This window comes from Terrabacter sp. 05T424 (assembly GCF_056396225.1).
Genome location: NZ_JBFTLB010000003.1, coordinates 228,034 through 284,366, shown reverse-complemented (window position 1 = coordinate 284,366; position 56,333 = coordinate 228,034). Strand labels below are relative to the sequence as shown.

Genomic DNA, 56,333 nt, shown 5'->3' with positions numbered 1-56,333 from the left:
GTTCTGCTTGAGCAGGGCGTAGGCCTCCGCCTCGTGGCCGGCAAGGAAGCCCTTGCTCCAGCCCTCGACGAGGAAGGGCGTCACGGGGTCGCCGGTCATGATGTTCGTCTCGCTGTTGACGAGGGCCCAGCGCGGCAGCCAGCCGCCCTCGCGCCCGATCGCGAGCACCGACAGGTACGAGTCCCGGGCGACGTCGGGGGCGAGCACCTCGAGCAGCTGGTTCTGCGGCCGGTAGGTGTCCCAGAGCGAGAAGTTCTGGCGCGGCGTGTAGCCGTCCGCGATGTGGTTCTTGCCGTCCCAGCCGTGGTACCTCCCGTCCACGTCGGAGGCAAGGTTCGGGTGCATGAGCGAGTGGTAGAGCGCCGAGTAGTACGCCGTGCGCCGCTCGGCGGAGCCACCGGTGATCCGTGCGTGGCCGAGCTGCTGCTCCCAGCGCTGCGTCAGGGCCGCGCGGGTCGCGTCGAAGTCGAAGCCGTCGCCCGTCTCCTTCGCGAGATTGGCGCGGGCTCCGTCCGCGCCCGTGTAGCTGAGGCCGACCTTCATCGTCACCGAGGTGGTGCCGGTCGGGAAGGTCACGGCCGCACCGTTTCCGCCGTTGGTGGTGGCGGCGTCCCGGCTCCCGCTGGTCAGCGTCGACCCGCTCCAGGTGCCGAACGAGCTGAAGGGGCGGTCGAACTCGGCGCGGAAGAACACCGTGTGCTCGTCCTTGCCCGCGCAGAAGTTGCCGTCGTGGATGCGGCCCTCGACGACGCGGTCGCCGATGACGTGCACTTCGGAGTCGAAGACGCGCATGTTGGCCTTGCCGGTGTTGAGCAGCACGTTGGCCGCCTTGTCGGCCGGGAAGGTGAACCGCTGCCACCCGGTCCGGTCCGTCGCCGTCAGCTCGGCCCCTACCCCGTAGGTCGGCAGACCGACGCGGTAGTAGCCGGGGCTGGCCTCCTCGTCGGAGTGCGAATAGCTCGAGGCGTAGCGCGCGGCGTCGACGGTCGTGATGGCGCCGCTCGTCGGCATGACGGGCAGCTCGCCGACGACAGGGCAGCCGACGCCCGACAGGTGCGTCTGGCTGAAGCCGTAGATCGACTTCTGCGAGTAGTCGTAGCCGCCCTCTCCCCCGGTGTCCGGGCTGACCTGGACCATGCCGAAGGGCGCGCTGGCACCGGGGAAGGTGTTCCCGTTGTCCTGCGTGCCGATGAACGGGTTGACGGACTCGACGAGCGGCTCGGCCGCCGCAGCCGTCGGGGGTGCGCCGGACGGCAGCACGGGCCCGAGGGCGGTCGCAGCGAGGACGAGGGTGCCGAGCGATCTGAGCACGATGCGCATGGGGCGTTCCTTCACGGGAGGACGACGGTGTCCTGCCCGAGCCTCGTGACGTGCCACATGTCCGGCAACCCGACACCGTTGTCCTGTCCGATGGACGCGCGACATCGGACAAGAACGGACGTATGCCGCCGGGCCGGGTCACGCGACGGCCGACCTCCCCCGACGGCATACGTCGTCGGTCGTGCTAGCGGTGCTCAGACCTGGGCGCGGCTCTCGATCGCGGCCAGCACCTCGGCGATGGCGTCGTCGACGGGCACGCCGTTCTTCTGGGACCCGTCGCGGTAGCGGAACGACACGGCGCCGGCGGCGCGGTCCTCCTCGCCGGCGATGAGCGTGAACGGCACCTTCGACTTGCTCGCGTTGCGGATCTTCTTCGGGAAGCGGTCGTCGCTCGCGTCGAGCTCGACCCGAACTCCCTTGCGCTTCAAGCGATTGAGAACATCCTGCAGGTAGTCGGCGTAGTCCTCGGCGACCGGCACGCCGAGCACCTGGACCGGGCTGAGCCAGACCGGGAAGGCACCGGCGTAGTGCTCGACGAGCACCCCGAGGAAGCGCTCGATCGAGCCGAACTTCGCCGAGTGGATCATGACGGGCTGCTGGCGCGAGCCGTCGGCGGCCTGGTACTCGAGCCCGAAGCGCTCGGGCTGGTTGAAGTCGTACTGGATCGTCGACATCTGCCACGTGCGGCCGATGGCGTCGCGGGCCTGGACGGAGATCTTCGGGCCGTAGAACGCGGCACCGCCGGGGTCGGCGACGAGCTCGAGCCCCGAGTCGGTGGCGACCTTCTCGAGGACCGCGGTGGCCACCTCCCACTGCTCGTCGGTGCCGATGAACTTCGCGGACTTCTCACCCTCGGTGTCGCGCGTGGACAGCTCGAGGTAGAAGTCGTCGAGTCCGAAGTCGCGCAGCAACGACAGGACGAAGTCGAGCAGGTGCTGGATCTCGGCCGGCGCCTGCTCGGCCGTGACGTAGCTGTGGGAGTCGTCCTGCGTCATGCCGCGCACACGCGTCAGGCCGTGCACGACGCCGGACTTCTCGTAGCGGTAGACCGACCCGAACTCGAAGAACCGGATCGGCAGCTCGCGGTAGGAGCGTCCGCGCGAGGCGAAGATCAGGTTGTGCATCGGGCAGTTCATCGCCTTGAGCTGGTAGCGCGCACCCTCGAGCTCCATCGGCGGGAACATCGTGTCGGCGTAGTACGGCAGGTGGCCGCTCGTGTGGAAGAGGCCGTCCTTGGTGATGTGCGGCGTGCCGACGTAGTCGAAGCCCTCCTCGATGTGCCGCCGGCGGACGTAGTCCTCCATCTCGCGCTTGATGACGCCACCCTTGGGGTGGAAGACGGGCAGGCCCGACCCGAGCTCGTCGGGAAAGCTGAAGAGGTCGAGCTCGGCACCGAGCTTGCGGTGGTCGCGTCGCTCGGCCTCCGCGAGGCGGTCGAGGTAGGCCTTGAGGTCGTCCTTGGTGGCCCAGGCGGTGCCGTAGACACGCTGCAGCTGCGGGTTCTTCTCCGAGCCGCGCCAGTACGCGGCGGCCGAGCGCATCAGCTTGAACGCGTTGCCGATGAGCTTCGTGCTCGGGATGTGCGGGCCGCGGCACAGGTCGCCCCAGGCGCGCGTGCCGTCGCGCCGGATGTTGTCGTAGATCGTCAGCTCGCCGGCCCCGACCTCGACCTCGGCACCCTCGGCCGCCTCGTCGGCGTTGCCGCCCTTGAGCCCGACGAGCTCGCACTTGTAGGGCTCGTGGGCGAGCTCCTCGAGGGCCTCGGCGTCGGTGACGACGCGTCGCTCGAAGATCTGCCCCTCGTTGATGATCTTCTGCATGGCCTTCTCGAGGGCCTTGAGGTCATCGGGGTGGAACGGGGTCTCGACGTCGAAGTCGTAGTAGAAGCCGTCGCGGATGGGCGGGCCGATGCCCAGCTTGGCGTCGGCGTGCAGCTGCTGCACCGCCTGTGCGAGCACGTGCGCCGTCGAGTGGCGCAGCACGGCGAGGCCGTCCTCGCTGGCGACCGTCACGGGCTCCACGACGTCGCCGTCGGCGACGACGTGGAAGAGGTCGCGCAGCTCGCCGTTGACCCGGGCCACGACGACGGCGCGGTCACCCTCGAAGAGATCTCCCGCCGTCGTCTGCTCCGTGACCGTTCGCTCGCTCCCGGCGACGGTGACGGTGATCTCTGCAGACACGGTGGGTGCTCCTTCGTGAGTGATCCGACCGTGAGCCGGTCGGATCCATGAGGTGTGCCGGCAACTGCGGCAGGTGCCCAGCGTATCGACCGTGACGGCCGCCCTGCGACGTGCCGGACGGCAACGGGCACCTGAGGCGGTGATTCGGCTGTGCGGGTGCGGCCGGCCTCCGATACTGGGCGGATGGAGGTCCCCACGGACGTCGAGGCCCTGAGCCTCACGCAGGCAGCCGCCCTGGCGGAGACGGCCGAAGCCGAGTTCATGTACGCGTTCGAGACCGGTGCCCCGCCCTCGGCCCGCAACGCCCTGGACATGACTGCGGTGCGCCTCGGTGGCGGCGTCGTGCTCGCGATGGGTGCCGACCCGACCGGCGGCTACTGGAACAAGGCGCTCGGCTTCGGCGTGACCGAGCCGGTGACCGACGACCTCGTGAGGTCGGTGCTCGACGTGTACCGCGCGAGCGGCTCGGCTGCGGCGGTGCTCCAGCTGGCACCGTCGGCGCTCCCGGAGGACTGGGACGACATCTGCCGCCGGCACGGCATCGTCGCGGGCTCGGTCTGGGCCAAGCTGCTGCGGCCGGCCGGGCCGCAGATCGGTCCGGCCACGACGGACCTGCGGATCGGGCGGGTCCGGCCCGACGACGTCGCCGAGTGGTCGCGGGTCTACTGCACGGGTTTCGGGATGCCCGAGGACCCCGACCTGTTGGCCTTCTTCGGGTCAGGCACCGACGAGGCGCGTGGCTTCCGGTCCTTCGGAGCCTGGTCGGGCGACCGGCTCGTCGCGTCCGCCAACCTGCACGTCGCCGGTCCTGTCGCGGCCTTCTGCGGGGCGGCCACGCTGCCGGACGAGCGCCGCCGGGGCGCGCAGTCCGCGTTCATGGCCGCACGCCTGGCCGAGGCGACGCGGCTCGGGTGCGATTGGATGAGCGCCGAGACCTGGCAGGAGTTCGACGGGAACGTGAACCCGTCGTTGCACAACATGGAGCGTGCCGGCTTCGTGCAGGTGTACGACCGGCGCAACTGGGTCTGGCGCGAGGAGCAGGTGTGATGGAGCCTGTGGAGGTCGTCGGTTTCGAGGGACGTTGGTCGCCGGCGGCGCCGGATCCCGACGAAGTGCGCGTCGTGCCCCTCCCCCCGTCCCGGCAGCAGGAGGCCATCGACCTCGTCTGCGCGCGCCTGCCGCACACCACCCGGGGTGAGGCCGGGTGGCACTTCGACGTGCCGGAGGTCTTCGACGGTCTCGCCTCGGTCGAGGCCGTCGACCGCCACGGCGCCATGCTCGGGGTCGGCTTCACGGCACACCCGCACTTCGCGCCCGAGGGACGCACGTTCCAGCGGGTCATCGTGGCTCGCGAGCACGAGGGCCGAGGGATCGGGAGGGCTCTGCGGCACGCCCTGTTCGAGCGCCTGCCCCACGGCACGACCGCTCTCGTCGCCGGGACGTTCGACGACGACCCTCGTTCGCTCGAGGTCGCCACCCACTGGGGGTTCGGCGTCGAGGAGCACGCGATCGAGTCGAAGCTCGACCTCGTCGACCTGCCGACACCGGAGCTTCCCCCCGACGTCACCCTGCACGACGTGCCCGACCTCGTCTTCGACGACGCCGACGTCGTCGAGCAGATGCTGCTCGCGAGCCAGACGAACCCCGAGGCCGCGCAGGGCTGGGTGTTCGACCTGGGCAAGCTGCGTGCTCTCGTCTCCGACAACGAGACACCGGTCTGCGTCGTCGCCCGGGTCGGTGGCGAGCCCGCGGCGATCACCTTCGGAGGGGTCTCCGACGCGACCCTGATGATCGCCTACAGCGGTGTCGGTCCGGCCCATCGTGGCCGTGGGCTGATGACCCTCGTCAAGCAGCGCGCGCACCTCTCGGCCCGCGACGTCGGCGCCACGGTCAGCCGCACGGCCAACGAGGAGCACAACCACGGCATCCGCCGAATCAACGCGGATCTGGGCTACGTCGTGCACAGCGGCGTCTACCGGATGTCGCAGCGGCTCGACGGGTGACGGCGGAGGGCCGGCCGCACCAGAGATGCGGCCGGCCCTGCCTCAGTTCCTCGCCCTCGTCACCAGGTGTTCTCGACGACGGCGTGCTCGACCTCGCCCTTGGCGTTCTCGAGGACCGACAAGGTGCGGCTCGCCTCGAAGATGGTGCGGAGGCGGACCGTCGACGGGAGCCGCACGGGCTTGCGGAACCACACGCGGCTGGACAGTCCGGCCTCGGGCAACCGTGGGCCGAGCGAGGCGAGAGCCCTTGCGTAGGAGTACATCCCGTGGGCGATGGCCGTCGGGAACCCGAGCGGGCGCGCCGTCAGGGCGTGCACGTGGATCGGGTTCCAGTCGCCCGACACGGCCGCATACTCGCGGCCCGTTCCATCGCCGAGTCGCCAGACGGGCCCGGCGGTGACCGCGTCGAGGGCATCCTGCGATGGCGGCTCGGTGGCGGCTGCGTCGGGGTGCTCCTGCCCCCGCGACAGGTAGGTGCTGACGCCCCGCCAGACGAGCTCTCCGCGCACCTCGACCTCCGACACGAGGTCGACCTGGCGGCCACGACGGTGGGGCCGGAGGTCCTGGGGACGCACCGAGACGTCGAGCACCTCGTCCGCGGTGACCGGGCGGGAGACCTCGATCCGGTTCTCGACGTGCACGGCGCCCATGAGCGGCAGCGGGAAGCGGTCGTCGCTCATCACGGTCATCTGCAGCGGGAACGCGACGAGGTGCGGGTAGGTGACCGGCAGGGTCCCGTCGACCGGGAAGCGGCAGACGCGGGAGTAGGCCACGAGGTCGTCGAGGTCGACCCGGACGCCCGCCCGCGAGACCCGGACGTCGGGCAGGGTGTCGCCGGACCTGCCGCGGCGCAGGGCGGCCGTCGCATAGATGCGGCGCAGGTCCGGGGCGCCGTCGAGGGTGATCTCCTTGGTCATCCTGGCCTCACGCCCCGAGCAGGCTCTGGCCGCAGACCCGCACGACCTGCCCCGTGACCGCTGCAGCACCGGGCTGCGCGAACCACGCGATGGTCTCGGCGACGTCCTTGGGGTGCCCACCCTGCTGGAGGGAGTTCATGCGGCGCCCGATCTCCCTGGTGGCGAACGGGATCCGGGCCGTCATCTCGGTCTCGATGAAGCCCGGCGCAACGGCGTTGACGGTGATGCCGCGCCCGGCCAGCTGGCGCGAGAGTGCGGAGACGAGACCGATGACCCCGGCCTTGCTCGCACCGTAGTTGGTCTGGCCGCGGTTGCCCGCGATGCCGGCGATCGACGCGACGCACACGATGCGACCGCCGTCCTGCAGGGCGCCCTGCCCGAGGATGGCCTCGTTCATCCGGAGGATCGACCGGAGGTTGACGTCGATGACGCTCTTCCAGCGGTCTTCGTCCATGTTGACGAAGAGCTTGTCGCGGGTGATGCCCGCGTTGTGCACCACGATGTCGATGGCGCCGTGGCGGCTCCTCGCGTGCTCGACGATGCGCACCCCCGCGTCCTCGGCCGTGACGTCGAGCTGGAGTGCCGTGCCCTTCACCTCGTTGGCGACCGCTGCGAGCGCGTCGCCGGCGGCGGGGATGTCGACGGCCACGACCGTCGCGCCGTCGCGCGCCAAGACACGGGCGATCTCGGCACCGATGCCGCGGGCGGCGCCGGTGACGACGGCCACCTTGCCCTCGAGCGGCCGCAGTGCGTCGGCGTCAGCGCTCGTCGTCTCGTCGACGCGCACCACCTGACCGTCGACGTACGCCGACCGGCCGCTGAGGAAGAACTCTAGCGCGGAGCGCACGCCGTCCCGCGCATCGCCCTGTGCGAGAACGAGGTTGGCGGTCGCGCCGGCGCGCAGCTCCTTGCCGATCGACCGCACGACGCCCTCGAGGGCGCGCTGCGTCGTCACCGCGGCGACGTCGGTGAGTGTGGCAGGGTCGGTGCCGACGACGACGACGCGCCCGTTGCGCTTGAGCGCCTTGACCGCCGGCGCTCCGAGCACGCGCAGGTCGTCGAGGTCTGCCGGGTCGGTCGCCGCGCTGAGGTCGAGTACGACCGCGCCGAGCTTGTCGGGGACGTCGGCTGCCGAGGCGACCGTGGGGACGCCGACCGCGCCGAGCCACGCCACGATCGCGTCGGCGAAACGGCCGGCGCCAGCCACGAGGACCGGACCCTCGCAGAGCGGCATACCCGGCTCGTAGCGACGCAGGCGCGTCGGCTGCGGGACGCCGACCTTCTGCGCGACAGGTGAGCGGACGATGGTGGTGAACAGGTCGGTCATTGCTCAGGCCTCCAGGATCGCGACGACGCCCTGGCCGCCGGCTGCACAGATCGAGATGAGGCCCCGTCCGCCACCGGCCTCCTTGAGCTGCTTGGCCAGGGAGGCGACGATGCGGCCGCCGGTGGCCGCGAACGGGTGCCCCGCCGCGAGCGACGAGCCGTTGACGTTGAGCCTGCTCCGGTCGATGGAGCCGAGGGGCGCGTCGAGCCCGAGCCGGCCCTTGCAGAAGTCGGGGTCCTCCCATGCCTTGAGCGTGGTGAGCACGGTCGCCGCGAAGGCCTCGTGGATCTCGTAAAAGTCGAAGTCCTGCAGCGAGAGGCCGTTTCGCGCGAGGAGGCGCGGGACGGCATACGCGGGAGCCATCAGCAGGCCCTCGTCGCCGTGGACGTAGTCGACGGCAGCGGTCTCGGCGTCGACGAACCACGCGAGGGGGGTGATCCGGTGCTCCGTGGTCCACTCCTCGCTCGCGAGGAGCACGGCGGAGGCGCCGTCGGTCAGCGGCGTGGAGTTGCCCGCCGTCATCGTCCCCCCGTCACCCTTGCCGAAGGCCGGCTTGAGCGTGGCGAGCTTCTCGACGGAGGAGTCGGGGCGCAGGTTGTTGTCACGCGAGACACCGAGGTACGGGGTGACGAGGTCGTCCTGGAACCCGCGCTCGTAGGCGGCGGCGAGCTTCTGGTGGCTGGCGGCCGCGAGCTCGTCCTGCGCCTCGCGGGTGATCCCCCACTGGGCAGCGGTCAGTGCCATGTGCTCGCCCATCGAGAGCCCGGTGCGGGGCTCGACGTTCTCGGGGATCGCGGGAACGAGGTGGCTCGGGCGCAGACCGGCCAGCGCCCTGGCGCGCTCTGTCGCCGACCGGGCACGGTTGGCCGCGAGGAGGGTCTGGCGCAGGCCCTCGTTGACAGCGATCGGCGCATCGCTCGCACTGTCGACACCGCCGGCGATGCCGGCGTCGATCTGCCCGAGGGCGATCTTGTTCGCGACGAGGATCGCAGCCTCGAGGCCCGTGCCGCACGCCTGCTGGATGTCGTAGGCGGGGGTGGTGGGGTCGAGGCGGGTGCCGAGCACCGTCTCACGGGTGAGGTTGAAGTCGCGGCTGTGCTTGAGCACGGCGCCGGCGACGACCTCGCCCAGGCGCTCCCCGGCGAGGCCGTAGCGCGCGACGAGGCCGTCGATGCTCGCGGTCAGCATGTCCTGGTTCGACGCCTTCGCGTACGTGCCGTGGGCACGTGCGAAGGGGATGCGGTTGCCCCCGAGGACCGCGACACGTCGGGGTGTGCGCGGGCTGGTCTTGGACGCCATGGATCTCTACCTGCTCTCGGTGTGGTGGCTGACGATCAGCTCCAAGATAACCGAAACTCGCAGTAGTCGATACAGCGAGTACCTGTTACTTTCGTGAAATGGACGACGACGTGGACCAGGCCGCCAGGGCTCAGACTGCGCCCCGAGACGGTCGCGACGCCCGCTGGGAGCGGCACCGGGAGGAGCGGCGGTCAGCCCTCGTCGACGCCACGATCCGCGCCATCCGCAGGCACGGGGCCGGGGTCGGCATGGACGACATCGCCACCGAGGCCGGCACGTCGAAGACCGTCATCTACCGGCACTTCGACGACAAGGCCGGCCTCTACCGCGCCGTGGCCAGTCGCATCGACGGGCGGGTGGTCGGCAACGTCGGAGCGGCCTTGGGGCAGTCGGGCACGCCGCACGGCGACACCCGCGAGCTCGTGGCCTCGACCGTCGACGCCTACCTGGCCCTCGTCGAGTCCGACACCGAGGTCTACCGCTTCGTCGTCAACCGCCCGCTCGTCGACCTGCCCCTGCCCGACGACCCCGTCGGAGGCACCGTCGACCAGGTCACCGACCAGCTCACCGGCCTGCTGCTCGCCTCGTTGAGCGCGTCCGCCACCGACCACACCCGGGCGCGCACATGGGCCATCGCCCTCGTCGGCTCGGTCCGCGCGGTCGCCGACGACTGGCTCGCGACCCCCGAGTCCGACCGCGCTCCCCGGGCCGACGTCGTCGAGTCCCTCACCGAGCTGGCCTGGCGCGGGCTGGCGCCCGTTCTCGCCGACACGAAAGGCAGATGAGATGTCCACCGCTGCAGACGTTCCCGTCGCTGGGCCGCCGATGCCCACCGTCTCCTCCCCAGAGCTCGCGGCACGGCTCCGGGCCCATCTCGACGGACCCTACGGCGCGGTCCGCGACCACTGCCGGGCCCTCGAGCCCGACACGTTCGGACCGCCGCCGGCTCCTCTCCCGACCGATGAGCACCGCACGCGGGTCAGCACCCAGCTCGCAGCCCTGGCGAAGGAGTCGTATGCCGCCGACGGCTTCCCCGAGCACCAGGGCGGCTCCGCGCGCTACGCAGATGCGGTCGCCGCATTCGAGATGCTCGGCCACACCGACCTGTCGCTCTTCGTCAAGGCGGGCGTGCAGTGGGGCCTCTTCGGCGGGGCGGTCTCGCTCCTCGGCACGAGCCGGCACGACCACCTGGTGCCGCTCATCACGTCGGGCGAGCTGCAGGGCTGCTTCGCCATGACCGAGACGGGCCACGGCAGCGACGTGCAGAGCCTGCTCACGACCGCGACGTTCGACCCGGCGACCGACGAGATCGTCGTCCACTCCCCCGAGCCGGCCGCCCGCAAGGACTACATCGGCAACGCCGCCCGTGACGGCCGGGTCGCTGCCGTCTTCGCCCAGCTCGTCGTCGGCAGCGAGGTGCACGGGGTCCACTGCGTGCTCGTGCCGATCCGCGAGTCCGACGGCACGACGGCGACGGGCGTCACCATCGAGGACTGCGGCGCCAAGCTCGGCCTCGGGGGCGTCGACAACGGCCGCCTCTCCTTCGACCACGTGCGGGTCCCGCGCACCAACCTGCTCGGCCGCTACGGCGACATCGACGACTCCGGCACCTACACGAGCCCCATCGACAACCCCGGCCGCCGCTTCTTCACGATGCTCGGCACGTTGGTGCGCGGGCGCATCTCCGTCGCCGGCGGTTCCGGTGCGGCCGCGCGCTCGGCTCTGGCGGTCACCACGAGGTATGCCGCCGGGCGGCGCCAGTTCGCCGCCCCGGGCACCGACGTCGAGACGACGGTTCTCGACTACCGCACATACCAACGGCGCCTGCTGCCGAGGATCGCGACGGCATACGCCCTGCAGGTGGCCCAGCACGAGCTCGTCACGGCGATGGACGACGTGCTCTCGGGGCGTGCCTCCACGGAGCAGGACCAGCGACGTCTCGAGACCCGCGCCGCGGGGATCAAGGTGCTGACCACTCGCCACGCCACCGACACCATCCAGGAGTGCCGCGAGCTCTGCGGCGGCGCCGGCTACCTCTGGGCCAACCGCCTCGCGGCGCTCAAGGCCGACACCGACATCTTCACGACCTTCGAGGGCGACAACACGGTGCTGCTGCAGCTCGTGGCCAAGTCGCTCCTCGCCGACTACCAGGCGACCTTCGGCGACCTCGACACCCTCGGGATCGTGCGCTTCGGGGCGCGTCTGGTTGGCGGCACGGTGATCGAGCGTTCGGCCGCGCGCGGCATCGTGCAGCGGCTCGTCGACGCGGCCCCGGGCCGCGAGGAGGACGTCACCTTCGGCATCCGCGGCACCCAGCTGCGGCTCCTGCGCGAGCGCGAAGAGCACCTGCTGGAAGGTCTCGCGCGGCGGCTGCGACGCGCCACCGCGCCCGACGTCGACGCGTTCGCTGTCTTCAACGCGAGCCAGGACCACCTCGTCGAGGCGGCGGCGGCGCACGTGGAGCGCGTCGTCGCAGAGGCGTTCGCCGCCTCCGTCGAGGAGTGCACCGACGGTGAGGCGAAGGCGGTCCTCGCCCGCGTGTGCGACCTGCACCTGCTCGCGACGGTCGAGCGGCACAAGGCGTGGTACCTCGAGCACGACCGGCTCAGCCCGGCACGCACCAAGGCGCTGACGGCGCTCGTCAACGAGATCTGCGCCGAGCTACGTCCGCTCGCGACCGACCTCGTCGACGGGTTCGGCATCCCCGAGGGTCTGCTCACGACGGAGATGGCGGGGACGGCCTGATCCTGCGCGTGATCGCGCCGGTCGTGTCGCAATGGCGCACCAGGCGCGCGATCAGGCGCGCGACCTGACTCGACGGTCAGGTCAGGCCTCGGGGCGCTGGTAGCGGCCGCGCCGGTGCACGAGCGGGCCGTCCTCCGGGCCGACGACGACGTGCTCGACGACCGCCTCGACGAGCACCGACCAGCCGACGTCGTGGCGGCTCGCCGCGTCGAGACGCACCCCGGCCCACGTCGTCGCCGAGTCCGGCCTGGGTCCCCACTCGGTCTGCTCCCACGTGCCGAGACGAAACGGGCCGCCCGGGGCCGGCATGACGCCGGCGAACGCGTCCGCGAGCCGCTGGTCACGGACGCCGAGCAGCGACACCACGGCGGTGCCGGTCTCCGTGAGCCCGTCGAGCAGGTCCGAGTCGGGATGCAGCAGGCCGACCACCCGACCGGGGTCTCCGGTGGCGACCAGGTAGGACGAGACGGTCAGCCCGGCCCGCTCCACGCCGACCCCAGCGGTCCACAGCGACACGGTGCCCCCGATGCGGCCGCGGAGGCGCCGGAGGGGGTCACGGTCCTCGTCGGGGGTGTCGAACGGGTGCTCGGTGTGGATCGTCACGCGGCGCTCCGGCCTGGTCGAAGGAGCCGCCTCACTCGCGCTCGGCGACCATCAGTGCGTCGTCGACCGACACGGCGCCGGGCGTGACGACCTCGGCGTAGACGCCGGCGCACTGAGACGGTGCCCGGGTGACCTTGAGCGTGCACTCGCCCAGGCGGACGACCTGCCCGACGAGCCGGTCCAGCACCGCCGACTCCATGTCGAGCACGATGTTCGCCTTGGGGTGCGTCTCGACGTAGTCGTCGGCCGTCACGAGGTGCACGGCGTGCTTCTTGGCGCGGTTTCCCGCCGGACCCGACGGAGTCACCTCGACCGAGTCGAGCTCTTGCCCGGGTGAGTCGGAGTCGGGGTAGATGAAGAGGCTGGAGACCGTCGCGACCATGGGCCACACGCTAGTGCGTCGACCCCGGGGCCGGCGCGTCCACCGCGCCGTCGAGCCAGACGGTGGACGTGAAGGGACTCGAACCCCTGACCTCTCGCGTGTGAAGCGAGCGCTCTAACCAGCTGAGCTACACGTCCGGGCACCCCTGTGCCGGCAGGCTGTCGGGGTGACGGAGGGAAACAATAGCCGCTCCGGGTCCGGTGGCGGAAATCGCCCCCGCCGCCGCCGTGTCGAGGGCCTTCGCCGAGTCGGTGCTCAGTCGATTCCGGGAACCTGGGTCAGGAGCTCCTCGGCCCACTGCGGCACGAACTGCGGGACGCCGGCCCAGGCGAGGTAGCCCCAGATGACGCCCCACACGATGAGCACGGTGCCCAGGGCCACGAGGCCCCGCACCCAGACGGCCTGGGCCAGGATCCAGGCGTTCCAGCGGCTCACGTGGCGCTTGCCGAAGTCGAGCCAGCGCTGCGCGAACTCGAACTCGCTGGCGAGGACCAGCAGTCCGAAGAAGACCACGAGCCACCCGGGCCCCGGGGCGGGGACCATGATCAGTCCGGCGACCGTGACGACGGTCCCGACGACACCGACCGCCGTGCGCCAGACCAGGTGGGTGACCCGGTTGCGACGCAGCCGGGCGCGCCAGGCCCATCGGTCCTCGTCGGCGTCGAGGGTCCGGTTGGGGTCGGAGTAGTCGACCTCCGGGCGCGCAGCCGCGTTCGGGGACTCGTCGGGGCCGCTCACGGGTCGGCGTCCCGTTCTGCGTTGCTGCGGAACACCCGAAGGAGCTCGCGCGTGACAGGGTTGTCCTCCGGGAGCAGTCGGTCATCGACCGCGTGGATCGGGAGCACGTCCTTCGTGGAGCTTGTGATGAACACCTCGTCGGCCGTCTGCAGCACGTCGAGCGGCAGGGCCTCCTCGCGGAGGTCGACGCCGGCGGTGCGCCCCCACTCGATGGTCAGCTCGCGCGTGATGCCGGCCAGCAGGCCGGAGCCGACGGGCGGCGTGAACACGACTCCGTCGACCACGACGAAGACGTTGCTGCCGGTGCACTCGCACAGCTCGCCGCGGGTGTTGGCGAAGACGGCCTCGACGGCCCCCGCGCGCTTGGCCCGCGCGAGCGCGACGACGTTCTCGGCGTACGAGGTCGTCTTGAGACCGGCCACGGCGGAGCGCTCGTTGCGCGTCCACGGCACGACGGTCAGCTTGCCGCTCTCGGGGGGCAGTGCCTGCGGGGCGGCGAGGACGATGTACGTCAGCGACGCGTCGTCACGGTCGGATCCGAGCGGCCCGATGCCACCGGTGACGCTGTAGCGCAGCCGGCCGAACGGGATGCCCGGACCGTCGAGGACGGCCGCGACGCCCTTGTCGACGACCGCGAGGTCGACCGGCGGCAGGCCGAGACCGTCCGCGGAACGCTCGAGCCGCCGGTGGTGGCGCGAGAGGGCGAACGGTCGCCCGTCGACGATCTTTGCCGTCTCGAAGACGCCGTCGCCCACCGTCACCGCGTGGTCGAGGGCGGAGACGGATGGTCCTGTGGGGTCGACGAGGTCGCCGTCGACCCAGACGCGCATGGTCGTGCTCATGGTCCCTTCCCTGTGGCTCGGCCCTGTGGCTGGCGGAGCGCCCTCATGGTGTCACAGTGCCCGCAGCCAGCCCGATGAGGCGGGCCGCCTTGAGCTCGGTCTCGGCCCACTCCCCCTCGGGGTCGGAGTGCCACGTGATGCCGGCCCCGGTGCCGAAGCGCAGCCAGCGACGCCCCGCCTCGTCCAGGTCTGCCCAGAAGGTGCGAATACCGACGGCGAGGTCGGCCTCGCGCGCGTCGGCGTCGACCCAGCCGATCGCCCCGCAGTACGGCCCACGGGGGTGCGTCTCGAGGTCGTGGATCGCGGTCAGGGCGCTCGACTTCGGCGCGCCCGAGACGGACCCGGGCGGGTAGGCGGCGGCGAAGACCTCGGCCCAGCCGACGCCCTCCCCCAGCCGTCCGCTGACGGTCGAGACGAGGTGGACGAGGCCGGGGTGCTCCTCGATCGCGCAGAGCTCGTCGACCGAGACGGTTCCGGGCTCGCAGACGCCGGAGAGGTCGTTGCGCATGAGGTCGACGATCATGACGTTCTCGGCGTGGTCCTTGGGCAGCATCTGCTCGGCCGTCGGTGCCGTGCCCTTGATCGGCCGCGTCACGACGGTGTCGCCCCGCCGGGCCAGGAAGAGCTCCGGTGAGGCGCTCACGACGTCGAGGCCGGCGGCGCTGCAGCGGATCCGAGCCGCGTGTGGTGCCGGGTTGCCTTGTCGCAGAAGGTCGTCCAACCCATCGAGATCAGCATCGTCACCGAGCTCGTGGCTGAGCACCCGGCACACGTTCACCTGGTAGACCGTTCCGGCCGCGATGCGATCGCGCACCTCGCGGACCGCGCCGATGTATGCCGCACGGTCGAGAGAGGTGCACCAGTCGCGGTCGAGCGGCTGCCAGGTCAGTGCGCCCCGGGGTGGAGGCGCCGGTGTCGTGCGGCTGACCTCGGCGAACCGGACCGCGGTGACGTCGCCCTCGAAGGTCGCCACGACGGCCCAGAAGCCTTCGCGCGTGATGGCGTCGAGGGCCGCTGGGCCGCGGGCGACATCGATGACCTCGCGGGCCTCCCGGTCGGCGAAGCGGGCGTGGTCCACCCGCAGATCGTAGGCCCTACCGGGCGAGTGCCTTCTCGATGTCGGCGGCGATGGCGGACGGCTCGGTGGTCGGCGCGTAGCGCTCGATGACGGCGCCGTCGCGGCCGACGAGGAACTTGGTGAAGTTCCACTTGATCTTGCTGCCGAGCAGGCCGCCCTGCTCGGACTTGAGCCACGTGAAGAGGGGGTGCTCGTCGTCACCGTTGACGTCGACCTTCGAGAACATCGGGAACGTGACGCCGTAGTTCTTCTGGCAGAACTCGCCGATCTCCTCGTCGCTGCCGGGGTCCTGGCTGCCGAACTGGTTGCACGGGAAGCCGAGCACCGTCAGACCCTGCGCGCGATAGCTCTGGTAGAGCTCCTCGAGGCCGGCGAACTGCGGCGTGAAGCCGCAGGCGCTGGCGGTGTTGACGACGAGCACGACGTCACCGGCGTACTGGTCGAGCGAGACCTCCGAGCCGTCGATGGCGGTGGCCTTGAAGTCGTTCAGGACGGTCACGGTGTCTCCTCAGGGTGGTCACGCGTCGTGAGTACGCGTCGGTAGCATCTTCGCCCGCGAGGAGCCCGCACCGCCAATCGGCGTCGAGGGTTGCCGGTCTCAGGACGCGTCGGCGTCGTCGGGCTCGGGCGGGAGGTCCTTGCCCTCGCGCTCGTCGCGGTCGGCCCATTCGAGCAGCGCACGGAAGTCGAAGACGGCGTCGTCGATGCCGGCGTGCAGGTCACCGAGCCGCGCGAACCGCTCGGGCATGGTGGCGATGGTGAAGTCCTGCGGCTCGGCGTCCGCGACCTCGTCCCAGCCGAGCGGAGCCGACACGGTGCCGTGCGGGTTCCCCCGCACGCTGTAGGCAGCCGCGATGGTGTGGTCGCGGGCGTTCTGGTTGTAGTCGACGAACAGGTCCTCCGGTGAGCGGTCGCGCCGCCACCACGTCGTGGTCACGTCATCGGGCAGCCGACGCTCCACCTCCCGGGCGAAGGCGAGGGCCCCCCGGCGCACGTCCTTGAAACCCCAGTCGGGCGCGATGCGCACGTAGACGTGCAGACCCGACCCGCCGGAGGTCTTGGGCCATCCGACGGCTCCGAGCTCGTCGAGGATCTCGCGCGTCGTGGCGGCGGCCCGTCGGACCTTGTCGAAGCCGCACTGCGGCATCGGGTCGAGGTCGATGCGCCACTCGTCGGGCTTCTCGGTGTCGGCGCGGCGGCTGTTCCAGGGGTGGAACTCGACGGTCGACATCTGGACCGCCCAGATGACGTCGGCGAGGCGGGTCACGCAGAGCTCGTCGGCGTGCAGCCCGTAGCGCGGGAAGTGCAGCCGCACCGTCTCGACCCAGGGCGGAGCCCCGGCCGGCAGCCGCTTCTGGTGCACCTTCGGTCCGTCCACTCCCTTGGGGAAGCGGTGCAGCATGCAGGGCCGCTCACGCAGCGCGTTGACGATGCCCGGACCGACCGCCTGGTAGTACCGGACGAGGTCGAGCTTGGTCTCGCCACGCTCGGAGAAGTAGACGCGGTCGGGGCTGGAGAGCCGCACCGTGTGGTCGCCGACCTCGATCTCCATCGCCGGGCTCTTGCTCGCCGCCATGCCGACAGCCTACGTATGCCGTGGGGTCGCCGAGCGCACCGACGCGTGCGTCGCGGAGGCGACCTGACGGCATGCGCCCCCGGACGTGCGGAAGGGCCCGCAGACGTGAGTCGACGGGCCCTTCCAGCGGAGCGGACGACCGGGCTCGAACCGGCGACCTCAACCTTGGCAAGGTTGCGCTCTACCAACTGAGCTACGTCCGCTTGCCATCCCCGGAGCCGAAGCCCCGTGGGTGCGAGGTAGACCATAGCGGACGGTCGGGCCCGGCGCGAAACCCGCTCTCCGAGTGGCCGTTCGGGCGCCGACTGCACGTCCTTCGAGACCGGCTGTCCATCGCCCGGGACAGCGCGAGAGGATGTGTCCATGGCGAAGCCCGCTGGCCTGCGGTTCCTCAGACGCAAGGGCCACGACCTGACTGTGAAGGACCGCGACGGCGACCAGCACCGCGCCACCCTGGAGAAGCTGGCCGGGGTGGAGGACGGCACCCACGAGGACGGCGCCTTCTCCTTCGGCTACTGCAAGAGCTGCGACTGGACCGGCCCGGCCCGGCGTGCCCGAGACAAGGCCCGCAAGGACGCCGTCGCGCACCAGGCCGAGTGCGAGGGCAAGGGCAAGATCCGCATCGGTGTGAGCGACCCCGACGCGGACTAACGCCCGACGGCCATCTCCCCCAGCTCGGACCACTCCGTGCCCTCGATCGTCGTGTTGATGATCCTCGGCGTGGCGGAGAGGTAGTCGGGCAGCGTCGACGTGGCCTGCTTGAAGTGGTCGCTCTGCACGTGCGGGCCGCCGGCGGCATCGTCGCGGAAGGCCTCGACCAGCACGTACTCCGTCGGGTCGTCGAGGCTGCGCGACCAGTCGAACCAGAGGCAGCCCTCCTCGGCGCGGGTGGCCTCGGTGAAGCCCCGCGAGATCTCGGGCCACTCATCGGCGTGCTCTGGCTTCACGGGGAACTTGGCGGTGATGAAGATCAACGTGCTCACTCCTGTCGGGTCGCTGTCGCGTGCTGTGGGCGTGCCCCCAGGAACCTGAGGGCCACCCGAGGCAGGTTCTCACGACGTGGGCAGGGTCGTCCGCCCGAGGCCGGACAAGCCCCGTCTTGCTAGGTTCTGCGCCGTGGACATCACGCGGATCCGAGCGGACGACTGGGAGCTGTTCCGGGACGTGCGCCTCGCCTCGCTGTCGGAGTCACCGGAGGCTTTCGGCTCGCGTCACGCCCACTGGGTCGACGCGTCGGTCGAGCAGTGGCGCGACCGCCTCAGCACGGTGCCACTGACTCTCGTGGCACGCGACAACAGCCGCGCCTGCAGCGCGTACGAGCGGGCCGGGTTCGTCGACGCGGGCGTTCCCGAGGACTGGCCTGTCGACGAGCCGATGGAGAACCGCATGGAGCTTCGCAGCTGATCCCGTTCAGATGCTGTCTCTGCTGGCGAGGTGCTCAAGCTCAAGCAGCCACGACCACGGACATGGTCGAGCGGTTCCTGGCTGGCACGGGCGTCGGCGAAGACGCAGAAGGCGAGCGGAAGAACCGGTCCGACGAGGGCGACGATCACCCACTGCTGGAACATGGCCTGCGTCTCGAGCAGGCCCGGGGTCTGCTGCGCATCAATCAGACGGTGGAGCGCCAGATGCTGTGCCAGTTCATCGCTGCGACGATCGACCCCACGGATACGAGAAGGGAGATGCCGCTCATCGCGCGGAGCAGTTGCCGCGTGCGGTAGCCCCTGCGGGTCACGGTAGCGGTCGGCGCGGCGGTTTGGGCGCCCGACGCCCGAAGTGCGACCACACGTCCGGTCTTGCCGCACATGGGTGTTCGACCCGTCGCCAACGTTTACGGTGAGCCACGTGTGGGCTTCTCTTGAGACGTGGCTGATCGGGGACGGGCAGTTTCCGCAGCTCGCGTTGGGCGCCGTCGTCCACGACTGCGGCTTGAGGTTGAACTGCTCACACCTACACGCTTCGAGCGAAGTGGTCCATCAGGTCAGCGGTGCTCGCGTCGATGACCTGGGTCGACCGCGTTGTCGACTGACCGGTCTCTGCCACTCGGTGGCCGGCGACATGGCAGCCTTGATCGCCATGCCGGGCTGGCTCGTCAGTGCGGAGCCGGAGACATACCGGCTCGTACGTGGGACCCGCCCCCAGCCTGCATCTCAGCTCTTGGAACATCGCTTGGTGCGCATGCCAGGAGAGCCGCCGGACACGCGAGCGTACGGACCCGTCGTCCGTGTCACCCACCCCGACCGACTGAGTTGGACCGCCGACATCTTGGAGGCCGGGCTATCTCATCGACGTGGTCCCGGTCTAGAGCCCGGGAGAACTCCCTCAGGCACTTGCCTTGGACGTCAGTCAAGACGTCGGCTCGCTCATCGGGGACCCAGCGGCACCGACCCCGGGGATTGAAGGTCGACGCGTCGCGGTCCTCAACTCAGCGGCAAAGGCCCGCAATCTAGTGCGAACTCTCGTCGGGAAGGCGCCTCCAACGCCCCTCGGACACCACCTGTGCCACCCCGTCGACCACGCGGATCGCAGACTGGTCGTCGAGGACGTACGCCGGCCCGTTGATCTCGGCTGCCCACATCTCGGCATCGGCCATGGTGTTGTCCGGAAACACGTCGAGATGGGGAAAGATCGAGAAGTCGACGAGGCCGAGCGTGCGATCGTCGGGCGCTCCCGGCCACTGCACGAAGTCCGCACCGATCCGCGGCGTCATCACCATGCTACCGGCGCTCACACCCACCCAGACCGTGTCGGACAGCGAGGGCAGGAGGGCCGCCAACCCGGACTCCCTCATCCAGTGGCACAGATAGGTGGCCTCGCCACCGTCGACGAGGATGACGTCGGCCGCACGAATCCACGGCACCCAGCGTTCTTCGCCGATCGTCGCCAGCGCCGTCAGCTCGAGCAGGCCGAGGGAGCCCCACGGCATCGAGGTCATCCCGCCCCACGGCGGCAGACCAGCGACGAAGCCGCGCGCCGAGACCGGCCCGCACCTCGGATGACCCCACTGTGCGGTGGGGATGCACAGTGCCGTCGCCTCGTCGACCGGCTTGCCCAGCAGGTCGACGAGCGCCTCGTGAATGCTCGGGTTCGTGACTCCCCCGGACGTGAGTAGCAGTTTCACGATGCCCACTGAACCACAGGGAAGCGACTGCCACCGTGGCCGGATGGCGGAGTTGCCGATCGACTGTCGGCGTGTGCACGACTCGCTCGTTGTCGCACCGAGGCTCGTCACCCAGCCCGCCGACGTGAGCAAGGTCGGCTGCCCGACCCCGTGACCCTTCAGTCACGCCGGCGGACGTCTCGAGCGACCGGGGTCGGATGAGGCTGGCGTCCCGTAGACCTCGCCTACGACCAAAGTCGCCAGCTCGGCGTTCCTTGGGGTGTCGTTCGGCCCGCGGGTCCATGCTTTCGGCGGTAGCGAGCCACCCGTTCGCCGCAACAGGATGGCATGCCGGGCGACTCGACCGGTGCCGAACGGCAGGCACGAGGGAGGCACGAGGCCTCGGCGCCTGCGGACCCGAAGGGACTCGAAGTGAAGGACGACACATGGGATGGCGTCGTGGTCAAGAAGACGCGCGGGTTGCTGGATGGCTCGAACCTCTACCGCCGCCTCAGAGTCCGGCGCGGTGACGGTCAGGTGGTCACGGTCCGGGTGAACACCGCCATGTGGGAGAGCGTCGAGGTGGGTGATCTCGTCGGAAAGGACATGGGGCAGGACCCGGTCAAGCGATAGGCGCACCGTCTGTCGCGAGTTGCCCCCGGCTGGCGCTCGCTCTGCAGCCGGGGCCGCTCGCCAGGCCGTTCAGGTCGCTGAAGCGGCGCGAAGGCCCGTCCACGCGGTTGCCGTCGTCACCATTCAAAGCCACAGGAGGATCATCCCCATGACCAAAACCTCGGGAAGCCCCACCAGACCGCTGCGGTTCGGGGTCGTTGCTCCGATCACCCGTGATGTGGCGACATGGCGCGAGCAGTTGCACCGTCTGGCTGACATTGGCTACTCGACACTGCTGATGCCCGACGTGCCGCAGTGGCAGCCGGCGCCAGGTCCCGCGCTGGCGGTGGCGGCAACGATCACCGACCTGCGAGTGGGCACCTGGGTGTACGCCTCTCCGGTGCGGCCGGCGTGGAGCACCGCGTGGGAGGCCCACTCCCTGTCGGTGCTCACGAACGGTCGGTTCGAGATGGGAATCGGCACCGGGCGACCGGCATCGCCGAACAGCTCCGAGAGCTGGGCCTGCCGGTCGTTCCCGCGAGCCAACGCCTGGCTCAGCTGCGCGACGCCGTCACGGCTCTGCGGGAGCTTGACGGCGAGGACCGGCACACCCCGGTTGCGATGGCGGTGGCCGGCCCCCAGGCGCAAGCGCTTGCGGCTGAGATCGCCGACATCGTGACCTTCGTGATGCCGCAGATCGAGTCGCGGGCGGAGTCGACGCAACGGGTTCGTCAGTTCGACAACCATCGCGACGTCGAACTGGCATTGCATGTGCCCGTGGTTGGTGACTCCGTCGCGCCGTTCATGGCCGGCCCCGACCTCGACACTGCCGCCGTCCGGGCTGCAGACTCACTGGCCTTTCTCCCCAGCGACCCAGCGGCCGCTGCGGAGGAGATCCAACGACGACGGGAGGAGCGCGGCTTCTCGTACTTCGTCTTCGGAGCTGACGTCAGCGACACGCTCGGACCCGCAGTCACCGAGCTGGCCGGACGATAGGTCCACGTCCTCCGCGGTCTTCCTCGGGAGCGTCAGCCGACGAAGGCGAGGCGCGCACCAACGACACCGTCGTCCGTGGCGGAAGGCGTTTGGAGCCGGCCGTCGAACGGGTGTCTAGCTGCGGACGGCCACAACAACTCGTCCGTTACGCAGCGAGCCCTTGACGTCGGAGGGCAGGTCGAGGCCGGCCGCGAGGGTGAGCAGGTCTTCATCGGCGCCCACGCGGAAGCCGTTGTCGTGGAGCAGTTTCTCCATGGTGCGGGGCCGCCACAGCGAGCGCCAGGGCTCCGCTGCCAACGGGTCGGGGGCCCGTGTGAGCCGCAGGACGATTCGCATCGCACGCCGCAGGAGACTCACCCCGGCGGACTTCGCCTGGTAGTTGACGACGAGCCGGCTGCCCGGCGCGCACAACTCCGCGATCTGGGCGACGACAGCCCGCACGTCGTCGGCGTCCAGGTAGGGCACGACCCCCTCCCAGACCCACGTGGACACCACCCGAGGGTCAAAGCCCGCGTTCGGCAGGGTCGGGCTCAGCGTCTGAGTCTCGAGATCGATCTCAACGGCGGAGAACCGCAAGGCGAGCGGAGACCGGTCGCCGAGCCGACGCAGCTTGTCCCGATGCGAGGCCGGATGGTCGACCTCGAACACCATGACGTGTTCAAGCTCGGGCATCCGCCAGGCGCGAGCGTCGAGACCCGCACCGAGAATCACGAGCTGCGCCGCGTCCTGTTCACGGATCGCTTCGTCGATCGCGACGGTCCGCGGCACCATCACGATCCCGGTCCTGCGGACCATTTCGTACGCCATCCGCTCGGACCCCTGGGCCGGGACGTCCCCGGCACGCACGCGAACCACGACTGCGCGCTCTGCAGGGTCGAGCAACGCCGCCGCGAGGGGGTCGCTGAACCGGCCCACGGCGTAACGACCGTCAGCGCTGGCGCGTCCTTGGCAGACCAGTACCGCCGTCGAGCTTGCCGTCCCCGATGCCATGGAGCCATCGTGCCCGGCCTCGTGCTCGCCCGCTCAACACTGCGCCACGAGTCGTCGATCCACCGATTTTCGTCACGTGGTCACTCCCTCACGAGAAGGCCTGCCCATGGTCCGGATGACACCAGTCCCTGACCGGCGTTTCCGCCGGTCAGGGCCTGTTCGGTGGTGGTGGGCGAAACTGGTTCGGAACCAGTTATCTCTTCCGTGTCAACGACATTCAGGTGTGCACCCGCGTCCAGTCGGGGCCGTCCTGAGGACGAGAGCCTGTCCGGTGGTTCGTGCATTCGCACCCCGTGACGCGCGGGATGCCACTCACTTACTCACGCAGTGCGCACTATCCGAAGGTCAATGTCACGACCCGGTTGCCGCCGGCCGGGAGGCCGTCCCTCCGTCCGATCGCCCGAGGTGCGGAGCGGTTCCCTCTCGAGCCCAAGAAGCGGCTACAACAAAGTGGGCTGCGTACGTGGCCAGCATCCCGAACAGGACCAAGGCGAGAAGCACCCAGCGGACGGGAGTCATCCCATGCGCCGCAGCCGTCTCCTCTTGGCCGATGCTGAAAGCTCCTAGCATCAGCACTCCGGCTCCGCCGACAAACAAGAGCCACGGCCACCGGGCACGGCTCCACGCCAGAGCGAGGCATCCGGGCAGAAGCAGCGCGATGTAGACGACGACGATTCCGAGCGAACCCACCAGCGAGAAACCAGGTTCGGTATTCGCGACGGCGGACACCGCTCGCATCAGGATGCGGGTGATCACCGCGCTCACGGCTCCGGGTACGGCCGCCGCAGCCACGCCTGTCATCACCGGTCGCATGAAGGGGGCCTCCTGATCACTGCGTACGATCTTCCCATGATCAGGTTGGCGCTCGGCGAAGCGGCTTGACACTGATGTAGGGCTGGTTGACCGGGACGGCGACGAGTTGGCCGGCGGCCGGAACTGGGGTTCCCCGAACCCGGCGCTGACTGTCCGTCAGCGCTGCTCGCCCTGCGGGTCACCGTTCCAGCTGATCTCCCACGTCGTGTTGTCTCCGTGCTGCTGGGTCCAGAAGGTCCGCCAGGTCGACGAGGTCGTCGGCTCGGGCAGCTTGGCGCCGAGCAGGCCGCCGACGGTGGGGTCGCCGTCAGAGACGTGGATGCCGGTGATCTCGTTGTCGCCGTCGTTGTACGACGGGCCGCCCATCGCGTCGAAGGTCGCCGACGCGTCCCTGCCCTCGGCGAGGAAGCGCACTGGCTGTGGAGCGCGACTGGATCGCTCGCCAGATGCGCCCTCGTCGTCGCGGCTGTTGCCGAGGTGGAAGACGTAGCCCGAGTCGAGGGCGTTGCGCTGTCCGTGCAGGCCGTCGCCGGCGTCCTCGACCACCAGCAGGTCGTCCTTCGTCGCGAAGCTGATGTTGTCGAAGCCGGTGTGCTCCTTGTCGCCGACCGCGGCAATGGCGATGCGGCCGGTGGTCGCGCTCGGGCTCTTCTGGGAGAGGCGGAAGACACCACCGTACGCGCCGGGCAGGGTGCTGGAGGTGGTCGTGTCGCCGGTCTCGGTGAAGTAGAAGTCCCTGAAACCCGTGCCCGGCCGGAAGATGCCGTTCTCGGGGCGCTTGAGCGGGGTGGCGTTGGCGGCCTTTGCGCCGGCGGTGGCGTCGAAGGCGCCGGTCGTCCCACCGTTGATCGTGACCCAACGCGTGGCGAACGAGGTGCCATAGGTGTGCAGCTGGGAGATGAAGGCGTCCGACGGGTTTGCCTGCAACTGAGCGGTCGTCGCCGGGGTGCCATCGGTGCGGTGGATCTGCAGTGCCTGCAGGTCGCCGCCCTTCGTGAGGTCGGTCTTGTCGGCCGGCACGAAGCGGTAGACGAAGCTGTTGGGCACCTTGCCGCCGCTGGCAGCCGCGCCGCCGATGTCCTCGACGATCCACACGTTGCCGTCGGAGTCGTTCTGGATCCCCTCATAGCCCCCGGAGCCGAGCCCATCGAGGTGCATGGCCTTGCCGCCGTCGACCGGGTCGCCGTTGGCGTCGAGGCCGACGGCGAAGACGCCGCCCTTGGGCGAGCTGGACTCGGCCGTGAGCAGCAGCTGCCGAGTGAACGGGTCCCAGGTGATGCCGTCGATGGTCGGGTAGGCGTTGCCAGCGGTGTCGATGTCGGAGATGAGCGTGACGCGCTTGAGGGGGTCAGTCTCATCGAGGTTGATCCGGGTGACGTAGCCACGGGGGCCGATCTCGTGACCCTGGTAGAGGTAGTGCTTGCCGGCCAGGACGAGGTAGACGTTCTTGTCGGGCTCCGTCTTGTGGGCCTCGTTCTTCGTCTGGGTCAGCGGTGCTCCGTCGAGCGTGTTGTAGCCGTAGTGGGTCACGCCGTTGGCCGAGTCCGGGTTGGTCAGAGGCAGGTTGCCCCACGCGACGGACGTCTGGGTGGCGGAGGGGGTGAGGACGTTGTTCTGGATGCCGAACCGCGGGTTGGCATGCGGGACGTTGGTGACCGGCAAGCCGCCGTGGGCGTCGGCGGCCGTGCCGCTGAGGGCGAAGGCGGCGGCTGCGGCGAGGGTGCCGGCCAGACCGGCCTTGGTCAGGATGGATGAGTTCACGAAGGAGCCTCTCGTGCGCTGCGGGCGTGAGCGTCGGCGATCGAATTCGCTGACGAACCAACACTTTCCGCCCTGTCTGGGAGTGACCTTCGGATTGCGTGAACGATGTGGGAGGCAGTGCGGACCAGTGGGTGAAGTCTGGGTGACCGGCAGTCATCGGGCCGCGGAGAGCTGGTCAGGAGGCCCTCACGATCTACGGCATGGCGGGCCGGTCAGTGTGTCGCGCCCGGACCCTGCTGGGTCGTGATGTCTCCGGCGTGAAGCGTTGCGCCGCAACCGGCGCACTCGAAGTGCGAGGGTGACGTTGCCGCCGCAGCTCCGGTGCAGTGGCAGTCGCTTTCGCCGATCGCGCGGACATGCGCATGGGACGCACCCTCAGCCCCGAGACCGTCGCCCGCGGAGCGCTCACTCGCGCCAAGACCACCAGAGCGTCCGTCCCCTTTCCGGATGCCCCCATCAGCGCCGACATCCACCCGGACAACAGGCCCGGCGTCGGCTCAGATGCCGTGCGGCAGCGTCTTCTGGTCCTCACGGAGTTCGATGACGAGCGCCTTCGCTGCCGCAACGAGTTTCTCGTTCTCCGCGCGGCTGCGCTTCCGGCGGGGCTTCTCGGAGGCCAGCTCGATGACGCGCTCGTACACCTTCTCGCGCTTCGGGGCCTTGGACTTCATACCGGACAGCCCGCCGCTCCGCTTGCGCGCGGCCGACTTCTCGGCGACATACCGCCCAGACGCAGCGGACCTCGAGACACCGCGCGCCGGGCTGGCGGACTCTGCCGCAGCCTTCTTCGTCACGTCGCCTCGTGGGGTAGCGGGCTCGATGTCGCTCACAGTTCCTCCTCCGCCTCACTCTGAACGTACCTGACGAGTACCTCAAGCATCGCAGACTGCTGCTTCGTCGTCGTCAGCTCCCTCAACGACGTGATGCCATCCAAGAGGGCGTCCGGTGGCAGCGTGTCGCGGTTGTCCCAGAGGCGTTCGTAGAACCACTGCCACCGCTCGCGGGCGTCGGACTCGGCGTCCTGCTCGCGCTCGGCCGTCCGCGCCTCCTGGGCGAGCTGCCGGTCGCCGCTGATGCGCTTGCCGACGCCGACGAACGTCAGCCATGCCGCGCCGAGCAGACCGATGAGGCCGGCACCCGGAGAAGTGAGGAACGCTCCAACGCTGAGGCGGGCGGTCTCCCAGAACGTCGGATCGGTCATCTGCTCCCCTGTCGACTCGGTATCACACCCCATCGTGCCACCCGCGGACGACAACAGCCCCTGACCGGCGTTTCCGCTGGTCAGGGGCTGTTCTGTGCTGGTGGGCGATACTGGGTTTGAACCAGTGACCTCTTCCGTGTCAAGGAAGCGCGCTACCGCTGCGCCAATCGCCCGAGGGTCGTGCTGTGGTGGTGCTGTGCCGAGGTGGAGACGGGATTTGAACCCGTGTACGCGGCTTTGCAGGCCGCTGCCTCGCCTCTCGGCCACTCCACCGTGGAAGGCAAGTGGATCTTTGCCTCCGAGCGGACGACCGGGCTCGAACCGGCGACCTCAACCTTGGCAAGGTTGCGCTCTACCAACTGAGCTACGTCCGCGGGAACACCAGCGGTGTAACTTCTCCGCTCGGTGCGAGGTAGACATTAGCCCATCGGTCCGGGGGACACAAAACCGGCCGCCGCGCCGCCGATCCGGCCCTCAGCGGCCGACCCCGCGCTCCCGCTCGGCAGGTGCTGCGATGCCCTCGTCGAGTTCACGTTCGACGGTCCCCTGCAGCTCCGACGGACGGCTCCGGGCGTACTGCCGGTCCTCGGCCCGTCGACGTGTGAACCAGTCGACGACCGATGTCGGGTCGTGCTCACCGAGCGGGACGGGCCACAGGGTGCGCGAGGCGGAGTTGAGCCCCGCGCCGATGAGGATGGCGATGGCCAGGAAGTACAACCAGATCAGCAGCACGATGGGGGCGGTCAGCGGCCCGTAGATCGTCGTGCCGCCGAGCGAGGCCTCGAGCGAGATCCGCACCAGGTAGGAGGCGCCCAGCCAGATCGCGAGTGCCAGCAGCGCCCCCGGGACGTCGCGCAGCCACGGCGCCCGACGGGGCGTCGCCACGTGGTAGAGCGTGGTGAGCGCGACGACGCTCAGCACCAGCACGGTCGGCCAGTAGAGGTAGCGCAGGAACGCGAGGCTGTCGGGCAGCCAGTCGGACACGAGAGCCGGGCCGAGCAGCACGAGCGGCAGCAGCACGATGCCGGCGACGGTGCTCACGGTGTAGATCGCGAGACTGAGTGCCCGGAGGCGGATGATTCCTCGGATGTCCTTCTGGCCGTACATGATCGACACGGTGTCGATGAACACGTTGAGCGCGCGCGAGCCCGACCACAGGGAGAGCAGGAAGCCGATCGACACGATCTCGGCGCGACCCCGGCTCAGCACGTCCTCGACGGTCGGCACGAGCAGCTTGCTGATGCTGTCCTCCGTGAGGAAGCGTTCCGCGTACTCCCGGATCGTGGCGACGACCTGGGCGACGTTCTCGGGACCGATCCACGCGCTGATGTAGCCGAGCCCTCCGAAGAGCCCGAGGACGAGGGGTGGCAGCGAGAGCAGCATGAAGAACGCCGCCTCCGCTGCGAGCCCGGTGACCCGGTAGTCGAGGCACACGTCGACGGTGCGCAGGGTCAGGCGGGCCGTGCCGAGCCCGCCGGGCACGCGCCTCAGCACCGCGCGTACGCGTTTCTTGACCGTCATCGCCACGAATCTAGCCGTGACCGCGGGCGGTCGACGTGACCCGTCCGACACGTGCCGCACAGACGGCCTCGTCAGCCCGCGCCCTACCCTCGGCGGGTGAGCACACACGAGGTGACCAACCAGGCTCCGCCCTACGTCGGCGGCGACTTCTACACCGACGACGTGGCGCTCTCCGAGGCTGTCGAGCGCTGGAGCGGTCCGTCGGCCGCCGAGCAGCTCGGTGCGCTCGGACGACTCGCGGGATCGGCGGAGGCCCAGGAGCACGGCCGGCTCGCCGACGCCCACCGACCCGTCCTGCGCACGCACGACGCCCGCGGGCACCGGGTCGACGAGGTCGAGTTCCACCCCTCATGGCACTGGCTCATGACCCAGGCGGTCGGGGCGGGCCTGACCGCCGAGCCCTGGCTGGCGCCGAGCGGGTCGGGCGCCCACGTGCGACGGGCGGCGGGCTTCGTCCTCTGGTCGCGGGTCGAAGCGGGCCACGGCTGTCCCGTCTCGATGACGTATGCCGCCGGGTCGGCCCTGCGGCACGACCGCACCCTGGGCGACCGCTGGCTCCCCGCCCTCGCGAGCCGCTCCTACGACTTCGGCATCCGGCCGGTGAGCGGCAAGTCGGGGGCCCTCGCCGGCATGGGCATGACGGAGAAGCAAGGCGGGTCCGACGTCCGGGCCAACACGACGCAGGCGGTTGCGGCGGCCGGCGGCCCCCTGCCGGGCGAGACGTACCGCCTCACCGGCCACAAGTGGTTCTGCTCCGCTCCCATGAGCGACGCGTTCCTCGTGCTGGCGCAGGCACCAGGTGGCCTCACCTGCTTCGTCGTCCCACGGGCCCTCGACGACGGCACCCGCAACGTCTTCGCCCTCCAACGGCTCAAGGACAAGCTCGGCAACCACTCGAACGCGTCGAGCGAGGTCGAGCTCGACGGCACGTGGGGCAGCCGGCTGGGCGACGAGGGCCGCGGTGTGCGGACCATCATCGACATGGTCGGCGCGACCCGCCTCGACTGCGTGCTGGGGTCGACGGCGACGATGCGCGACGCGGTCTCGCGCGCACTGCACCACGTGCGGCACCGGATGGCCTTCGGCGCCCTGCTCGTCGACCAGCCCCTCATGCGCAACGTGCTCGCCGACCTCGCGCTCGAGGCCGAGGCCGCCACGGTGATGGGGCTGCGCCTGGCGCGGGCCGTCGACGACGGCGAGACCGACCTCGCCCGGCTCGGGGTCGCTCTGGGCAAGTTCTGGGTCTGCAAGCGCACCGCTCCGGTGGTCGCGGAGGCGCTCGAGTGCCTCGGCGGCAACGGCTACGTCGAGGAGAACGGGCTGGCGCGGCTCTACCGCGAGGCCCCGCTCAACTCGATCTGGGAAGGGTCCGGCAACGTCAACGCCCTGGACGTCGTGCGTGCCGTGAGCCGCGAACCGTCGAGCCTCGAGGCCCTGACGAAGGAGCTGCACGAGGTGCGAGGGCGGAGCGCTGAGCTCGATGCCCACGTGGACTCGGCTCTGGCACGAGCCCGTTCGCTCGACCCGTCGTCTGCGGACGCAGCCTTCGGCGCCCGGTCGGTCGTCGAGGACCTCGCCCTCGCCCTGCAGGCGAGCCTGCTGGTGCAGCACTCCCCCGCCCCGGTCGCCGATGCCTTCGTGGCCAGTCGGCTCGCCGGTCGGCGTGGCCACACCTTCGGCTCACTCGACGTCGACCTCGCCGGAGCAACGGCTGCCGTGCTGGAGCGAGCCGGATGAGGGAAAGTGGGCACTCGACCATCGAGTGCTCAGTTCTCGACGCAGCGCCCGTGTCGGAAAGTGAGCAGTCGACGGAGGTTCGGCGGGGCGGGCATGCCGGCGGCCGGGCGACGAACCCCGTTGGGCGGCATACGTGCTCGGCACCCGCAGGGCTGACTCAGGTGGCCGCGAGCCGCTTCTTCTCCCCCTCGACGTCGAAGTCGGCGGCCGGCCAGGCGAGGTCCATGCCACGGAGGGCGTCGAGCAGCAGCTGCTGCACGGCGAGGCGGGCGTACCACTTGTTGTCGGACGGCACGACGTACCACGGCGCGCCGACGGTCGACGTCGTGTCGAGGACCGCCTGGTAGGCCTGCATGTAGTCGCCCCAGCGCTCGCGCTCGTCGACGTCGCCGGGGTTGTACTTGTAGTACTTGTCAGGGCGCTCGAGCCGCTCCATCAGGCGCGTCTTCTGCTCGTCCTGGGAGATGTGCGTCATCACCTTGACGACGGTCGTGCCGTTCTCGACGACCTGACGCTCGAACGCGTTGATCTGCGCATAGCGCTTGGACCACACGTCCTCGGGGACGAGGCCGTGCACCCGCACGATCAGCACGTCCTCGTAGTGGGAGCGGTCGAACACGCCGAGCTGGCCCGGGCCCGGCAGCGCCTTCTCGATGCGCCACAGGAAGTCGTGGGCGAGCTCCTCCTTCGTCGGCGCCTTGAAGGCCGTGGCCTTGACGCCCTCCGGGTTCACCGAGATGACGTGGCGCATGATGCCGCCCTTGCCGGACGTGTCCATGCCCTGCACCACGAGGAGCACCGACCGAGCGGAACCGGCCGTGGACTCGGCGAAGAGCTGTTCGAGCAGGTCGGCGAGCTCCGGTTCGCTCGCGGCCAGGGCCGCCTCGCCGAGCTCCTTGTCGCCGCTGAAACCGGGCGTCGACGACGGGTCGAGGTCGGCCAGCACGAAGCCCGTGCTCACTCTCAGCTCGCCCTGGATGTCGCCGACGGCGTCCACCGACTCGGCCTCGAGACGGGCGTTCGCCTTGTCCTTGGCGGCCTGCTCCTTCGCCAGCTTCTTGGCCGTCTTGTCAGCGGACTTCTTGCCCGACTTCTTGCCCGACTTCTTCGCGCCCTTGCCCATGGCGTCATCCTGCCCGACGGCGAGGCAGCACGACGGGATGCACGGCGCCTGATCGGTGCGTCGCGGGCACCGCTCGCGGATACTGACGCCATGCGCCTGCTCGTCCCCGGCCGTTCCGGCCTGTCCGCCCTGGCCGATCTCGATGACGCGGACCTCTTCCGTGCGTACGCGTGCCCCGAGGATCGGTGGGTGCGCTGCAACATGGTGACCTCGCTCGACGGCGGGGCCACCGGTCCGGACGGCCGGTCGGGGTCGATCAACAGCGAGGCCGACCACGTGGTGTTCGAGGTGCTTCGCGCGCTGAGCCACGTCGTCGTCGTCGGTGCCGGAACGATCCGCGCCGAGGGCTATCCCCCGCTGGCCGTCAAGCAGTCCCTGGTCGGGCTGCGTCGTGACCAGGGGTTGCCTGAGTCCCTTCCCCTCGTCGCCGTCAGCAACCGGGGCTGCGTGCCGCCCACCTTGAGCGGGTGTCGTGACGGCCGCGCCCTGATGGCAGTTCCGGCATCGGCCCCTGGCCTCGCCACGGCCCGAGACGATCTCGGACACGAGAACGTGCTCGTCTGCGGCGACGAGACGGTGGACCTGGGGGTACTCCTCGATGCCCTGCACGAGCGAGGGCTGGAACACGTCCTGACCGAAGGGGGTCCGGGCCTGCTCGGGTCGTTCCTCGCCGCCCGGGCGATCGACGAGCTGTGCTACACCGTGGTCCCGCAGGTCGTGGGCGACGGGCCGCCGCGCACGGTCGGCGCCGGCGGCGTCCCGGCCGAGCTCGACCTCGAGCTGCTGGTCGAGCAGGAGGGCACGATCATGGGCCGCTGGTTCGTGCGTCGCTGACGTGATCGAGCGCGCGACTCAGCACGGTTCAGCACGGCTCAGCGCGTCGCGACGAACTCGCGCAGCACGCGCTCCCACCGCTGCGAGTCGTTGTTCCACTCCCTGCAGTGCCGCGCCACGTCCCACCGCTCGAACCGGACGAGGTCGGGGCGTCGTCCGGCGAGGGCCACGGCCGGGCCGATCGGCACGAAGTCGTCGCCGTCGGACGCGATGACGAGCATCGGGTGGCGCAGCTCGTCCGCTCGGGCGACCCAGTCGGTGCGGGCCACGTCGATGGGTTCGCGCACCCCGACGAGTCGTCGGCTGCGACGCGAGCCGAGCAGCCCGGAGGCCATCCGCACCAGCGGTGCGGGGACGCGGCGCAGGCGGCCGTGGTGGCGCAGCACGACTCCCCAGTCGATGACGGCCGAGTCGAGCACGACGCCGACGACGTAGTCCGCGAGGGGCGAGTGGTCGAGCGCCTGGAGCACGATGGCACCGCCCATCGACCACCCGAGCAGGAGGATGCGACGGGCACCGTGCGACACGGCATACCCCATGGCAGCCTCGACGTCGCGCCACTCCGACAGGCCCAGGTTGTAGCGCCCGTCAGGGCCTTCCGGGGCGTCGCGGTCGTTGCGGTAGGCGGCGACGAGGCTGGTCCAGCCGGCGTCGCGCAGCACCGGGACGGCACGGAGGGTCTCCTCCTTGCGTGCACCTCGCCCGTGGACGAGCACGGCCCAGTCCTGGCCGGTGCGGCCGCCCTCGGGCGGCACGACCCACCCGGGTAGCGCCCCCACGTCGGAGACGATGCTGACGTCCTCGTCGGGCAGGTTCAGGCTGACCGACGGGCGGTCCCAGTAGAAGTACTGGTTCCACCGCGCCGGCCCGACCTCGAGCACGCCTCGGTCGACGGACAGCAGGCGACGGGTCACCGAGGTGGCGTCGCTGTTGAGGATCTCGCCGACCCGGGCATGGCCGGCTCCACCATCGAGCCAGACGCCGTAGCGTCCCGGCACCACCGGGTCGGGCGCGGCGGCGAAGGTCACCGACTCGGCGTCGTGGCGCAGGATCGAGACGTCGTCCGGCTGCAGCTCGTCAGGCGTGATCACCTTGCGCGCGAAGTAGGCCGCCGCCGCGACGGAGCCGCTCGCGGCGCCGAGCAGCGATCCGGTGCCCGCGGCGGCAGCCACGAGCACCGGTTTGGAGACGAGCCTGCGCACCTGCACGCCGACATCGTCGCAAACGGGGCGCCGGTCCCGGCACCGACCTGCCGCGCCGACCTCCCGTGCCGGGCGATTGTTCGCATTTGTCGGTATCAGGAGCAGGTCCGCCGCCCACCTACCTGTCGAGCGTCCCGGCGGACACGAGCCGGGCGTCTCGGGTGCGGGGGGACACCGCGCGCCGAATCCCACAGTCTGGTTCGCCACGAAAGGGACATCCATGTTCACAGCCATTCGCCGCAGCGCCCTGACGCTCGCGGCCGCCGGGGCGCTCGTCGCGACCCCGGCCCTCGCGATGGGCGCCGGAGTCAGCCCGGCCACCTACGACGCCTCGGTCGACCCGGGCGACACCGTGCACGTGACGAAGACCGTCACCACCCCGGAGATCCCGCCCAAGCCCGACATCGTGCTGGTCGTCGACGAGACGGGGAGCATGGGGCCGGCCATCGCCAACGTCAAGGCCGAGATGGGCTCGATCGTCTCGAGCGTGCAGTCGGCCCAGCCGCAGGCACAGTTCGCGGTCGCCTCGTACAAGGACGTGTCGGACGGCAGCGGCCTCTTCGAGGTCGAGTCGGGTCTGACGGCCAGCCAGGCGACGGCCCAGGCCGCCATCAACACCCTGGTCGCCTCCGGCGGCGGCGACACCCCGGAGGGTCAGCTCAACGCGCTCTGGCAGGTGGGGTCGGGTGGCGGCGCGATCGCCTTCCGTCCGGGCTCCTCCCGCATCGTCGTGTGGTTCGGCGACGCGAGCGGGCACGACCCGAGCGCCGGACACAGCGAGGCCGACGCGACAGCGTCGCTCGTCGGCGTCGGCGCCCAGGTCATCGCGATCAACGTCGCCTCCGGTGGCGGCGACGGACTGAACGCCACGGGACAGGCCCAGCGCATCGCCACGGCCACGTCGGGCACGTTCTTCCCGAGCGTCACACCGGGCAACGTGGCCAGCTCGATCCTGGCCGGCCTGGGCAACCTCCCCGCGGAGGTCACCGCGGACGTCAGCTGCGACACCGGCCTGTCGATCGCGTTCTCCCCCAGCCTGCCCCGCACCGTCACGAGTGGTGGTGACGTCGTGCTCGACGAGGGCGTGACGGTCGCGCCGGACGCCCCCCAGGGCTCCACCCTCGGGTGCACCACGACCTTCAGGATCAACGGCGCCGACGCCGGCCCGGAGTTCGTCCAGACCGTGAGCATCAAGGTCAACGACGTCACCCCGCCCACCGTGTCGTGCGGACCGGGCGTCAACCCCGCCGGGACCACACCGGGTGGCTGGCGCAACGCGGGCTTCTTCCGGTTGGTCGCGGCGGACAACCTGCCGGGAGTGACCGTCGCCATCACGGACAACGCCACCGGCACCACGTTCCAGCCGTACGCCCCCGGCACCTACGTCAAGCTGACGCAGGCACCGGGCACCACGGCCTCGAGCGTCGCGCCCTTCTCTGGATCCGTCGACTGGCACTTCACGTTCAAGGGTGACGCCACCCTGACGGCCACCGACGCCGCGGGCCACACGGCTACCGCGACCTGCTCGGTCCCGCCGAAGCAGAAGTAGCGGTCCGAGCGACCTCGCCACGTCACCCGGGCACAAACCCGGGTGACGTGGCGTTGGTCTGGACATGAGCGACGACACCACCCGCAACACGCACGACAAGCCGTATGCCGTCCAGCGCACCGACGACGAGTGGCGCGCTGCGCTGAGCCCCGCCGAGTACAAGGTGCTGCGCAAGGCCGGCACCGAGCCGGCGTTCCGCGGTGAGTACACCGACACCAAGACCCAGGGCATCTACTCGTGCCGCGCCTGCGGTGCCGAGCTCTTCCGCAGCGACACGAAGTTCGAGTCACACTGCGGCTGGCCGTCCTTCTACTCCCCGCTGGCCGGCGACTCCGTCGAGTACATCGAGGACCGCGCCTTCGGCATGAAGCGGGTCGAGGTGCGGTGCGCCACCTGCGGCTCGCACCTCGGGCACGTCTTCGAGGGCGAGGGCTACGACACCCCGACCGACCAGCGCTACTGCATCAACTCGATCTCGCTGCGGCTGCAGCCCGACGAGGGCGGTGCCGCGCCGGCCTGACGGTCTGCTGCGCGGCCGCCGCCTGCTCGCCTACATTCGTGCCATGGTCGACGACGGCAGCATCCGCATCGGCGATGCCGAGCGCGAGGAGGCCCTGGCCGCCCTCGCGGAACACCACGCGGCCGGGCGCCTCGACGCGAACGAGTACGAGGACCGCCGCGGCCGCGCGAACGACGCCGTGCTCCGCCGGGAGCTCACGGCTCTCTTCGTCGACCTGCCGGAGCCGCACCCCAGGCTGCGCCCCGGGCGAGCCACGACAGTCATGCGGCCCTCGACCCCGAGGCGGCCAGCCAACCAGGGGGCGCGCGGCAAGGTGTCACGAGTCCTCGTGAGCCTCTCCCCCTTCATCGCGCTCGCAGCCTTTCTGCGCACCGAGTCCTGGCTGGTGTTCCTGCTCATCCCCGCCATCGTGGCGATCGCCAGGGCCATCGACGACTGAGCCCCCGTCTGCAGGTGCAGGCGGGGGCTCAGTGGCGCCGCGGCGACGCAGACGTCAGCGCAGGTTGGCGACCAGCTCGGCGGGCGTCACCTTCGGGCCGGTGAAGAAGGGGATCTCCTCGCGCACGTGCCGCCGCGCCCGCGAGGCGCGCAGCTCGCGCATCAGGTCGACGATGCGGTGCAGCTCGTCGGCCTCGAAGGCGAGCAGCCACTCGTAGTCGCCGAGGGCGAACGAGGCGATCGTGTTGGCCCGCACGTCGGGGAAGTCGCGCGCCATCTGACCGTGCTCGCGGAGCAGGTCACGGCGCTCGTCGTCCTCCAGCAGGTACCACTCGTAGGAGCGGACGAAGGGGTAGACGCAGACGTACTTGCGCGACACCTCATCGGCCATGAAGGCCGGGATGTGGCTCTTGTTGAACTCCGCGGGACGGTGCAGGGCCGCGTTGCTCCACACCGGTTCGAGGTGCTGGCCGAGCTCGGTGCGGAGCAGCCGGTGGTACGCCGACTGGAGCTGCTCGATCGTCTCGGCGTGCCACCACACCATGAAGTCGGCGTCGCCGCGCAGGCCCGCGACGTCGTAGATGCCGCGGACGACGACACCCTCGCCGTCGATCTCGGCGAGGAAGGCCTCGAGCTCGCCGAGCAGCTTGTCGCGGTCGTCGCCCAGCGGGGTCACCGTGCTGAACACGGACCACATGCAGTAGCGGATCGTGTCGTTGATCTCCCGCATCCGGGCTGGGGTCATGCGCTCGCTCATGACCCCATCATCCCAAGGCCGTCCCGGCACTCGTCCAGCGGGTCAGGACCGTGCGGGCCGCGGCCCGGCCGGAGGCGATGCAGGCCGGGATGCCGACGCCGTCGTAGGCGGCCCCGCACAGGGCAAGCCCGGGCGGCAGGTCGCGCGTGGGTGCCAGACGCGTCCGGTGCCCGACGGCATACTGCGGCAGTCCACCGCCCCAACGCTGGACCTGGGTGGCGGCGGGGTCGGGGACGCCGTCACCGAGCACCGCACGGAGGTCGGCGAGCGCCACTGCGACGAGCTCGTCGTCGCTTCGCTGGAGGGACGCCTCCTCACGGTGCCGCCCGATCGACGCGCGCAGGTAGGTGCGATCCGGGTGGGCGCGCGCGAGCCACGGCCACTTCACCGAGCTGAAGGTCGACGCCTTGATGGTGAGGGGCTCGGTCGGGGGGACGAGGAACCCGCTGCCGTCGAGCACCGGCGGCACCGGGCCCTCCAGAGCCAGGGTGACGATGGCCATCGAGGCGTACTCCACCGCAGCGAGAGCCTCGGCGGCGGCCGGTGCGACGTGCCGCAACAGCCGCGCGGTCGGCGCCGCCGGGGTGGCCAGCACCACGTCGTCGAAGTGCTCTCTCACCACGACCGTCGTCGGGCCGGTGGACACGACCCATCCCCTGCCGTCGCGGACGAGCTCGCGCACCACCGACGCCGTGCGGACGTCGACGCCGGCCTCGGTCAGGCTGCTGCGCAGCACGTCCGGGAGGGTGCCCAGGCCCCCGACCAGGGTCGCAAAGACCGGCAGCCCTGCCATCGGGCCGGTCGCCGCCGCAGCGGCCGCCTCTCGTGCGACGTCGGTCAGCGGTCTCCCCTCGCGAGCCGCCACCGCGAGCGCGGGAACCGCCTGCTCGACGGAGATCTCGCGGGCGTGCCCCGCGTAGACGCCGGCGAGCAGTGGCTCCACGAGGCGGTCGGTCACGGCCGGCCCCAGCCGGGCGTCGACGAGGTCGCCGACCGAGAGATCGCCCGCGCTTGGACCGTCGACCACCTCGTTCGTCAGCCGGTCGACCTCGTCGTCGTCGAGGAGCCCACGCACCGAATCGGGGTCGGAGGGCACTCCCATGACCGTGCCGCGAGGCATCGGCCATCGGGCTCCCCGTGACACGATCGAGGCGCCGACGGCCGCCGGGTGCGTCGCCAGGTCGGCGATCCCGAGCTCGTCGAAGAGGGCCAGTGCCTCGGGTCGGCGTGCGAGGACCGACTCCGCGCCGACGTCGATGCGCACTCCACCGACGTCCTCTAGCCGCAGCTTCCCGCCGACGCGGTCACTCCCCTCGAGCAGCGTCACCTGCACGTCGGTGCCGGACCGGCTCAGCTCCCAGGCGGCGGCCAGTCCGCTGATGCCCCCACCGATGACCGCGACCGTCCTTGCCATGACGCCCACTCTCCCACCCGGTCGCGTGGCGGACGCGGCTGGGTGTCGGTGGGAGAGCGGGTTCGGCGCCGCACGTCCTCGGCCCCCGCGGGGCGCGCAACGATCCGCGGCGAGTGCGTGTCTCAGGAGTCAAGGACGTCGCCACGGACACCCGCCCACGCCAGCCGGCACCCCGCGGGAGGCGACCTGTCGAAAGGCCCGCCATGACCGCAACCTCGCACCTTTCCCGGTTCTCGTCCGTGCCCCCATCGCGTCGGCGGGTCCTCGCCGGCGCAGCCGTGGCACTGGTCATCATCGCCCTGGCCTTCGCCCTGGGGTCGAAGGCGCTGCAGCGGTCGGCGTCGACGGCGGGAGCCGCCGGTGTCGGGTCGGCCGCCACCTCGAGCGGTGGCGCGAGTGCCGCGGAGTCGTCACCCGATCGTGCTGCCGTCGGTCTCGGTGCGCCGTCCGTGAGTCCCCAGGTCGGATCCGGCACGGCGAAGACGCCCAGCGATGCGGGCACGGGCCCCGGCACGCTCGCCGGAGTGGTCGGGGCCAAGATCGCTCGCACCGCGTGGCTCGGCATCAAGGTCGCGGACCTGACGGGCTCGGCCGCCCGGGCGCGGGTCATCGCCAGCGGCGCCGGCGGGCAGGTCACCTCCGAGAACGTCGTCACGAGCACCGACCCGACAGGAAGCCTCCGGTCGGCCGCCCAGCGCTCGGAGTCAGGCGCCTCGGTGCCGGACGTCGGGGTGGACGAGGCACGGATGGTGCTCAGCGTCCCGGCCAAGGCCCTGGACCAGGTGCTCACCGACCTGTCGAAGATCGGCTCGGTCTCCTACCGCTCGTCCCAGTCGGAGGACGTCACCGACACCTACGTCGACACCAAGGCGCGGATCGAGCCGATGCGCGACGGGATCGACCGCGTACGCGCCCTGCTGGCCAAGACGACCGACCTGCAGCAGGTGATCACGCTCGAGAGCGAGCTGACGCGGCGCCAGGCGGATCTCGACTCCCTGACCCAGCGGCTCGCCCAGCTCGACCAGATGACGACGACCAGCGATGTCACGCTCTCCCTGTGGACCGATGCGACGGCCCCGGTCACGACTCCGGACGACGGGATCGCCGGCGGTCTGCGCACTGCCTGGGACAGCCTGCTCGGGTCGGTCACCGTGATCCTCACCGGCCTCGCGGCGTTGCTGCCCTGGCTCGTGCTGCTCGTCCCGCTGACCCTGCTGGCGCTTCGGATCAGGCGTCGCCGCAGCGCGGTCACCGGTCAGGCTCCCGCCGCACCCGGGTCACCGGTTCCAGCGCTCGTCGGCGCACCGGCGAGCGCGAGCACCGACCCCGAGCCGGCATCCGGAGCACCTGCCCCCGGACCGCGACGCTCCGATCCCGAGGACTGAGGGCCAGGGCTGCCGACGTCAGGCGGCAAGCTGACCCGCAGTGTGTACGCGGCTGGCTCGGCCTAGCGGCCGAGGCGGCCGCGCACCAGCTCGCCGGCCTGCCGGATCTCCCTGACGTGCATCGCGTGCGCGAGGCCCGCGTAGATGACGACGAACACGAGTCCGACGAGCCCGATCTCGAGCGTGCTCGCGAACATCCGCTTGAGGGTCGACGAGCTGCCGTCGATGGCCCCGGTCGTGATGGGTTCGAGCACCTGGGTGACCCCCCAGGCCACCACCCCGGCGACGGCTGCCGCCACGCCCACCCGCGAGGCCGTCACGAGCGCGCTGCCGAGACCGAGGACCCCGGTGCGACGCCTCAGCAGGTAGAGACCCACGCACGAGCTGACGACGTTGCCGACGGTCTGCCCCATCGCCATGATGCCGATGGCCCAGATCGGGTTGAAGAACAGGGTGACGACTCCGGCGAGCGCGCTGATGCCGGTGAGGAGCACCTGCATGATGACCGTGGGCTTGCCGTCCTCCAGCGCGAAGAACATGCGGTAGCACAGCAGGTCCAGCCCGAAGGGGATGAGCCCGAGGATCATGATCACGAGGACGCTGGCCGAGGTCTCGACCGACAACGGGTCGATGCCCGGGTTGAGCAGGGCCACGACCGGCTTGGCCAGCACGATCACCCCGACCATCACGGGCACGTTGACCACCAGGGGCACCGTGAGTCCGGTGCGGAAGTAGCGCCGCAGGCCCGGTCGGTCGCCTGCAGCCGCAGCGGCCGAGAAGCGCGGGAAGAGTGAGGTGATCACCGAGACGGTGATGAACGCGTGCGGGAGCATGAAGAGCGTGAAGGCGATGCTGTAGGCCATCGGGCCTCGGGCGGCGTCCTCGAGGCCGATGGCCTTGGCCCGCGCCGTCGCGCTGTTGAGCACTCCCTGGCTGATGAAGAAGCCGACCTGCGAGACCGCGAGCCCGCCGAACGCCCAGATGGCGAGGCGGCTCACCCCACCCAGTCCGACCCCGCGCAGTCCCCACCGGGGCCGGTAGCGAAAGCCCGAGCGCCGCAGGGCCGGCACGAGCGAGAGCGCCTGCACGACGACCGACAGCGTGGCCGAACCGGCGAAGAGCCAGATCATCGGCCCCGTCCACTCTGCGGGGGCACGAGGGCCGGGAGGGGCCGGACCGCCGCGGTGGTGCTGCGGGAAGACGACGATGAAGAGCAGCAACCCGGCGACCGCCACGACGTTGGCGATGAAGGGCGCCCACGCGAAGGCGCCGAACAGGCCGCGGGCGTTGAGGATCTGCCCGAGCAGGGCGAAGAGGCCGTAGAAGAAGATCTGCGGCAGGCAGATGAGCGAGAAGGCGAGCGCCAGCGACTTGAAGTCGGGTGAGTTCTTGCTGGCCAGCAGCCAGACGAACCCACCGGCGCCGGCGGTGACGAGCACGGTGACGAGCGCCATGCCGGCGAGGGCGACCGTGATGACGCGGTCGGTGAACTCCTGCCCACCGTCCTCGAGCTTCATGGCACGGGCGAGCGACGGGATGAGGACCGCGTTGAGGATGCCGCCGGCGGCGAGGACGTAGAGGACGTTGGGCAGCGTGTTGGCGAGCGAGAAGGCGTCACCGGCCAGCTGGGCGCCGATGATCGCCGTGATGAGGGCGTTGCGCACCACCCCGAGGACGCGTGAGGCCACCGACCCGCCGAGCATCGTGAGGCTCGAGCGGGCGACCGAAGGTGCCGCGGACACGGTGGGAGCCGCCGTCATCGGCGGCTCGAGCACTCGTGCACGAGCGCGGTGACCCGGGTGAGCACGTCGGGGTCGACGTCGGGCAGGACCCCGTGGCCGAGGTTGAAGATGTGGCCCGGCGCCCGGCGCCCCTCCTCGACGATCTCGCGCACCCGTCGCTCGAGGGCCTCCCACGGCGCGAACAGCAGGGCCGGGTCGAGGTTCCCCTGCACGGCATACGTCGGCCCGAGCCGCTCGACGGCGTCGGTGAGCGACACGCGGTAGTCGACGCCCACGACGTCGGCGCCCGCCTCGCCCATCAGTGTGAGCAGCTCGCCGGTGCCCACACCGAAGTGGATGCGGGGGACGTCGAGGTCGGCGACGGCGCCGAGCGCGACCGTCGAGTGCGGCATCGCCCGGGCCTTGTAGTCGGCGCGCGAGAGGGCGCCGGCCCAGGAGTCGAAGAGCTGGACGGCGCTGGCCCCGGCCTCGACCTGCACGCGGAGGAACTCACCGGAGATCTGGGCCAGTCGGGCACACAGGGCGTCCCACAGCTCGGGGTCGCCGTGCATGAGGGCCTTCGTCTTCTCGTGGTTCTTCGACGGGCCGCCCTCGACGAGGTAGGACGCGAGCGTGAACGGAGCACCGGCGAATCCGATGAGCGGCGTCTCGCCGAGCTCGGCGACGAGCAGCCGCACGGCCTCGGAGATGAAGGTGACGTGGTCGGTGGTCAGCGGAACGAGCTGCTCGAGGTCGGCCCAGGTGCGGATCGGGCGGGCCACGACGGGACCCACGCCGGGGACGATGTCGAGCTCGACGCCGATGGCCTTGAGCGGCACGACGATGTCGCTGAAGAAGATGGCCGCGTCGACACCGTGGCGACGCACGGGCTGCAGCGTGATCTCGGTGACGAGCTCGGGACGCATGCACGACTCGAGCATCGGGATGCCCTTGCGGACGGCGCGGTACTCCGGCAGCGAACGGCCGGCCTGGCGCATGAACCACACGGGCGTCCGCGTGACCGACTCGCGGCGGGCAGCCCGCACGAGATCGCTCTGGCGGGTGGCAGGTGGGGCAGTGGTCGGCACCGGACAATCCTGCCACGACCCCGGGCAGGCTCCGTCCCCCCCGCTCGGCGCGCCCTGAGGACAGATCGCCCGACTCCGGCATACCCTCAAGTGGTGCACACGAGAACGTTGCCGGGCAGCCACGGCGCGGTCTTCGCGAGGACGCTGAGCGCCCTGCGAGACGTCCGTCTGCGCTCGGAGGTGCGCCTGACCGAGGTGCCGGCCCCGACGCGCATCGCTCCGTATGCCGCCGCGCTCACCGCCGACGTCATCGACGTCTCCGACTCCGAGGCCGACCTCGCGACCGGTCGTTTCGTGCTGCTGCACGACCCCGCGGCCCCCGAGACGTGGAACGGCCAGTGGCGCGTGGTCACCTTCGCCCGCGCCGAGCTCGAGGCCGAGCTCGCCGGCGACCCCATGCTCGGCGCCGTCGGCTGGTCGTGGCTCACCGACTCGCTCGCCGAGCGCAACCTCTCGTGGACGGCCGAGGCCGGCACGGTGACCCGTGTGCTGAGCGAGAGCTTCGCCGGCCTGGCCGACCGCGAGGCGAGCGTCGAGATGGAGATCCGCGCGTCGTGGACGCCCGTGGCCGGCGACGTCGTCGACCACCTGCGGGCCTGGGCCGACATGCTCTGCACGATCGCGGGCATCCCCCCGCTCCCTGACGGGGTCGTCCCCCTCCCGGGGCAGCGCCGGTGACGGCTGAGCCCGACGCGCCTGCCGCCGACATCGACGCCGACATCGACGCGGTCGCCACCGACCTCGTCCCGCTCACGCATCCGCGAGACGGGGTTCCCGACGTCGTCGTCGAGGAGCGCGACCTCATGCGCGCGGCCGAGGCCATCGCGGCCGGCACCGGCCCGGTCGGCATCGACGCCGAGCGCGCCTCCGGCTACCGCTACGGCCAGAAGGCCTACCTCGTCCAGATCCGTCGCGAGGGCTCCGGCACCTGGCTGATCGACCCCATCGCCTGCCCCGACCTCTCTCCGGTCGGTGCGGCCATCGCAGACGCCGAATGGATCCTGCACGCCGCGACCCAGGACCTGCCGTGCCTCGCCGAGGTCGGGCTGCACCCGAAGGCCCTCTTCGACACCGAGCTGGGCGGCCGGCTCGCCGGGCTGCCCCGCGTTGGCCTCGGCGCCATGGTCGAGCACTACCTCGGCCTCCAGCTCGCCAAGGAGCACTCGGCCGTCGACTGGTCGGCGCGCCCGCTGCCCGAGCCGTGGCTGCTGTATGCCGCCCTCGACGTCGAGGTGCTCGTCGACCTGCGAGACGCGGTCGCCGCCGAGCTCGCCGCCCAGGGCAAGGCCGCGTGGGCCGCCGAGGAGTTCGAGCACCTGCTCGACTTCACCGGGCCCGAGCCGCGCGTCGACCCGTGGCGCCGCACCTCCGGCATGCACAAGGTGCGTGGCCGTCGTGGGCTCGCCATCGTGCGCGAGCTCTGGCTGTGGCGCGACGCCCTGGCCCAGCAGCGTGACACCTCGCCGGGTCGTGTGCTGCCCGACGCCGCCATCAGCGAGATCGCCCTGACCAACCAGCGCGCGACGAGACCGCCCCGCACCGTGGGCTCCGCCGAGCCGCGGCTGGCGAGATCGGTGCGTCGCCACCAAGAGGCGATCATCGAGGTCATCACGCGGGCCCTCGAGCTGCCCGAGGACGACCTCCCGGTCGTGTCACTGCCCCCCACCGGTCCCCCACCGCCGAAGGCCTGGGCAGATCGCGACCCCGTCGCCGCCGGACGCCTCGCCCGCTCGCGCGAGCTGCTCGGGGCCGTGTCACAGGAACTCTCGGTGCCGGTCGAGAACCTGCTGACCCCCGACCTGCTGCGCCGGTTCCTCTGGGAGGGGCCCGCTGCCCCGACCACGGCGGACGTCGCCGAGGGGCTGTCGGCCCTGGGCGCGCGCCGGTGGCAGACGACGATCTGTGCGCCGCTCATCTCGCTCGCCTGCAGCGAGAACCCGTCCGCCTGACCGCGGTGCAGGTCGTGAGGATGGTCACCCGAGCGCCCGTTGGCCCGGAAGTTACCCGGAAGTAGTATCGAGGTGTCGCGCTCCATCGCGGCCCACCGACCCTCGATCCCCTGGAGGCACCGTGCCCCGCGCACTCAATGAGGTCGTCTTCGTCGACGGCGTCCGCACGCCGTTCGGCAAGGCGGGCGAGAAGGGCATGTACGCCCAGACCCGAGCCGACGACCTCGTCATCCGGTGCATCCGCGAGCTGCTGCACCGCAACCCGAACCTGCCCAAGGACCGGGTCGAGGAGGTCGCCATCGCGGCCACGACCCAGATCGGCGACCAGGGCCTGACCCTCGGCCGCACGGCAGCGCTGCTCTCGGGCCTGCCGAACACGACGCCCGGCTACTCGATCGACCGGATGTGCGCCGGGGCGATGACGGCCGTGACCAACACCGCGAGCTCGATCGCCTTCGGCGCCTACGACGTGGCCATCGCGGGCGGCGTCGAGCACATGGGCCGGCACCCGATGGGCGAGGGCGTCGACCCCAACCCGCGCATCGTCGCCGAGAAGATCGTCGACCCCGACGCCCTCGTCATGGGCAAGACGGCCGAGAACCTCCACGACCGCTTCCCCCAGCTGACGAAGCAGCGCTCCGACGCCTTCGCCGTCGGCAGCCAGGACAAGCTCGCCAAGGCGTACGCCGACGGCAAGATCCAGCGCGACCTCGTCACCGTCGCGACCCGCCACGCCGAGCAGGGCTGGGGCATCGCGTCGGTCGACGAGCCGCCACGCCCGGGCACGACGGTCGAGGACCTCGGGCTCCTCAAGACCCCCTTCCGTGCCCACGGCAACGTGACGGCGGGCAACGCCGCCGGCCTCAACGACGGCGCGACCGCCTGCCTGCTCGCCTCCGAGCAGGCAGCGAGCGACCTGGGCCTGCCGGTGCGGATGCGGCTGGTCTCCTACTCCTTCGTCGGCGTCGAGCCCGAGGTCATGGGCGTCGGCCCCGTTCCCGCCACCGAGAAGGCCCTCGCCAAGGCGGGCCTCACGATCGAGGACATCGGCCTCTTCGAGCTCAACGAGGCGTTCGCCGTGCAGGTGCTCGCCTTCCTCGACCACTTCGGCATCGCCGACGACGACCCCCGCGTCAACGAGTACGGCGGTGCGATCGCCACGGGTCACCCGCTCGCCAGCTCGGGCGTGCGCCTCATGACGCAGCTGGCGCGCCAGTTCGAGGAGCACCCCGAGGTGCGTCACGGCCTGACCGCCATGTGCATCGGCATCGGCATGGGCGGCGCCGTCATCTGGGAGAACCCGCACCACGCCGGCTACTCCCCCACCGCCGTCGCCGGCACGACCGAGGAGATCGCCAAGTGAGCGCCACCACCACCGAGAAGCCCGCCGAGAAGCCAACTGCCGCAGCCGACTTCGCGGCCGAGGTGGTCACCCGCACGCCCGTGCGCGACGTCGCGCTGCCCGGCGGCGCCGGAACCCTCGCGCTCATCACGCTCGACAACGGCTTCGACCACACGAAGCCCAACACGTTCGGCCCCCAGTCGATCGCGGGACTGGCCGAGACCGTCGCCCGCCTCCGCGAGCGCGCCGAACGAGGTGAGATCGCCGCCGTCGCCGTCACGGGCAAGCCGTTCATCTTCGCCGTCGGCGCCGACCTCACCGGTGTGCCCTTCATCCAGTCGCGCGACCAGGCGCTCGAGATCGCGCGAGCCGGCCATGCGGCATACGCGGCGTTCTCCGACCTGCCCGTCCCGACCTTCGCGTTCGTCAACGGTGCCGCGATGGGCGGCGGCGTCGAGCTGGCACTGTCGGCGACCTACCGCACGATGAGCGCCGGCGTCCCGGCTGTCGCGCTGCCCGAGGTGTTCCTCGGCCTCGTCCCCGGCTGGGGCGGGTGCTGGCTGCTGCCCAACCTCGTCGGCATCGAGAAGGCGCTCACGGTCGTCATCGACAACCCGCTCAGCCAGAACCGCATGCTCAAGGGCGTCGACGCGTACAAGCTCGGGATGGCCGATGCGCTCTTCGAGCCCGCCGACTTCCTCGAGGAGTCCGTCGCCTGGGCGGCGCGCGTGCTGTCCGGCGAGGTCACCGTCGAGCGTCACGAGGTCGACCGCGACGAGACGGCCTGGAACTCCGCGATCGCCAAGGCCAAGGGCCTTGCCGACGTCAAGGCCGGCCGCCAGGCCAAGAGCCCGTATGCCGCCCTCGAGCTGCTCGCGGCCGCGCGCACCGCGACACGCGACGAGGGCTTCGCCGCCGAGGACGAGGTGCTCGCCGACCTGCTCATGAGCGACGAGCTGCGGGCCGGGCTCTACGCGTTCGACCTCGTGCAGAAGCGGGCCAAGCGCCCGGCCGGCGCGCCGGACAAGGCACTCGCTCGCCCGGTGACGAAGGTCGGCATCGTCGGCGCCGGGCTCATGGCGAGCCAGCTCGCGCTGCTCTTCATCCAGCGTCTCCAGGTGCCCGTCGTCCTGACCGACATCGACGACGGGCGCGTCGCCAAGGGCGTCGGCTACGTGCACGCCGAGCTCGACAAGCTCGCCGGGAAGGGCCGCCTGAACCCCGACAAGCTGAACCGCTACAAGGCCCTCGTGTCCGGCTCGACGAGCAAGGACGGCTTCGCCGACGCCGACTTCGTCATCGAGGCCGTCTTCGAGGAGATGTCGGTCAAGCAGCAGGTCTTCGCCGAGGTCGAGGCCGTCGTGTCGCCCGAGTGCGTGCTGGCGACCAACACCTCCAGCCTGTCGATCGCGGAGATGGCGTCGCAGCTCGAGCACCCGGAGCGCGTCGTCGGCTTCCACTTCTTCAACCCGGTGGCCGTCATGCCGCTGCTCGAGGTCATCCCKGGCGAGCGCACCGACGACGCCACTCTCGCAACGGCCTTCGCCGTGGGCAAGGCGCTGAAGAAGACGTGCATCCGCGCCGCGGACCGCCCGTCGTTCATCGTCAACCGCCTGCTCGGTCGCTTCATGGGCGAGGCCGCGAAGATCCTTGACGAGGGCACCCCGATCGAGGTCGTCGACCGTGCGTTCGCGGGGCTGGCACCGATGCCGCCGTTCGTCCTCATCGGGCTCGTCGGTCCGGCCATCGCGCTGCACAACGGCGAGACCCTCGTGAAGGCCTTCCCCGACCGGTTCTACGCCTCCCCCACACTCCAGCGGATCGTGGCGGCCGGCAAGCGCGGCTTCTACGACCGGAGCAGCGGCCGCCCGGTGCTCGACCCCGAGGTCGCCGAGCTCATCGAGAAGCCGGCCGACCCGGTCGTGCTCGATCTCGCACAGGTCCGCCAGCGCGTGCTCACGGTGCTCGCCGACGAGGCCCGCCGGATGCTCGACGAGGACGTCGCCCAGGCTCCGATGGACATCGACCTCGCGATGATCACCGGCGCCGGGTTCCAGTTCTGGAACGGCGGCATCACGCCGCTGCTCGACCGCACCGGTGTCGCCGAGGCAGTCGCGGGCAGCCGCTTCCTCCCCGCCGGCGTTGCGAACGCACCTGCGTGACCGAAGCCGCCCCACCGCATACGCACGAAGCGCCACGAACCGGACGACGCGGTTCGTGGCGCTCCGTCGTGCGGCACGCCGGGCGCGCGGCGGATTTGCCCTAACTCATATATGAGTTAGGGTCGGCGTCGTGCCCAAGACCTACCTGACCCGCATCGGAACCCTCATCCGCGACGCACGACGCCACAAGGGGATGACCCAGTCGGACCTCGCCGAGCTCCTCGGCACCTCCCAGAGCGCCGTCACGCGCATCGAGCAGGGCAAGCAGAACCTCAGCCTCGACATGCTCGCGAAGATCGGTGACGCCCTCGACTCCGAGTTCGTCTCGCTCGGCCACTCGGGGCCCCAGCACCTGCGCATCGTCGGAGGACAGAAGCTCAACGGCTCCATCGACGTCAAGACCTCCAAGAACGCCGCGGTGGCCCTGCTCTGCGCAGCGCTGCTCAACCGGGGCCGCACGACGCTGCGCAACCTCGCGCGCATCGAGGAGGTCAACCGCATCCTCGAGGTGCTTGCCTCGATCGGCGTGCGCACCCGCTGGCTGCCCGACAGCAGCGACCTCGAGATCATCCCGCCGGCCGAGCTCAACCTCGACGACATCGACGTCGCGGCCGCGCGCCGCACGCGCACCGTCATCATGTTCCTCGGCCCGCTCCTCCACGAGCACGAGTCCTTCCAGCTGCCGTATGCCGGCGGCTGCGACCTCGGCACCCGCACCGTCGAGCCCCACCTCAGCGCGCTGCGCTCGTTCGGGCTCGAGGTGACCGCGACGCACGGCTTCTACGAGGCCCGCTCCGACCGGTCGGTCAACCCCGACCGCGCCATCGTGCTCACCGAGCGCGGCGACACGGTGACCGAGAACGTCCTCATGGCCGCCGCACGCCACGCCGGCACGACCGTCATCCGCAACGCGAGCCCCAACTACATGGTCCAGGACCTCTGCTTCTTCCTCGAGAAGCTCGGCGTGCGCATCGAGGGCATCGGCACCACCACCCTGACCGTGCACGGGCTCGCCGAGATCGACGTCGACGTCGAGTACGCCCCGAGCGAGGACCCCATCGAGGCGATGAGCCTCATCGCGGCAGCCGTGGTCACCGACAGCTCCATCACGATCCGCCGCGTGCCGATCGAGTTCATCGAGATCGAGCTCGCGACGCTCGACGGCATGGGGATGAAGTACAACCTCACCGGCGAGTACATGTCGGCCAACGGCAAGACCCGCCTCGTCGACCTCACGACGATCCCGGGCCCGCTCAAGGCCCCGGCCGACAAGATCCATCCGATGCCGTTCCCGGGCCTCAACATCGACAACCTTCCGTTCTTCGCGCTGATCGGTGCGGTGGCGGAGGGAAGCACGATGATCCACGACTGGGTCTACGAGAACCGGGCGATCTACCTCACCGAGCTGACGAAGGTCGGTGCCCGCGTGCAGCTGCTCGACCCGCACCGGGTCATCGTCGAGGGGCCCACCCGGTGGCGGGCGGCCGAGGTCATGTGCCCGCCGGCCCTGCGCCCCGGCGTCGTCGTGCTGCTGGCCATGCTCGCCGCGCCGGGCACGTCGGTGCTGCGCAACGTCTACGTCATCAACCGCGGCTACGAGGACCTCGCCGACCGGCTCAACGCGCTCGGCGCGACCATCGAGGTCTTCCGCGACATCTGACCCTTGGGCTCGTCGAGGGCTGCGCCGGCCTCCACGAGATCACGCAGCGTCTCGACGAAGCGCGCGGCCGGTGCGCCGTCGACGACGGCGTGGTCGAACGTCACGGTGAGGGGAAGCCGCGGCCTGACCACCACGACACCACCCTCGACGGCCGGCCGTTCGACGACGCTGCCCACGCTGACGATGACGGTCAGCGGGGCGAACGGGATGGCCCAGCCCCACGCGTTGGCGAACATCCCCAGCGACGTGATGCCGACGGCCGGGCCGAAGCGGGCCGCAGTCCTCGGCTGAGCACCGAGGGCACGGATCCCCAGTCGACGCAGGGGCGCCGGCAGGCGCAGCAGCGTCGTCACCGCGCGTGTGGCTTCGTGGGTCGGAGGCGGCCCCACCTTGGCCTCGTGGAGCATCGACGTGACCTCGGCACAGCTGAGCCGGTCAGCGGCCGGCAGCAGCGCGATGTCGAGGATCGGGTCGTCGCTGGTGCCGCGCTCGACCGTGGCCCCGATGTCGACGCGGTCGAAGCAGACCAGGTGCCGGCCGGCCCTGCGCACGTTGACCGCCGGGTGCAGGGCCACGGCCCTGGCCACCGAGCCGATGACGAACCCCGTCCACGACACCTGCCCGCGAGCGGCGCCGATCCGCTCGGCGGCGCGGGTGACGTCGAGCTCGACGAGGGCGTGCACCTGGAATCGCCTGCTGGCCCCGACGAGCCGGTCGAGCACCGGGTCGCGCTCCCTGCCCACGCGCCTGACGACGTAGCCGGGTGGCTGGGCTCGCTCTGCGCTCATCGCATGCCGTCCCAGGTGGCGCGCTCCCAGGCGCGAGGGTCCTCCAGCACGGTGCAGGTGGTGTCGAAGCGGTACGTGGAGCGGTGATCGGTGTCGTAGGCCGGCCAGCCCGGGTTCCCCGACGACGCGAAGTCCACCCAGGCCCGGTGCATGGTCCGCGCCAGGTCCTGGGGCGGCTCGGGCCCGAGCAGCGGCCCGAAGAGGGGCGCGTCGCTCCGAGCGGTGTCGAAGACGAAGGGGACCTCCACGGCGTGCACGGCACCCAGCCCCGGTGCGGCCCACGCGAACTCGTACATGTGGGTGCTGGCCACCGGAGCGTCGTCGGCGTGCGCATCGGCCAGGCGAATGGCGGGGATCCGCATCCACCAGTCCGTCTGGACCGCGGCGAGCAGGTCGCCGGGCACCGACTGCGGGTATCGGGTCCGGTACGCGCGCAGGGCGAGCTCCGCATCCAGGCCGTACGCCGCCAGGCTCTGGTAGCCGTGGCTGCGGACGTCGCCGAGCAGCACCTCGTCCGTGATCCCGGGCAACGCCCCGCTGACGACGAGAAACAGGCGCCAGTCGTCGGTGTTGGTCCCGACGAGCACGTCGACGTCACGGGCCGAACCGGCCGCGATCCGCTCCAGGGGTGGGCCGGGGAGCACCGCTCCGTCGACGACCGGCTGCCAGGGCATCAGGCTCGCCACCAGGGGCAGGCCCCAGCGGTCCGGGTCGGGATGTGCCATGAGGTCCTGCTTCAGCTCGACCTGCGCGGCCAGCAGCCGTGGCACACCCGCGTCGGCGATGGCTTCCCGCGTGGGCGCGACGCCCATCCGAAGCGCGAGGTCGTGCGCGACGTGCAACGCGTGTTCCGTCCCCACGACGTGGTGCGCCGCGCCGCTCTGCAGCACCGCTCGCCGGAAGAGGCCCGCGCCGTCGGGCATCGCAAGCAGGCAACCGATGCTCATGGCGCCGGCCGACTCGCCGAAGACGGTCACGTTCCCCGGGTCGCCACCGAACGAGGCGATGTTCTCGCGGACCCACCGCAGGGCTGCCACCTGGTCGAGCAGCCCGAGGTCCGCGACCCTGTCGTCGAGGTAGAGGAACCCCTCGACGCCGGGGCGCCAGTTGATGACGACGCACACGGCGCCGTCGCTGGCGAAGCGACTGCCGTCGTACGCCGCGGTCGAGCTGAGCTCGAACATGCCGCCCTGGATCCAGACCATCACCGGCAGGCCCGCCCGACCGGGGTCGGGCGTCCAGAGGTTGAGGTTGAGGTAGTCCGACGACGCGGGCGCCCGGTGCACCGCCTCGAAGGCGGCGCCCACGTCCTGCCAGCTCTCCCCCGCACCGGCCGGCGGCCCGCCGGTCTGTGGCGGCGCCACCTGGGGTGGTTCCGGTCCCGGACTGCGCGCCTCACGGATCCCGTCCCAGGCGACCGGTGGACGAGGCGGTCGGAGCCGGTCGGCGCCGACCGGCGGGGCGGCGTACGGGACACCCAGGAACGCGTGCACCCCGTCGCCCACGACGCCGCGCACGGCCCCGTACACCGTCGACACGACACTCTCCACCCGTCCACCGTGCGTCGGCGGCCGGGACGGGGACCAGAGGCGAAGGTCCCGGCACCCCGACACGCGGCCGCCCGGCCTGCCGAACGGCTCGCTGGCGGCCTGCTGCAGGGTGGGTCCGGACGTGAGCGGGAGACACATGGAACCCGGGGTTTTGTGTCAGGTCACCACACAGGTGGCTCCGGAGGGCCTCCCTAGTCTCTCCGCATGGCCGACGCCCGCACCGACGCACGCGACGCCGCCCCGGACTCCCCCACGCGGGCCCGGACCGCGGTCAACGAACCCATTGACCTGACCGGTCGGACGGCCCTCGTGACCGGTGCCGCGAGCGGCATCGGGGCGAGTGTCGCGAGAGCCCTGGCCGGGGCGGGCGCGAAGGTGCACGCGGTCGACCGTGACGAGCAGGGCCTCGCTGCGCTGGCCGAGAGCGCAGCGCTCTCGACCATCACGGCGGACCTCTCCGACCTCGACGGGCTCGCCGACCTGCCGACCGAGGTCGACATCCTCGTCAACAACGCGGGCATCCAGCACGTCAGCGCCATCGAGGAGTTCCCGCTGGAGCGGTTCGACTTCATCCTCGACCTCATGCTCGTCTCGCCGTTCCGGCTCATCCGCCAGAGCCTCCCGCACATGTACGACCGCGGCTGGGGCCGGGTCGTCAACATCTCCAGCGTCCACGGGTTGCGGGCCAGCGCGTTCAAGTCGGCCTACGTGACCGCCAAGCACGGGCTGGAGGGGCTGTCGAAGGTCGTCGCGCTCGAGGGCGGCCCGCACGGGGTCACCTCGACGTGCATCAACCCCGCCTACGTGCGCACCCCGCTCGTCGAGAAGCAGATCGCCGACCAGGCCCGCACCCACGGCATCCCCGAGGCCGAGGTCGTCGAGAAGGTCATGCTGGCGCCCGTCGCCGTCAAGCGTCTCGTCGAGCCCGACGAGGTGGCCGCACTCACCCTCTTCCTGTGCGGGCCGGCATCCGGCTCGGTCAACGGGACCTCCTTCTCGATGGACGGCGGCTGGACCGCGCACTGAGGCGCACCCCCCGATCCGAGACCACCCCCATCCGCCACCTACGACGCGCCTAGGATCTGCCCGTGGCCACCCGCAGCGAGACGTCACAGACCGCCGAGCCGGCGGATGCCACCCTGCACGCCCAGCAGGTCCTGCACCTGCTGGAGCTGCTCGCCGCCGACGCCCCCGTCGCCGAGGTCGCGGCAGCACCAGCACCGGCCGAGGCCCGTGACGTCGCCCTGCGCATCGCGGGTGCCCGCGAGGTGCACCAGCATCGCGAGGCGGGCCTCGCCGCGCTGCTCGACACCGCGCGCGAGCTGGCCACCGAGAGCGACCCCGGCTCGGTCCTCGACGCCATCGTCCGACGGGCGCGCCGGCTCGTCGGCACCGACCTCGCCTACCTCACCCTCTACGACCCCGAAGCCGGCGACACCTTCATGCGGGCCACCGACGGGTCGGTGTCGGCCGCCTTCCAGTCGGTGCGCCTCGCCCTCGGTGCCGGCCTGGGCGGCCTCGTCGCCTCGACCCACAAGCCCTACTGGACTGCCGACTACTGGTCCGACGAGAGGTTCCGGCACACCGAGGCGATCAACAGCGCCGTCGGCGAGGAGGGGATCATCGCGATCTGCGGCACGCCGCTCATCGTCGAGTCCCACTTCGTCGGGGTGCTCTTCGCCGCGAACCGCTCGTCACGCCCCTTCACGCGCGAGGAGGTCGGCCTGCTGGGCAACCTGGCCACCCTCGCCGCCGTCACCCTTGTGCAGACGCGCGCGCTGGCTGACGCCGAGAACGCCCTCGCCGCCCTGTCCGATGCGCACGAGACGGTCCGGCAGTACGCGGAGGGGGTCGAGAAGGCCGCCGCGGCACACGACCGCTTCGCCTCGCTCGTGCTGGGCGGTGGTGGCGTCGACGACATCACCCACGCACTTGCCGAGCTGCTCGGTGGCTGGGCGGTGCTCGTCGACGAGAACGGCCAGCGGCACAGCGCCGCCGGTCCGGCTCCCGCCCGCTCGACCGGCGGAGCCGACCCCTTCGCCAGCCTCAATGCCCTGCCGGGACTCGGCACCGGGCGCCTGGTCGAGCAGGACGGCGTCTACGCCGTGGCCGTCACTGCTGCCCGTGAGCGTCTCGGCACCATCTACGTGGGCGGGCTCGTCCTCGGCGACTCGGACCAGCGCACCGTCGAACGCGCCGGCGTCGTCACTGCGCTCGTCCTGCTCTTCGAGCGACAGGCCGCGGACGCCCGTCAGTCGGCCCGCAACCGGCTCGTGAGCGACCTCGTCAGCGCTCGCGGCTCGCGCGACGAACGGCTCGGCCTGGCCCAGACCGTGGGCTTCGACCCCCAGCGGCCGTTCTGCCTCCTCGTCCTGCGCGGGGAGGAGACGGGTGGGCACCGGGCCCTGCTGATCTCGGCCAGCGCGGCGACCGGGGAGGCCGCCCTCGTGGGGTCGCACGACGGCGACGTCATCGTGCTCGTCCCCGGCACCGACTCCGACGGCCTCGCACGGTCGGCGGCGGCGCGCATCGGCAAGCGCACCTGCGTCACGGTGGCGGGCGTGGGGCCGATCAGCGACGTCGACCGCATCGCCGACGCGTACGAGGAGGGCCACCGCACCGTGGGCGCCCTCATCGCGCTGGGCCACCGGGGCAAGGGCGCCGCGGCGACCCAGCTCGGCTTCGCGGGCCTCATCGTCGGCTCGGCTCCCGACGTCGACGAGTACGTACGCCGCCTGCTCGGCCCCGTCGTCGACTACGACGAGCGTCGGGGCACCGACCTCGTGGGCACGCTCGCGGCGTACTTCGGCGCCGGCGGCAGCCCGCGCCACGCGGCGGGCACCCTCCACGTCCACGTCAACACCGTGTCGCAGCGGCTCGAGCGCATCACCGCCCTCCTCGGCGAGTCCTGGCAGCAGCCCGAGCACGCGCTCGAGCTGCAGATCGCCCTGCGACTGCGCTCCCTGCAGGCGCCGTCGTAGCTGTCGTCAGGTCGCCGGCTCGACGGAGGAGTTCACGTGTTGACGCTCCCGACGTCAACACGTGACGATCGCCGCGAACATCCGATCCGTCTCGGCGCGGGCGAACTTGTCGACGGTAACGCGCTGTGCGGCCATGCGCCCATGCTCACGAGCCTGTCGAGGTCCCGGCATCACCCGGAATGGGTGACGCCGTCGTCAGCGCGCGCCGAGGCCCCGGTCGACGGCGTCAGCCACCGCGCTGATGCCCGCGTCGCCGAGCACGATGTCGTAGTGGTTCGCGTCGACCCTGGAGGTCCGCACGCCCTCAGGGACGTTCAGGGCGGCGAGGCGCCCTTCGTCGTAGAGCCCCTGGGGCTCATCGAGCAGCCCGCGCGCGGCCCACACGAGCTCGGCGCGCACGCCGTCGGCCACGGCCGAGCGCAGCGCGCCGTGCGTCTCCGGGTCGGCCATGACGTCTGCGCCGTCGGCCCGCACCGCGTCGAGCACGCACGTGCTGCGCCACTGCCCCGGCGCGTCCTCGACGAGGTCGTGCGCGATGTAGGCACGCGCTGCGTCGCCGCCGGGACCGCGAAGGACCGGTCCGAGCGCGGGATGCTGCGACCAGAAGTCGAGGTAGGCCGCCGGGTCGGCGAAGCGCATCGACAACCGGTCCATGGCCGGGCCGATGACGGACTGCAGGGCGGCGTCGACGTCGAGGTCGTCGGGCACGGGGAAGGCAAGACCACCGTCGACGAGGACGGCCCCTGAGAAGCGATCGGGATGGCGAGCGGCGGCCAGGGCGCAGATGAACGCGCCCATCGAGTGCCCCAGCAACAGCGGAGTCGCCGCGAACGCCGTCGCGACCGACACGAGGTCGTCGACGTGCGAACCGAGCCCGTAGGGTGCCGGCGCCGACCGGCTGTCGCCACGGCCGCGCAGGTCCGGGGCGAGGACGCGCACCGCGCCCGGGCCGTGACGGTGGCCGATCTCGTCGGCGACCCGGCGCCACGACAGGCCGTTGGCGGTGATCCCGTGGACGGCAAGCACGACCGGCGCATCGGGCGGAGGGTTGCCGAGACTCAGGTCGTGGATGGCGAGGCTGCCCTCGGGCAGCTCGATGACGAAGGCAGACGTGGCGCTCACCTGGACCCCGCTCTCCTGATCAGACGGCCACCGAGCCCGGTCAGGCCCGACGGTGCGAAGTACACCACGACGACGAAGAACGCGCCGAGGATGAAGAGCGGCTGCGACAGCACTTGACGCTCGACGTCCGGCGCGGACTGGAGAAAGGTCGCGTTGCTGACCTCGACGAGCCGCGCGTCGGCGTACGTGTAGAGCACCCCACCGAGCAGGGCGCCCCATCGGCTGCCGGCTCCGCCGAGCACCACCATGACGAGCAGCGCCAGGGTGAACTCGGAGGTCGTGAGGTGCGGGTTGGACCCGCCGAGCACGAGCGCGTGGACGACGCCGCCGAGCGCCCCGAGGAACGATCCCGCGACGATCGCCATCAGCTTCACCCGGTAGGTGCCGAGACCCAGGACCGCGGCGCGCCGCTCGTTCTCCCGGACCGCCGCCATCGCGTGGCCGGCCCGCGAGCGCACCAGCAGCGTGACGAGGAGCCACGCGACGACGACGAAGGCGAGTGCGAGCCAGTAGCGGTAGGGCGCGTTGGTGACCCCGACCAGGACGTCGGGCAGGGCGTCACGGTCGAGGGGCCGCCCCTCCTCACCTCCAGTGAGGCCGCCGGGGTTGCGCATCACGATGATGGACGCGGCCTGAGCGAAGGCGAGCGTGACCATCGCGAAGGCGATCCCGCCGACGCGCAGGGCGATCGCCCCGACCGCCCCCGCGAGCAGCGTCGTGAGCCCGAGCGCCGCGAGCACGGCGACGGGCAGCGGCAGGTCCCACGTGGAGAGCGAGATCGTCAGCAGGTAGCTGCCCGCCGCCACGAACAGGGCGTGCCCGAAGCTGAGCAGTCCGGTGCGCCCGAAGAGCACGTCGTAGCTCAGGGCGATCCCCCCGACGACGAGACAGGTGGCGAGCAGCTGCATCGAGCCCGGCCCGTTGACGCGACCCGGCAGGATGCCGGGCAGCTCGACGGCGACGTAGGGGAGGTACGCGAGGGCGACCACCACGACCACGGCGGGCAG

Annotated in this window: 52 protein-coding genes and 5 tRNA genes (2 of these 57 only partly in view); 23 read left to right on the top strand and 34 right to left on the bottom strand. The window is 71.1% G+C overall.

The window, feature by feature from the left end:
• Both AC1DE0_RS10505 and thrS read right to left on the bottom strand, forming a co-directional pair.
• Positions 1-1,320, bottom strand: partial view of a GH92 family glycosyl hydrolase gene (locus AC1DE0_RS10505; protein WP_478100078.1) — the 5' end (the start) only. 1,962 nt of this gene lie to the left of the window's left edge; the window shows 1,320 of its 3,282 coding nt (coding positions 1-1,320); its start codon is at positions 1,318-1,320; its stop codon lies beyond the left edge, outside the window.
• A gap of 194 nt (positions 1,321-1,514) precedes the next feature.
• The gene (thrS, locus tag AC1DE0_RS10500; RefSeq protein ID WP_478100076.1) at positions 1,515-3,500 is read right to left on the bottom strand and encodes a threonine--tRNA ligase; all 1,986 of its coding nucleotides are present in this window, start codon (positions 3,498-3,500) and stop codon (positions 1,515-1,517) included.
• 183 nt (positions 3,501-3,683) lie between these two features.
• On the opposite strand from thrS, the gene AC1DE0_RS10495 reads away from it, so the two are divergent.
• Both AC1DE0_RS10495 and AC1DE0_RS10490 read left to right on the top strand, forming a co-directional pair.
• Complete coding sequence (locus AC1DE0_RS10495) at positions 3,684-4,547, top strand: GNAT family N-acetyltransferase (protein WP_478100072.1); 864 nt, start codon at positions 3,684-3,686, stop codon at positions 4,545-4,547.
• Entirely contained in the window at positions 4,547-5,503 is a 957-nt protein-coding gene (locus AC1DE0_RS10490) for a hypothetical protein (protein WP_478100069.1), read from the top strand. The genes AC1DE0_RS10495 and AC1DE0_RS10490 overlap by 1 nt, the downstream gene beginning before the upstream one ends.
• A gap of 59 nt (positions 5,504-5,562) precedes the next feature.
• On the opposite strand, the gene AC1DE0_RS10485 is transcribed toward AC1DE0_RS10490, so the two are convergent.
• The 3 genes from AC1DE0_RS10485 to AC1DE0_RS10475 are packed head-to-tail and all read right to left on the bottom strand — an operon-like array spanning position 5,563 to position 9,046.
• A complete protein-coding gene (locus AC1DE0_RS10485; RefSeq protein ID WP_478100067.1) occupies positions 5,563-6,420 on the bottom strand; it encodes a MaoC family dehydratase in 858 nt (285 codons plus the stop codon).
• Positions 6,421-6,427: 7 nt separating this feature from the next.
• The gene (locus tag AC1DE0_RS10480) at positions 6,428-7,747 is read right to left on the bottom strand and encodes a 3-oxoacyl-ACP reductase (RefSeq protein ID WP_478100065.1); all 1,320 of its coding nucleotides are present in this window, start codon (positions 7,745-7,747) and stop codon (positions 6,428-6,430) included.
• Between the two features lie 3 nt (positions 7,748-7,750).
• The gene (locus AC1DE0_RS10475; protein WP_478100063.1) at positions 7,751-9,046 is read right to left on the bottom strand and encodes an acetyl-CoA C-acetyltransferase; all 1,296 of its coding nucleotides are present in this window, start codon (positions 9,044-9,046) and stop codon (positions 7,751-7,753) included.
• 98 nt (positions 9,047-9,144) lie between these two features.
• Between AC1DE0_RS10475 and AC1DE0_RS10470 the strand changes: the two genes are divergently transcribed.
• Both AC1DE0_RS10470 and AC1DE0_RS10465 read left to right on the top strand, forming a co-directional pair.
• On the top strand, positions 9,145-9,831 hold the full coding sequence (locus AC1DE0_RS10470; protein ID WP_478100061.1) for a TetR/AcrR family transcriptional regulator: 687 nt from the start codon (positions 9,145-9,147) through the stop codon (positions 9,829-9,831).
• Position 9,832: 1 nt separating this feature from the next.
• The gene (locus AC1DE0_RS10465; protein ID WP_478100059.1) at positions 9,833-11,791 is read left to right on the top strand and encodes an acyl-CoA dehydrogenase family protein; all 1,959 of its coding nucleotides are present in this window, start codon (positions 9,833-9,835) and stop codon (positions 11,789-11,791) included.
• Positions 11,792-11,872: 81 nt separating this feature from the next.
• Here AC1DE0_RS10465 and AC1DE0_RS10460 read toward each other — a convergent pair whose 3' ends face one another.
• The 9 genes from AC1DE0_RS10460 to AC1DE0_RS10420 all read right to left on the bottom strand — a co-directional run bounded on the left by AC1DE0_RS10460 (position 11,873) and on the right by AC1DE0_RS10420 (position 17,213).
• Complete coding sequence (locus AC1DE0_RS10460; RefSeq protein ID WP_478100057.1) at positions 11,873-12,394, bottom strand: flavin reductase family protein; 522 nt, start codon at positions 12,392-12,394, stop codon at positions 11,873-11,875.
• A gap of 31 nt (positions 12,395-12,425) precedes the next feature.
• On the bottom strand, positions 12,426-12,776 hold the full coding sequence (locus AC1DE0_RS10455) for a hypothetical protein (protein ID WP_478100055.1): 351 nt from the start codon (positions 12,774-12,776) through the stop codon (positions 12,426-12,428).
• A gap of 63 nt (positions 12,777-12,839) precedes the next feature.
• Positions 12,840-12,913, bottom strand: a tRNA-Val gene (locus AC1DE0_RS10450).
• A 118-nt stretch (positions 12,914-13,031) separates the two neighbouring features.
• Positions 13,032-13,514 (bottom strand): TIGR02611 family protein, encoded by a 483-nt coding sequence (locus AC1DE0_RS10445; protein WP_478100053.1) that lies wholly within the window; start codon positions 13,512-13,514, stop codon positions 13,032-13,034.
• Complete coding sequence (locus AC1DE0_RS10440) at positions 13,511-14,356, bottom strand: aminotransferase class IV (RefSeq protein WP_478100051.1); 846 nt, start codon at positions 14,354-14,356, stop codon at positions 13,511-13,513. The genes AC1DE0_RS10445 and AC1DE0_RS10440 overlap by 4 nt, the downstream gene beginning before the upstream one ends.
• A gap of 43 nt (positions 14,357-14,399) precedes the next feature.
• Positions 14,400-15,434 carry a chorismate-binding protein gene (locus AC1DE0_RS10435; RefSeq protein WP_478100049.1) on the bottom strand — a complete coding sequence of 345 codons (1,035 nt, stop codon included), beginning with the start codon at positions 15,432-15,434 and terminating at the stop codon, positions 14,400-14,402.
• A gap of 16 nt (positions 15,435-15,450) precedes the next feature.
• Positions 15,451-15,933 (bottom strand): glutathione peroxidase, encoded by a 483-nt coding sequence (locus tag AC1DE0_RS10430; protein ID WP_478100047.1) that lies wholly within the window; start codon positions 15,931-15,933, stop codon positions 15,451-15,453.
• 99 nt (positions 15,934-16,032) lie between these two features.
• Entirely contained in the window at positions 16,033-17,010 is a 978-nt protein-coding gene (gene ligD / locus AC1DE0_RS10425) for a non-homologous end-joining DNA ligase (RefSeq protein ID WP_478100044.1), read from the bottom strand.
• Positions 17,011-17,140: 130 nt separating this feature from the next.
• Positions 17,141-17,213: transfer RNA gene (locus tag AC1DE0_RS10420), tRNA-Gly, on the bottom strand.
• Between the two features lie 160 nt (positions 17,214-17,373).
• Here AC1DE0_RS10420 and AC1DE0_RS10415 point away from each other — a divergent pair.
• Positions 17,374-17,661, top strand: coding sequence for a hypothetical protein (locus AC1DE0_RS10415; protein ID WP_478100042.1), 288 nt, complete (start codon positions 17,374-17,376; stop codon positions 17,659-17,661).
• On the opposite strand, the gene AC1DE0_RS10410 is transcribed toward AC1DE0_RS10415, so the two are convergent.
• Positions 17,658-17,984, bottom strand: a complete 327-nt coding sequence (locus tag AC1DE0_RS10410) for a putative quinol monooxygenase (RefSeq protein WP_478100133.1) — start codon at positions 17,982-17,984, stop codon at positions 17,658-17,660. The two genes, AC1DE0_RS10415 and AC1DE0_RS10410, sit on opposite strands and share 4 nt — an antisense overlap.
• Before the next feature lie 142 nt (positions 17,985-18,126).
• Between AC1DE0_RS10410 and AC1DE0_RS10405 the strand changes: the two genes are divergently transcribed.
• Positions 18,127-18,414 carry a hypothetical protein gene (locus AC1DE0_RS10405; RefSeq protein WP_478100040.1) on the top strand — a complete coding sequence of 96 codons (288 nt, stop codon included), beginning with the start codon at positions 18,127-18,129 and terminating at the stop codon, positions 18,412-18,414.
• Between the two features lie 62 nt (positions 18,415-18,476).
• Complete coding sequence (locus tag AC1DE0_RS10400) at positions 18,477-18,731, top strand: hypothetical protein (protein WP_478100038.1); 255 nt, start codon at positions 18,477-18,479, stop codon at positions 18,729-18,731.
• Positions 18,732-19,456: 725 nt separating this feature from the next.
• On the opposite strand, the gene AC1DE0_RS10395 is transcribed toward AC1DE0_RS10400, so the two are convergent.
• Complete coding sequence (locus AC1DE0_RS10395; protein WP_478100036.1) at positions 19,457-20,131, bottom strand: Type 1 glutamine amidotransferase-like domain-containing protein; 675 nt, start codon at positions 20,129-20,131, stop codon at positions 19,457-19,459.
• 411 nt (positions 20,132-20,542) lie between these two features.
• Between AC1DE0_RS10395 and AC1DE0_RS10390 the strand changes: the two genes are divergently transcribed.
• The 3 genes from AC1DE0_RS10390 (at position 20,543) to AC1DE0_RS10380 (ending at position 21,718) form a co-directional block, all read left to right on the top strand.
• Positions 20,543-20,743 carry a DUF7489 domain-containing protein gene (locus AC1DE0_RS10390; protein WP_478100034.1) on the top strand — a complete coding sequence of 67 codons (201 nt, stop codon included), beginning with the start codon at positions 20,543-20,545 and terminating at the stop codon, positions 20,741-20,743.
• Positions 20,744-20,891: 148 nt separating this feature from the next.
• Positions 20,892-21,401 carry an LLM class flavin-dependent oxidoreductase gene (locus AC1DE0_RS10385; protein WP_478100032.1) on the top strand — a complete coding sequence of 170 codons (510 nt, stop codon included), beginning with the start codon at positions 20,892-20,894 and terminating at the stop codon, positions 21,399-21,401.
• Positions 21,344-21,718 carry a hypothetical protein gene (locus AC1DE0_RS10380; RefSeq protein ID WP_478100142.1) on the top strand — a complete coding sequence of 125 codons (375 nt, stop codon included), beginning with the start codon at positions 21,344-21,346 and terminating at the stop codon, positions 21,716-21,718. The genes AC1DE0_RS10385 and AC1DE0_RS10380 overlap by 58 nt, the downstream gene beginning before the upstream one ends.
• Before the next feature lie 114 nt (positions 21,719-21,832).
• On the opposite strand, the gene AC1DE0_RS10375 is transcribed toward AC1DE0_RS10380, so the two are convergent.
• The 8 genes from AC1DE0_RS10375 to AC1DE0_RS10340 form a co-directional block, all read right to left on the bottom strand.
• A complete protein-coding gene (locus tag AC1DE0_RS10375; RefSeq protein WP_478100030.1) occupies positions 21,833-22,708 on the bottom strand; it encodes a class I SAM-dependent methyltransferase in 876 nt (291 codons plus the stop codon).
• 969 nt (positions 22,709-23,677) lie between these two features.
• Positions 23,678-25,282 (bottom strand): alkaline phosphatase PhoX, encoded by a 1,605-nt coding sequence (locus AC1DE0_RS10370; protein WP_478100028.1) that lies wholly within the window; start codon positions 25,280-25,282, stop codon positions 23,678-23,680.
• A 497-nt stretch (positions 25,283-25,779) separates the two neighbouring features.
• The gene (locus AC1DE0_RS10365) at positions 25,780-26,112 is read right to left on the bottom strand and encodes a hypothetical protein (protein ID WP_478100027.1); all 333 of its coding nucleotides are present in this window, start codon (positions 26,110-26,112) and stop codon (positions 25,780-25,782) included.
• On the bottom strand, positions 26,109-26,483 hold the full coding sequence (locus tag AC1DE0_RS10360; protein WP_478100026.1) for a hypothetical protein: 375 nt from the start codon (positions 26,481-26,483) through the stop codon (positions 26,109-26,111). Before AC1DE0_RS10360 ends, AC1DE0_RS10365 begins: the two co-directional genes overlap by 4 nt.
• 98 nt (positions 26,484-26,581) lie before the next feature.
• Positions 26,582-26,656, bottom strand: a tRNA-Val gene (locus AC1DE0_RS10355).
• 29 nt (positions 26,657-26,685) lie between these two features.
• Positions 26,686-26,756, bottom strand: a tRNA-Cys gene (locus tag AC1DE0_RS10350).
• A gap of 28 nt (positions 26,757-26,784) precedes the next feature.
• Positions 26,785-26,857, bottom strand: a tRNA-Gly gene (locus AC1DE0_RS10345).
• Between the two features lie 100 nt (positions 26,858-26,957).
• Positions 26,958-28,004: a YihY/virulence factor BrkB family protein gene (locus AC1DE0_RS10340; RefSeq protein WP_478100025.1), complete on the bottom strand. Its 1,047-nt coding sequence runs from the start codon at positions 28,002-28,004 to the stop codon at positions 26,958-26,960.
• 96 nt (positions 28,005-28,100) lie between these two features.
• Here AC1DE0_RS10340 and AC1DE0_RS10335 point away from each other — a divergent pair, with 96 nt between their 5' ends.
• Positions 28,101-29,741, top strand: a complete 1,641-nt coding sequence (locus tag AC1DE0_RS10335; RefSeq protein WP_478100022.1) for an acyl-CoA dehydrogenase family protein — start codon at positions 28,101-28,103, stop codon at positions 29,739-29,741.
• 157 nt (positions 29,742-29,898) lie between these two features.
• On the opposite strand, the gene AC1DE0_RS10330 is transcribed toward AC1DE0_RS10335, so the two are convergent.
• Positions 29,899-30,864 (bottom strand): polyphosphate kinase 2 family protein, encoded by a 966-nt coding sequence (locus tag AC1DE0_RS10330; RefSeq protein WP_478100020.1) that lies wholly within the window; start codon positions 30,862-30,864, stop codon positions 29,899-29,901.
• Positions 30,865-30,954: 90 nt separating this feature from the next.
• Here AC1DE0_RS10330 and AC1DE0_RS10325 point away from each other — a divergent pair, with 90 nt between their 5' ends.
• Complete coding sequence (locus AC1DE0_RS10325) at positions 30,955-31,698, top strand: dihydrofolate reductase family protein (RefSeq protein WP_478100018.1); 744 nt, start codon at positions 30,955-30,957, stop codon at positions 31,696-31,698.
• A gap of 38 nt (positions 31,699-31,736) precedes the next feature.
• Here AC1DE0_RS10325 and AC1DE0_RS10320 read toward each other — a convergent pair whose 3' ends face one another.
• Positions 31,737-32,906, bottom strand: a complete 1,170-nt coding sequence (locus AC1DE0_RS10320) for an alpha/beta hydrolase family protein (protein ID WP_478100016.1) — start codon at positions 32,904-32,906, stop codon at positions 31,737-31,739.
• A gap of 214 nt (positions 32,907-33,120) precedes the next feature.
• On the opposite strand from AC1DE0_RS10320, the gene AC1DE0_RS10315 reads away from it, so the two are divergent.
• The 3 genes from AC1DE0_RS10315 to AC1DE0_RS10305 all read left to right on the top strand — a co-directional run bounded on the left by AC1DE0_RS10315 (position 33,121) and on the right by AC1DE0_RS10305 (position 35,408).
• Entirely contained in the window at positions 33,121-34,449 is a 1,329-nt protein-coding gene (locus AC1DE0_RS10315; protein ID WP_478100014.1) for a vWA domain-containing protein, read from the top strand.
• A gap of 64 nt (positions 34,450-34,513) precedes the next feature.
• Positions 34,514-34,969 carry a peptide-methionine (R)-S-oxide reductase MsrB gene (msrB, locus tag AC1DE0_RS10310; protein ID WP_478100012.1) on the top strand — a complete coding sequence of 152 codons (456 nt, stop codon included), beginning with the start codon at positions 34,514-34,516 and terminating at the stop codon, positions 34,967-34,969.
• A complete protein-coding gene (locus AC1DE0_RS10305; protein ID WP_478100010.1) occupies positions 34,953-35,408 on the top strand; it encodes a DUF1707 domain-containing protein in 456 nt (151 codons plus the stop codon). The genes msrB and AC1DE0_RS10305 overlap by 17 nt, the downstream gene beginning before the upstream one ends.
• Before the next feature lie 54 nt (positions 35,409-35,462).
• On the opposite strand, the gene hemQ is transcribed toward AC1DE0_RS10305, so the two are convergent.
• Both hemQ and hemG read right to left on the bottom strand, forming a co-directional pair.
• The gene (gene hemQ, locus AC1DE0_RS10300; RefSeq protein ID WP_478100006.1) at positions 35,463-36,164 is read right to left on the bottom strand and encodes a hydrogen peroxide-dependent heme synthase; all 702 of its coding nucleotides are present in this window, start codon (positions 36,162-36,164) and stop codon (positions 35,463-35,465) included.
• Between the two features lie 7 nt (positions 36,165-36,171).
• Positions 36,172-37,578 (bottom strand): protoporphyrinogen oxidase, encoded by a 1,407-nt coding sequence (hemG, locus tag AC1DE0_RS10295; protein ID WP_478100004.1) that lies wholly within the window; start codon positions 37,576-37,578, stop codon positions 36,172-36,174.
• A gap of 239 nt (positions 37,579-37,817) precedes the next feature.
• Here hemG and AC1DE0_RS10290 point away from each other — a divergent pair, with 239 nt between their 5' ends.
• On the top strand, positions 37,818-38,963 hold the full coding sequence (locus tag AC1DE0_RS10290) for a DUF4349 domain-containing protein (protein ID WP_478100002.1): 1,146 nt from the start codon (positions 37,818-37,820) through the stop codon (positions 38,961-38,963).
• Between the two features lie 62 nt (positions 38,964-39,025).
• On the opposite strand, the gene murJ is transcribed toward AC1DE0_RS10290, so the two are convergent.
• Together murJ and hemE are read right to left on the bottom strand one after the other, a co-directional pair.
• A complete protein-coding gene (murJ, locus tag AC1DE0_RS10285) occupies positions 39,026-40,705 on the bottom strand; it encodes a murein biosynthesis integral membrane protein MurJ (protein ID WP_478100000.1) in 1,680 nt (559 codons plus the stop codon).
• A gap of 14 nt (positions 40,706-40,719) precedes the next feature.
• Positions 40,720-41,772: a uroporphyrinogen decarboxylase gene (gene hemE, locus AC1DE0_RS10280; protein ID WP_478099998.1), complete on the bottom strand. Its 1,053-nt coding sequence runs from the start codon at positions 41,770-41,772 to the stop codon at positions 40,720-40,722.
• A 93-nt stretch (positions 41,773-41,865) separates the two neighbouring features.
• On the opposite strand from hemE, the gene AC1DE0_RS10275 reads away from it, so the two are divergent.
• From AC1DE0_RS10275 to AC1DE0_RS10255, 5 genes are all read left to right on the top strand, one after another.
• The gene (locus AC1DE0_RS10275; RefSeq protein WP_442292364.1) at positions 41,866-42,450 is read left to right on the top strand and encodes a DUF3000 domain-containing protein; all 585 of its coding nucleotides are present in this window, start codon (positions 41,866-41,868) and stop codon (positions 42,448-42,450) included.
• Entirely contained in the window at positions 42,447-43,721 is a 1,275-nt protein-coding gene (locus AC1DE0_RS10270) for an HRDC domain-containing protein (RefSeq protein WP_478099995.1), read from the top strand. The genes AC1DE0_RS10275 and AC1DE0_RS10270 overlap by 4 nt, the downstream gene beginning before the upstream one ends.
• Positions 43,722-43,842: 121 nt before the next feature.
• Positions 43,843-45,084, top strand: a complete 1,242-nt coding sequence (locus AC1DE0_RS10265) for a thiolase family protein (RefSeq protein WP_478099993.1) — start codon at positions 43,843-43,845, stop codon at positions 45,082-45,084.
• Positions 45,081-47,225 (top strand): 3-hydroxyacyl-CoA dehydrogenase NAD-binding domain-containing protein, encoded by a 2,145-nt coding sequence (locus AC1DE0_RS10260; RefSeq protein WP_478099991.1) that lies wholly within the window; start codon positions 45,081-45,083, stop codon positions 47,223-47,225. The genes AC1DE0_RS10265 and AC1DE0_RS10260 overlap by 4 nt, the downstream gene beginning before the upstream one ends.
• Positions 47,226-47,355: 130 nt before the next feature.
• Positions 47,356-48,885, top strand: coding sequence for a helix-turn-helix domain-containing protein (locus AC1DE0_RS10255; RefSeq protein WP_478099989.1), 1,530 nt, complete (start codon positions 47,356-47,358; stop codon positions 48,883-48,885).
• Here AC1DE0_RS10255 and AC1DE0_RS10250 read toward each other — a convergent pair.
• Together AC1DE0_RS10250 and AC1DE0_RS10245 are read right to left on the bottom strand one after the other, a co-directional pair.
• Complete coding sequence (locus tag AC1DE0_RS10250) at positions 48,819-49,673, bottom strand: 2-oxo acid dehydrogenase subunit E2 (protein ID WP_478099987.1); 855 nt, start codon at positions 49,671-49,673, stop codon at positions 48,819-48,821. The genes AC1DE0_RS10255 and AC1DE0_RS10250 overlap by 67 nt on opposite strands.
• A complete protein-coding gene (locus AC1DE0_RS10245) occupies positions 49,670-51,211 on the bottom strand; it encodes a carboxylesterase/lipase family protein (protein ID WP_478099985.1) in 1,542 nt (513 codons plus the stop codon). Before AC1DE0_RS10245 ends, AC1DE0_RS10250 begins: the two co-directional genes overlap by 4 nt.
• Positions 51,212-51,427: 216 nt before the next feature.
• On the opposite strand from AC1DE0_RS10245, the gene AC1DE0_RS10240 reads away from it, so the two are divergent.
• Both AC1DE0_RS10240 and AC1DE0_RS10235 read left to right on the top strand, forming a co-directional pair.
• Positions 51,428-52,249: a 3-hydroxybutyrate dehydrogenase gene (locus tag AC1DE0_RS10240; RefSeq protein ID WP_478099983.1), complete on the top strand. Its 822-nt coding sequence runs from the start codon at positions 51,428-51,430 to the stop codon at positions 52,247-52,249.
• Between the two features lie 62 nt (positions 52,250-52,311).
• Entirely contained in the window at positions 52,312-54,204 is a 1,893-nt protein-coding gene (locus AC1DE0_RS10235) for a helix-turn-helix domain-containing protein (RefSeq protein WP_478099981.1), read from the top strand.
• 195 nt (positions 54,205-54,399) lie between these two features.
• On the opposite strand, the gene AC1DE0_RS10230 is transcribed toward AC1DE0_RS10235, so the two are convergent.
• Both AC1DE0_RS10230 and AC1DE0_RS10225 read right to left on the bottom strand, forming a co-directional pair.
• Positions 54,400-55,326 (bottom strand): alpha/beta fold hydrolase, encoded by a 927-nt coding sequence (locus AC1DE0_RS10230; RefSeq protein WP_478099979.1) that lies wholly within the window; start codon positions 55,324-55,326, stop codon positions 54,400-54,402.
• Positions 55,323-56,333, bottom strand: the 3' portion of a protein-coding gene (locus tag AC1DE0_RS10225) for a branched-chain amino acid ABC transporter permease (protein ID WP_478099976.1). Its footprint extends 123 nt past the window's final position; the window shows 1,011 of its 1,134 coding nt (coding positions 124-1,134); the start codon falls outside the window, past its right edge — the gene reads right to left on this strand; the stop codon is at positions 55,323-55,325. The genes AC1DE0_RS10230 and AC1DE0_RS10225 overlap by 4 nt, the downstream gene beginning before the upstream one ends.

What these genes read in the sequence shown, in the direction of transcription:
- AC1DE0_RS10495 (WP_478100072.1), top strand. Translation starts at nt 3,684, where the DNA reads ATGGAGGTCCCCACGGACGTCGAGGCCCTGAGCCTCACGCAGGCAGCC.
- AC1DE0_RS10490 (WP_478100069.1), top strand. Translation starts at nt 4,547, where the DNA reads ATGGAGCCTGTGGAGGTCGTCGGTTTCGAGGGACGTTGGTCGCCGGCG.
- AC1DE0_RS10485 (WP_478100067.1), bottom strand. Translation starts at nt 6,420, where the DNA reads ATGACCAAGGAGATCACCCTCGACGGCGCCCCGGACCTGCGCCGCATC.
- AC1DE0_RS10480 (WP_478100065.1), bottom strand. Translation starts at nt 7,747, where the DNA reads ATGACCGACCTGTTCACCACCATCGTCCGCTCACCTGTCGCGCAGAAG.
- AC1DE0_RS10475 (WP_478100063.1), bottom strand. Translation starts at nt 9,046, where the DNA reads ATGGCGTCCAAGACCAGCCCGCGCACACCCCGACGTGTCGCGGTCCTC.
- AC1DE0_RS10470 (WP_478100061.1), top strand. Translation starts at nt 9,145, where the DNA reads ATGGACGACGACGTGGACCAGGCCGCCAGGGCTCAGACTGCGCCCCGA.
- AC1DE0_RS10465 (WP_478100059.1), top strand. Translation starts at nt 9,833, where the DNA reads ATGTCCACCGCTGCAGACGTTCCCGTCGCTGGGCCGCCGATGCCCACC.
- AC1DE0_RS10455 (WP_478100055.1), bottom strand. Translation starts at nt 12,776, where the DNA reads ATGGTCGCGACGGTCTCCAGCCTCTTCATCTACCCCGACTCCGACTCA.
- AC1DE0_RS10440 (WP_478100051.1), bottom strand. Translation starts at nt 14,356, where the DNA reads ATGAGCACGACCATGCGCGTCTGGGTCGACGGCGACCTCGTCGACCCC.
- ligD (WP_478100044.1), bottom strand. Translation starts at nt 17,010, where the DNA reads ATGGCGGCGAGCAAGAGCCCGGCGATGGAGATCGAGGTCGGCGACCAC.
- AC1DE0_RS10415 (WP_478100042.1), top strand. Translation starts at nt 17,374, where the DNA reads ATGGCGAAGCCCGCTGGCCTGCGGTTCCTCAGACGCAAGGGCCACGAC.
- AC1DE0_RS10400 (WP_478100038.1), top strand. Translation starts at nt 18,477, where the DNA reads ATGGTCGAGCGGTTCCTGGCTGGCACGGGCGTCGGCGAAGACGCAGAA.
- AC1DE0_RS10385 (WP_478100032.1), top strand. Translation starts at nt 20,892, where the DNA reads ATGACCAAAACCTCGGGAAGCCCCACCAGACCGCTGCGGTTCGGGGTC.
- AC1DE0_RS10380 (WP_478100142.1), top strand. Translation starts at nt 21,344, where the DNA reads ATGGCGGTGGCCGGCCCCCAGGCGCAAGCGCTTGCGGCTGAGATCGCC.
- AC1DE0_RS10375 (WP_478100030.1), bottom strand. Translation starts at nt 22,708, where the DNA reads ATGGCATCGGGGACGGCAAGCTCGACGGCGGTACTGGTCTGCCAAGGA.
- AC1DE0_RS10360 (WP_478100026.1), bottom strand. Translation starts at nt 26,483, where the DNA reads ATGACCGATCCGACGTTCTGGGAGACCGCCCGCCTCAGCGTTGGAGCG.
- AC1DE0_RS10340 (WP_478100025.1), bottom strand. Translation starts at nt 28,004, where the DNA reads ATGACGGTCAAGAAACGCGTACGCGCGGTGCTGAGGCGCGTGCCCGGC.
- AC1DE0_RS10330 (WP_478100020.1), bottom strand. Translation starts at nt 30,864, where the DNA reads ATGGGCAAGGGCGCGAAGAAGTCGGGCAAGAAGTCGGGCAAGAAGTCC.
- AC1DE0_RS10325 (WP_478100018.1), top strand. Translation starts at nt 30,955, where the DNA reads ATGCGCCTGCTCGTCCCCGGCCGTTCCGGCCTGTCCGCCCTGGCCGAT.
- AC1DE0_RS10315 (WP_478100014.1), top strand. Translation starts at nt 33,121, where the DNA reads ATGTTCACAGCCATTCGCCGCAGCGCCCTGACGCTCGCGGCCGCCGGG.
- msrB (WP_478100012.1), top strand. Translation starts at nt 34,514, where the DNA reads ATGAGCGACGACACCACCCGCAACACGCACGACAAGCCGTATGCCGTC.
- hemQ (WP_478100006.1), bottom strand. Translation starts at nt 36,164, where the DNA reads ATGAGCGAGCGCATGACCCCAGCCCGGATGCGGGAGATCAACGACACG.
- hemG (WP_478100004.1), bottom strand. Translation starts at nt 37,578, where the DNA reads ATGGCAAGGACGGTCGCGGTCATCGGTGGGGGCATCAGCGGACTGGCC.
- AC1DE0_RS10250 (WP_478099987.1), bottom strand. Translation starts at nt 49,673, where the DNA reads ATGAGCGCAGAGCGAGCCCAGCCACCCGGCTACGTCGTCAGGCGCGTG.
- AC1DE0_RS10240 (WP_478099983.1), top strand. Translation starts at nt 51,428, where the DNA reads ATGGCCGACGCCCGCACCGACGCACGCGACGCCGCCCCGGACTCCCCC.